47 protein-coding genes and 1 tRNA gene (2 of these 48 cut by a window edge) are annotated in these 57,671 nt (G+C 59.6%); 22 read left to right on the top strand and 26 right to left on the bottom strand.

Annotated features, from left to right (window positions below; translation table 11 throughout):
* Positions 1-314, bottom strand: partial view of an energy-coupling factor ABC transporter ATP-binding protein gene (locus NML54_RS03780; protein WP_254755980.1) — the 5' portion only. It extends 574 nt beyond the left edge of the window; only the first 314 of its 888 coding nucleotides appear in the window; it begins with the start codon at positions 312-314; the stop codon falls past the left edge of the window.
* Between the two features lie 32 nt (positions 315-346).
* Positions 347-979: a biotin transporter BioY gene (locus tag NML54_RS03785; RefSeq protein ID WP_254755981.1), complete on the bottom strand. Its 633-nt coding sequence runs from the start codon at positions 977-979 to the stop codon at positions 347-349.
* A gap of 294 nt (positions 980-1,273) precedes the next feature.
* On the opposite strand from NML54_RS03785, the gene NML54_RS03790 reads away from it, so the two are divergent.
* A complete protein-coding gene (locus NML54_RS03790) occupies positions 1,274-2,872 on the top strand; it encodes an ABC-F family ATP-binding cassette domain-containing protein (protein ID WP_254755982.1) in 1,599 nt (532 codons plus the stop codon).
* A 758-nt stretch (positions 2,873-3,630) separates the two neighbouring features.
* Here the strand turns inward: NML54_RS03790 and NML54_RS03795 are convergent.
* Together NML54_RS03795 and NML54_RS03800 are read right to left on the bottom strand one after the other, a co-directional pair.
* Positions 3,631-4,359, bottom strand: a complete 729-nt coding sequence (locus tag NML54_RS03795; protein ID WP_254755983.1) for a metal-dependent hydrolase — start codon at positions 4,357-4,359, stop codon at positions 3,631-3,633.
* Between the two features lie 185 nt (positions 4,360-4,544).
* On the bottom strand, positions 4,545-4,772 hold the full coding sequence (locus NML54_RS03800) for an acetone carboxylase (protein WP_254755984.1): 228 nt from the start codon (positions 4,770-4,772) through the stop codon (positions 4,545-4,547).
* A gap of 286 nt (positions 4,773-5,058) precedes the next feature.
* Between NML54_RS03800 and NML54_RS03805 the strand changes: the two genes are divergently transcribed.
* The 6 genes from NML54_RS03805 to NML54_RS03830 all read left to right on the top strand — a co-directional run bounded on the left by NML54_RS03805 (position 5,059) and on the right by NML54_RS03830 (position 10,482).
* Entirely contained in the window at positions 5,059-5,775 is a 717-nt protein-coding gene (locus tag NML54_RS03805; RefSeq protein ID WP_005509097.1) for a beta-ketoacyl-ACP reductase, read from the top strand.
* 73 nt (positions 5,776-5,848) lie between these two features.
* Positions 5,849-6,592 (top strand): SDR family oxidoreductase, encoded by a 744-nt coding sequence (locus tag NML54_RS03810; RefSeq protein WP_005506073.1) that lies wholly within the window; start codon positions 5,849-5,851, stop codon positions 6,590-6,592.
* A 246-nt stretch (positions 6,593-6,838) separates the two neighbouring features.
* Complete coding sequence (locus NML54_RS03815) at positions 6,839-7,627, top strand: ABC transporter ATP-binding protein (RefSeq protein WP_005506071.1); 789 nt, start codon at positions 6,839-6,841, stop codon at positions 7,625-7,627.
* Positions 7,624-8,502, top strand: coding sequence for a TrmH family RNA methyltransferase (locus NML54_RS03820; RefSeq protein WP_254755985.1), 879 nt, complete (start codon positions 7,624-7,626; stop codon positions 8,500-8,502). The genes NML54_RS03815 and NML54_RS03820 overlap by 4 nt, the downstream gene beginning before the upstream one ends.
* Positions 8,503-8,755: 253 nt before the next feature.
* Positions 8,756-9,010 (top strand): type B 50S ribosomal protein L31, encoded by a 255-nt coding sequence (locus NML54_RS03825; RefSeq protein ID WP_005506069.1) that lies wholly within the window; start codon positions 8,756-8,758, stop codon positions 9,008-9,010.
* Between the two features lie 344 nt (positions 9,011-9,354).
* Entirely contained in the window at positions 9,355-10,482 is a 1,128-nt protein-coding gene (locus NML54_RS03830) for an LCP family protein (RefSeq protein WP_254755986.1), read from the top strand.
* 225 nt (positions 10,483-10,707) lie between these two features.
* Here NML54_RS03830 and NML54_RS03835 read toward each other — a convergent pair whose 3' ends face one another.
* Both NML54_RS03835 and pepN read right to left on the bottom strand, forming a co-directional pair.
* Complete coding sequence (locus NML54_RS03835; RefSeq protein WP_254755987.1) at positions 10,708-11,961, bottom strand: hypothetical protein; 1,254 nt, start codon at positions 11,959-11,961, stop codon at positions 10,708-10,710.
* A 388-nt stretch (positions 11,962-12,349) separates the two neighbouring features.
* Positions 12,350-15,022 (bottom strand): aminopeptidase N, encoded by a 2,673-nt coding sequence (pepN, locus tag NML54_RS03840; RefSeq protein WP_254755988.1) that lies wholly within the window; start codon positions 15,020-15,022, stop codon positions 12,350-12,352.
* A gap of 222 nt (positions 15,023-15,244) precedes the next feature.
* Between pepN and NML54_RS03845 the strand changes: the two genes are divergently transcribed.
* A tRNA-Leu gene (locus NML54_RS03845) sits at positions 15,245-15,330 on the top strand.
* Between the two features lie 177 nt (positions 15,331-15,507).
* Here the strand turns inward: NML54_RS03845 and NML54_RS03850 are convergent.
* On the bottom strand, positions 15,508-16,593 hold the full coding sequence (locus tag NML54_RS03850; RefSeq protein WP_254755989.1) for a 2,3-butanediol dehydrogenase: 1,086 nt from the start codon (positions 16,591-16,593) through the stop codon (positions 15,508-15,510).
* A gap of 339 nt (positions 16,594-16,932) precedes the next feature.
* On the opposite strand from NML54_RS03850, the gene NML54_RS03855 reads away from it, so the two are divergent.
* The 6 genes from NML54_RS03855 to NML54_RS03880 all read left to right on the top strand — a co-directional run bounded on the left by NML54_RS03855 (position 16,933) and on the right by NML54_RS03880 (position 23,600).
* Positions 16,933-18,489, top strand: coding sequence for an amidohydrolase (locus NML54_RS03855; protein WP_254755990.1), 1,557 nt, complete (start codon positions 16,933-16,935; stop codon positions 18,487-18,489).
* Between the two features lie 277 nt (positions 18,490-18,766).
* A complete protein-coding gene (locus tag NML54_RS03860) occupies positions 18,767-19,726 on the top strand; it encodes an L-lactate dehydrogenase (protein ID WP_254755991.1) in 960 nt (319 codons plus the stop codon).
* Between the two features lie 418 nt (positions 19,727-20,144).
* Positions 20,145-20,423, top strand: coding sequence for a hypothetical protein (locus NML54_RS03865; RefSeq protein ID WP_254755992.1), 279 nt, complete (start codon positions 20,145-20,147; stop codon positions 20,421-20,423).
* A gap of 201 nt (positions 20,424-20,624) precedes the next feature.
* Entirely contained in the window at positions 20,625-21,476 is an 852-nt protein-coding gene (gene recO / locus NML54_RS03870; protein ID WP_254755993.1) for a DNA repair protein RecO, read from the top strand.
* A 175-nt stretch (positions 21,477-21,651) separates the two neighbouring features.
* On the top strand, positions 21,652-22,443 hold the full coding sequence (locus NML54_RS03875) for an isoprenyl transferase (RefSeq protein WP_254755994.1): 792 nt from the start codon (positions 21,652-21,654) through the stop codon (positions 22,441-22,443).
* Positions 22,444-22,511: 68 nt separating this feature from the next.
* Positions 22,512-23,600, top strand: coding sequence for a quinone-dependent dihydroorotate dehydrogenase (locus NML54_RS03880; protein WP_254755995.1), 1,089 nt, complete (start codon positions 22,512-22,514; stop codon positions 23,598-23,600).
* 305 nt (positions 23,601-23,905) lie between these two features.
* Here the strand turns inward: NML54_RS03880 and NML54_RS03885 are convergent, their stop codons facing one another.
* Positions 23,906-24,535, bottom strand: coding sequence for a DUF3043 domain-containing protein (locus tag NML54_RS03885; RefSeq protein ID WP_254755996.1), 630 nt, complete (start codon positions 24,533-24,535; stop codon positions 23,906-23,908).
* 115 nt (positions 24,536-24,650) lie between these two features.
* Between NML54_RS03885 and NML54_RS03890 the strand changes: the two genes are divergently transcribed.
* The 6 genes from NML54_RS03890 to NML54_RS03915 all read left to right on the top strand — a co-directional run bounded on the left by NML54_RS03890 (position 24,651) and on the right by NML54_RS03915 (position 30,409).
* The gene (locus NML54_RS03890; RefSeq protein ID WP_254755997.1) at positions 24,651-26,045 is read left to right on the top strand and encodes a M20/M25/M40 family metallo-hydrolase; all 1,395 of its coding nucleotides are present in this window, start codon (positions 24,651-24,653) and stop codon (positions 26,043-26,045) included.
* Between the two features lie 274 nt (positions 26,046-26,319).
* Positions 26,320-26,673, top strand: coding sequence for a HesB/IscA family protein (locus NML54_RS03895; RefSeq protein WP_005506039.1), 354 nt, complete (start codon positions 26,320-26,322; stop codon positions 26,671-26,673).
* Positions 26,674-26,783: 110 nt separating this feature from the next.
* Positions 26,784-27,854, top strand: a complete 1,071-nt coding sequence (trpD, locus tag NML54_RS03900) for an anthranilate phosphoribosyltransferase (RefSeq protein ID WP_254755998.1) — start codon at positions 26,784-26,786, stop codon at positions 27,852-27,854.
* Between the two features lie 487 nt (positions 27,855-28,341).
* Entirely contained in the window at positions 28,342-28,791 is a 450-nt protein-coding gene (locus NML54_RS03905) for an NfeD family protein (protein ID WP_254755999.1), read from the top strand.
* Positions 28,792-28,885: 94 nt separating this feature from the next.
* Positions 28,886-29,881 (top strand): SPFH domain-containing protein, encoded by a 996-nt coding sequence (locus tag NML54_RS03910; protein ID WP_254756000.1) that lies wholly within the window; start codon positions 28,886-28,888, stop codon positions 29,879-29,881.
* A gap of 189 nt (positions 29,882-30,070) precedes the next feature.
* The gene (locus tag NML54_RS03915; protein WP_005506034.1) at positions 30,071-30,409 is read left to right on the top strand and encodes an RNA polymerase-binding protein RbpA; all 339 of its coding nucleotides are present in this window, start codon (positions 30,071-30,073) and stop codon (positions 30,407-30,409) included.
* 265 nt (positions 30,410-30,674) lie between these two features.
* Here the strand turns inward: NML54_RS03915 and NML54_RS03920 are convergent, their stop codons facing one another.
* The 13 genes from NML54_RS03920 to NML54_RS03980 all read right to left on the bottom strand — a co-directional run bounded on the left by NML54_RS03920 (position 30,675) and on the right by NML54_RS03980 (position 49,163).
* Positions 30,675-31,409 (bottom strand): polyprenol monophosphomannose synthase, encoded by a 735-nt coding sequence (locus tag NML54_RS03920; protein ID WP_254756001.1) that lies wholly within the window; start codon positions 31,407-31,409, stop codon positions 30,675-30,677.
* 134 nt (positions 31,410-31,543) lie between these two features.
* A complete protein-coding gene (locus NML54_RS03925) occupies positions 31,544-32,722 on the bottom strand; it encodes an amidohydrolase (RefSeq protein ID WP_254756002.1) in 1,179 nt (392 codons plus the stop codon).
* Between the two features lie 228 nt (positions 32,723-32,950).
* Entirely contained in the window at positions 32,951-36,043 is a 3,093-nt protein-coding gene (locus NML54_RS03930; RefSeq protein ID WP_254756003.1) for a DEAD/DEAH box helicase, read from the bottom strand.
* A gap of 284 nt (positions 36,044-36,327) precedes the next feature.
* Positions 36,328-37,209, bottom strand: a complete 882-nt coding sequence (tatC, locus tag NML54_RS03935; RefSeq protein ID WP_254756004.1) for a twin-arginine translocase subunit TatC — start codon at positions 37,207-37,209, stop codon at positions 36,328-36,330.
* 132 nt (positions 37,210-37,341) lie between these two features.
* Complete coding sequence (gene tatA, locus NML54_RS03940) at positions 37,342-37,578, bottom strand: Sec-independent protein translocase subunit TatA (RefSeq protein ID WP_254756005.1); 237 nt, start codon at positions 37,576-37,578, stop codon at positions 37,342-37,344.
* 435 nt (positions 37,579-38,013) lie between these two features.
* Entirely contained in the window at positions 38,014-40,335 is a 2,322-nt protein-coding gene (locus NML54_RS03945; RefSeq protein ID WP_254756006.1) for a WYL domain-containing transcriptional regulator, read from the bottom strand.
* 205 nt (positions 40,336-40,540) lie between these two features.
* Positions 40,541-40,936 (bottom strand): FKBP-type peptidyl-prolyl cis-trans isomerase, encoded by a 396-nt coding sequence (locus NML54_RS03950; RefSeq protein WP_254756007.1) that lies wholly within the window; start codon positions 40,934-40,936, stop codon positions 40,541-40,543.
* 128 nt (positions 40,937-41,064) lie between these two features.
* The gene (locus NML54_RS03955) at positions 41,065-42,120 is read right to left on the bottom strand and encodes an FKBP-type peptidyl-prolyl cis-trans isomerase (RefSeq protein WP_254756008.1); all 1,056 of its coding nucleotides are present in this window, start codon (positions 42,118-42,120) and stop codon (positions 41,065-41,067) included.
* Positions 42,121-42,280: 160 nt separating this feature from the next.
* Positions 42,281-43,753 (bottom strand): Pup--protein ligase, encoded by a 1,473-nt coding sequence (gene pafA / locus NML54_RS03960; RefSeq protein WP_254756009.1) that lies wholly within the window; start codon positions 43,751-43,753, stop codon positions 42,281-42,283.
* Between the two features lie 29 nt (positions 43,754-43,782).
* The gene (locus NML54_RS03965) at positions 43,783-43,977 is read right to left on the bottom strand and encodes a ubiquitin-like protein Pup (RefSeq protein WP_005506016.1); all 195 of its coding nucleotides are present in this window, start codon (positions 43,975-43,977) and stop codon (positions 43,783-43,785) included.
* A gap of 195 nt (positions 43,978-44,172) precedes the next feature.
* Complete coding sequence (dop, locus tag NML54_RS03970) at positions 44,173-45,984, bottom strand: depupylase/deamidase Dop (RefSeq protein ID WP_254756010.1); 1,812 nt, start codon at positions 45,982-45,984, stop codon at positions 44,173-44,175.
* 159 nt (positions 45,985-46,143) lie between these two features.
* Positions 46,144-47,970: a proteasome ATPase gene (gene arc / locus NML54_RS03975; protein WP_254756011.1), complete on the bottom strand. Its 1,827-nt coding sequence runs from the start codon at positions 47,968-47,970 to the stop codon at positions 46,144-46,146.
* Between the two features lie 131 nt (positions 47,971-48,101).
* Positions 48,102-49,163, bottom strand: coding sequence for a tRNA (adenine-N1)-methyltransferase (locus tag NML54_RS03980; RefSeq protein WP_254756012.1), 1,062 nt, complete (start codon positions 49,161-49,163; stop codon positions 48,102-48,104).
* Positions 49,164-49,438: 275 nt separating this feature from the next.
* On the opposite strand from NML54_RS03980, the gene NML54_RS03985 reads away from it, so the two are divergent.
* A complete protein-coding gene (locus tag NML54_RS03985; protein WP_060824782.1) occupies positions 49,439-49,639 on the top strand; it encodes a hypothetical protein in 201 nt (66 codons plus the stop codon).
* 7 nt (positions 49,640-49,646) lie between these two features.
* Positions 49,647-52,811, top strand: a complete 3,165-nt coding sequence (locus NML54_RS03990) for a type ISP restriction/modification enzyme (protein ID WP_254756013.1) — start codon at positions 49,647-49,649, stop codon at positions 52,809-52,811.
* A gap of 108 nt (positions 52,812-52,919) precedes the next feature.
* Here the strand turns inward: NML54_RS03990 and NML54_RS08840 are convergent, their stop codons facing one another.
* The 5 genes from NML54_RS08840 to leuA all read right to left on the bottom strand — a co-directional run.
* Complete coding sequence (locus NML54_RS08840; RefSeq protein ID WP_256500203.1) at positions 52,920-53,042, bottom strand: hypothetical protein; 123 nt, start codon at positions 53,040-53,042, stop codon at positions 52,920-52,922.
* Position 53,043: 1 nt separating this feature from the next.
* On the bottom strand, positions 53,044-54,360 hold the full coding sequence (mshC, locus tag NML54_RS03995) for a cysteine--1-D-myo-inosityl 2-amino-2-deoxy-alpha-D-glucopyranoside ligase (protein ID WP_254756014.1): 1,317 nt from the start codon (positions 54,358-54,360) through the stop codon (positions 53,044-53,046).
* 158 nt (positions 54,361-54,518) lie between these two features.
* Positions 54,519-55,367 carry an undecaprenyl-diphosphate phosphatase gene (locus NML54_RS04000; RefSeq protein ID WP_254756015.1) on the bottom strand — a complete coding sequence of 283 codons (849 nt, stop codon included), beginning with the start codon at positions 55,365-55,367 and terminating at the stop codon, positions 54,519-54,521.
* A gap of 210 nt (positions 55,368-55,577) precedes the next feature.
* Entirely contained in the window at positions 55,578-56,480 is a 903-nt protein-coding gene (locus tag NML54_RS04005) for a hypothetical protein (protein WP_254756016.1), read from the bottom strand.
* A gap of 170 nt (positions 56,481-56,650) precedes the next feature.
* Positions 56,651-57,671 carry the 3' portion of a 2-isopropylmalate synthase gene (gene leuA / locus NML54_RS04010; RefSeq protein WP_254756017.1) on the bottom strand. The gene runs 728 nt beyond the window's last position, so 1,021 of the gene's 1,749 nt are visible here — the last part of the coding sequence; its start codon lies off the right edge, out of view; its stop codon occupies positions 56,651-56,653.

Here is a 57,671-nt window from a genome sequence, read left to right on the forward strand (position 1 = left end):
GAGCCGCGGCTCGGTGCCTCCATGGTGTCGACACCGTTCACGCGCACAATACCTTCATCCGGGTGGGTGAGCCCATTGAAAAGCCCCAGTAGGGTGGACTTGCCGCTACCGTTCAGACCCAGCACCGCGGTGCACTTCGCCGTGAATCGCAGACTCACATCCTTGAGGATACGGCGATGCCCGCCTTCGGGCAGCTCGGTGAAAACACTCACCGATTCAAGCTCAAGGGCGGGCATACTGGTAGAGGCGCTTACCGCCTGCTCGCCTTGCACCTGCTGCGGCGCAGGCTGGCGCGTGGAGTGGCGAAAAAACATAGCTATCCTCTCGTGCGGCACATCGTGTGCCTTTAACGCTGGGCAGAAGCCAGGGACGGGAAGGCGCGGCGTACCGACAAACCAACCAGAACCGCGATCGTGGACTTCACCATATCCCAGGGAACGAACACCATTGCCGTGCTGAACGCGGCGTCAAAAGTCATGTGGGCGTTCACCATCATACCGGCGATACCGCAGGCGGTCAGAACCACAAAACCGCAGAAGTTCGCAACCAGAGCCATGAGGAAGGTTGCACCAATCGAACGGGTGTTGCGGGTGAACAGGTAGGCGAGGGTACCGGTAATAGCGGCGAAGGGCAGGAAGCCGAGCAGGTAGCCGGCACTCGGGGAGGCGAGCGTACCCAAACCGGCGCCGCCCTTAGCGAAGATGGGCAGGCCAGCGAAACCAACCAGCAGGTACAGCGCTACGGAGGCGGTGGCACGCTTGCCGCCGAGTACCTGAGCGGTGATGTAAATGCCGAGGGTCTGGAATGTGAAGGGAACCGCAACGCCGCCCAAGCTGACGGCGGGCATGATGGAGAGTGCGGCAATGAAGCCCGCGAACACTGCGATGAGGGAGAGGTCTGTGGCGAGGGCGGTCTTTGCCGCTACGTTACGGCGCGGTGCCTGGGGTGCCTGAGCTGATTCGTGCACGGAATTGGTCATTGGGGTGGTGCTCCTTTTTGGTACGTTATTGCTCTGCAGATCTTTCTACAGAGTTGAGGGTTGCGGTGGTTGACTGCTTGTCATGACCCAACATTTGAACAATGTTCTATAAAAGTGTTCGGTATGTATATTACACCTCACATGACAAAAACAAAAGGGACCCCACATGCGCACTCGGCACGCCTGCACTAAAATTGATGAGGTGCTCTGCGCGCTCGCCGCTTCTAACGCGGCAAATCCCGCCTACCGAGCACTATCAACCCACACACCAGACCGCCATCCGGAAAGGCACCCATGATTGCTGTACAGAACCTCGAATTGCGTGCAGGCGCGCGCCTGCTCATGGAAGAGGTTACCTTCCGCATCGATAAGGGCGACAAGATTGGTTTGGTGGGCCGCAACGGTGCCGGTAAGACCACTATGACTAAGGTGCTTGCCGGTCTGACCCTGCCCGCTGACGGTACGGTGACCCGCAGCGGCACTATCGGCTACCTTCCGCAGGACCCAAAGGTGGATGACATGAGCCAGCTGGCTCGTGACCGCATCCTCTCGGCGCGTGGCCTGGACGGTGTGGCGCGCAAGATGCGTCAGGCGCAGGACGATATGGCGAGTGAGGACCCGGCGGTGCGCGCTAAGGGTATGCGCCGCTACGACCGTCTTGAGGCTGAGTTCATTGCTGGCGGTGGCTACGCGGCTGAGTCGGAGGCGGCGGTCATCACTTCCAATCTGGACCTGCCGGAGCGTGTGCTCGCCCAGCCGCTGTCTACTCTTTCGGGTGGTCAGCGTCGCCGCGTGGAGCTGGCGCGTATTCTCTTCTCCAATGCGGACACCATGCTTCTGGACGAGCCGACCAACCACCTCGATGCCGATTCGATTCTGTGGTTGCGTGATTTCTTGAAGAACTTCTCGGGCGGCCTGATGGTCATTAGCCACGATGTTGAGCTGATGGAGCTGGTCGTCAACCGCGTCTTCTACCTGGACGCGAACCGCTGCGTGATTGATCAGTACAACATGGGTTGGAAGAACTACCTGACTCAGCGTGAGCAGGATGAGCACCGCCGCAAGCGTGAGCGTGCGAATGCGCAGAAGAAGGCGAATGCTCTGATGGAGCAGGCGAATAAGATGCGCGCGAAGGCGACGAAGGCTGTTGCTGCTCAGCAGATGATTAAGCGTGCTGAGAAGCTTCTGCGTGGCCTGGAGGATGAGCGTCAGATCGATAAGGTTGCGGCGATTCGCTTCCCGGATCCGGCGCCGTGCGGTAAGACTCCGCTGTCTGCGCAGGGCCTGTCGAAGTCCTATGGCTCTCTGGAGATTTTCACGGACGTTGATTTGGCGATTGACCGCGGTTCGCGCGTGGTGGTGCTGGGCCTAAACGGTGCCGGTAAGACCACACTGCTACGCATGCTGGCTGGTTCCACCGAGCCTGATACGGGTGAGGTCGTGTACGGTCACGGCGCGAAGCTGGGCTATTTTGCGCAGGAACATGAAATTCTTGATGGTGACCGTACTGTCTTTGAGAACATGAAGTCTGCTGCACCGGATCTGGATGACACCCGCGTGCGTACGATTCTGGGTTCGTTCCTGTTCTCCGGTGATGACGTGGATAAGCCTGCCGGTGTGCTTTCCGGTGGTGAGAAGACCCGTCTGTCCCTGGCGACCCTGGTGGCGTCGAGTGCGAATGTGCTGCTGCTCGATGAGCCGACCAACAACCTGGACCCCGCCTCGCGTGAGGAGATTCTGAACGCGTTGAAGGCGTATCAGGGCTCCATTGTGATGGTTTCTCACGATGAGGGTGCCGTGGAGGCGCTGGATCCTGAGCGTGTGCTACTTCTGCCGGATGCGGTGGAGGACCTATGGTCGAAGGATTACCAGGATCTGATTTCGCTGGCGTAAGCAATATTCGCTGAACATCAAAGCATGGGGGAGGCTTCGGTACCGTGTGGTGCCGGGGCCTCTTGTGTATTGCGCGTTGTTTTATTGTCCGGGGTGTATTGTCCAGGGCCTATTGTCCAGGGCGTATTTTTTGTGTTCTGAAAATGTGTTGCGGAGATATTGTCGGTATTTTTCTTGTGAATAGTGCGGAAAAATGTGACCTGACCCGTGGGGTTGTATTGTTTTCTGATCATATGTGGTGTAATTGCGTTCCCGTGCATGTGACTTGTGGGGTATAACATACGAAACTCGCGGCGTATTTGATGGGAAATAATGTTGCCTTGTGGGTTTTTCTGTGAGAAAGAAAAGCTCTCGGGCGATATTTCAGGGGGTCTTTGTGGGCTTTTTGAATTTTTTATGTGTCTCTACATACATTGTGGGAAAAATGGTAGAAACACAACATGTATGAGGCGTAGACTTGTAACTGTTCCCGCCACTGCGAGGACGCAAACGCGAAACATTAGGGCTCACTACCGATGGTGAGTTAGCGCGGGGGAGAAGAGATTCCCGCCCGCTCACGAAGGAGAACTGCCAATGCACAACACTGAGTTCGAGAAGTACCCCACCTCCGGTGAAGAGAACGTTGAGGTTGACGTCTTCTGGCCCATCCAGGACGCTTAATCTCTCACCCCGATAGGTCGGGATAAGGATTAGAAAAGCACCCCGTTGCTTCCGTAGGGAAGTGACGGGGTGCTTTGCTGTCCTGAGTGAGAATTTAGTTATGCAGCGTTAATACCCAGTCCGAACATTTGCAGAGGGTATTCGGTAAAGCTCATCATGGCTGCCGCGTACCAGGCGACGTACCCGGTCAGTACTAGAACGAGTGCCTTCTCGCGTACGCTGCCAGCATCACCCAGAATAGGCAGTGCCATGTAGCCGCTCTTTTTCCATAAGGAGGAAGCCACTAGGGGTTTGATAACAATGGGGTAGAGGGGCAGTAGTCCGCGGGTTGTCAGCAGGTCGCCAATCAGGTGAATGGTGGCGCCGACCGAAATAGCCCAGGGGAGCAGTGACAGCGAATCAGTCGTGTAGGCGGCATATCCGAGGGCGACGGCACCGATCCATCCACCCGGTGCGCCGAGCACGCGCAAGGCTAGACCGCCCGAGAAAGCGGCAAGAAGTAGTGAAGCCCAGGGGATTCCGTTGTAGCTCAGGTTGGCGCTGAAATAGGCAACCGCCCAGAAGACTACCAGACCCAAAATGGAGTGCGTTCCCTTGCGGTGTCCGCCGCTGACTGCCCCGATAATGCGTGCTACCCAGCGTGAAATGGGCGGGATGGAGTTGGCGATACTGCCGTTGTGGTGGTCAATATCCGGTAGCATGCCCGCACCGGCGCACGCCAGGGTGGTCACGATGAGGGTGGGGGTATTGGGAACCTGCACCACTCCCGTCTCGACGAGCACTAGCCAGCCAGCTGCGGCGCTGACAGTATGCGAATAGCCCATCATGGGGAGGTGCCTCCTTGAATGTAATTGCCCTGCGAGTGTGGTTGCCCTGTGAATGTGGTTGTCTGGGTGCCGGGATGTTCACTCGAACTAATTAGAACAAATATAGCATATATCGAAATTACTTTCGATAAGCGGGGTTATTCCTTAAGTGGAGCCACCTCAAGCGGCACTACCTCTCGATGGCACTACCCCTCAAACGGAAGAGTCTGCTTCCAGAACTCACGCTCGCGCAGGTAATTCTCCAGCCAACCCACGTGGTCGGAGCACGCCAACCAGATCTTGCGGCGCTCGGGGGTGTGCACCTTCGGGTTGTTCCAGAGCAGCTGAAATTCTGCCGCCTGCTGGCAGCCCTTACGGGAGCACTTGGCGTACTCGGGCTGTGCATCCTGGGAAAGTGAACCGAGCAGATCCATATCTTCTTATCCTTACTATTGCGCCTCGACGTGCGGTGTTATTCCGTGCCCGCGCGATCGGGCAGAAAAGGGGTGCGGGCTGTTCCGCTTTAGCTAGTGTACGCGCCCGATGAGGCATGTAAAAGAAGGGGAGCCGGTGTTCAGTGTTCAAGAGTGGAGTGTAGCCTGCGGCACCTTTGCGCTAAAACGCGGTAAAATAAGGCTTGTCTGTCCATTCGTCCACACCCCAACCGTGTAGCCGCTGCATCGGCGCTGATCGCGAGGGGTCGACTCATCAAGGAAGCTCATGAGCGAGAACACTCCCAAGACTGTGCTGGTCACCGGCGGCAACCGAGGCATCGGCTACGAAATTGCCAAGGAATTCCAGGCAGCAGGACACAATGTCTGCATCACCTACCGTAGCGGTGAAGCCCCCGAAGAATTTTTCGCCGTCAAGGCAGATGTACGCGATGCCGACAGTATTAACGAAGCATTCAAGGAAATTGAAGCAGAATTCGGTCCCGTGGAGGTGCTGGTCGCCAACGCAGGTATCACCCGCGACATGCTGCTGATGCGCATGAAGGAATCCGACTTCACCGACGTGGTCGACACCAACCTCACCGGTTCTTTCCGCGTGGTTCAGCGCGCCATCAAGGGCATGCTGAAGCTCAAGCGCGGCCGCATTATCCTGGTTTCCTCCGTGGTGGGTCTGTACGGTTCCCCCGGCCAGGTCAACTACTCCGCGTCCAAGGCTGCACTGGTCGGTATGGCACGCTCCATCACCCGGGAGCTGGGCGGTCGTAACATCACCGCTAATGTGGTGGCACCGGGCTTCATTAACACCGCAATGACCGAGGTTCTGCCCGAAGAGACCAAGAAGAACTACCTCGCATCTATCCCGGCTGGTCGTTTCGCGGAGGCGGAAGAGGTTGCTCGCGTGATTCGTTGGCTCGCATCCGATGAGGCTAGCTATATTTCTGGCGCTGTCATCCCCGTTGATGGCGGCCTGGGCATGGGTCACTAACCCCACCCCGTACGGACTGCACGAAGTGCCCGAATGTGGGCGCACCCTTTCTAAACTTTAAGGACATAAAACTATGGCACAGCTGACCGGCAAGACCATCATCATTACCGGCTCCTCCCGCGGCGTTGGCGCAGACACCGCACAGATTCTCGCCGCTGAGGGCGCGAACATTGTGGTGAACTACCGCTCCAAGGCACCCCGCGCGAACAAGATCGTCAAGGCTATTGAAGAGGCTGGCGGCAAGGCAATCGCAGTGCAGGCTGACGTGACCAACAATGAGGACCTACAGAACCTCGTTAACACCGCCGTGGAGACCTTCGGCTCCCTGGACTACCTAATCCTGAACGCTTCGGGCGGTATGGAAACCGGCATGGGCGAAGACTACGCAATGCGCCTGAACCGTGACGCACAGCTGAACCTGGCACGCCTGGCTGCAGAGAAGATGCCCGAAGGCGCACGCATCGTGTTCGTGACCAGCCACCAGGCGCACTTCATCCGCGAGGTTGAGACCATGGACGAGTACAAGCCCGTCGCAGAGTCCAAGCGCGCAGGCGAAGACGCACTGATCGCCGAGATTCCCGCACTTTCCGAGAAGGGTATCTCCCTGGTCGTCGTGTCCGCTGACATGATTGAAGGCACCGTCACCGCAACCCTGCTGAACCGCCTGCACCCCGGCGCTATTGAGCAGCGCCGCGAGACCGCCGGAAAGCTCTACACCGTCAACGAGTTCGCACAGGAAATCGCGAAGATGGTCACCGCAGACGTTGAGACCGGCCACGTTGAGCTGGTTGGCGGCGCACGCGGCTTCATCGACTAATAACTTCAGTTGCTATAGGTGCCGTTGCGGATGCGCCCGCCCCTCTGACAAGGTACATTTGATGAGGCGCGCCGCTCCTTACCGCGGCGGCACCTATAGCTCCTAAGACCCCTATAGCTCCTAAGATTTTGCGCGAGGTACCCAATGTGGGGTGCCCGCGCACTATGCGCCAACCGCTCCGATAACCCGGCACGGGTTCCGGGGTGGGGGCGCATCCCATCCATCTAACTCACTGGAAGAAGAACCATGAGCACCGTACTCAACCTTCAGAATGTCTCCGTGATTCGCGGCGGCCGCCCCATCCTTAACAACGTTTCGTGGACTGTGAACGAAGGTGAACGCTGGGTCGTTCTGGGCCCCAACGGCGCCGGTAAGTCCACTCTGCTTTCGATTGCGGCAGCCCGCCTGCACCCGACCAGCGGCGAGGTTGAAATCCTTGACGAGACCCTCGGCGCTGTTGACGTATTCGACCTCCGCCCGCGCATTGGTCTATCCTCCGGTGCTTCGGCTACCCAGATTCCCGCCAACGAGAAGGTTTCCGACGTTGTCGTGACCGCAGCGTACGCTGTGTCCGGCCGCTGGAAGGAAGAATACGACGTCATGGACGACGAGCGTGCCACCGAGCTGCTGGCTGAGTGGGGTGTCGACACCCTCGCTGACCGCACCTTCGGCTCCCTCTCCGACGGCGAGCGCAAGCGTGCGCTGATTGCCCGCGCCCTCATGACGGACCCCGAAATGCTACTGCTGGACGAGCCCGGCGCAGGCATGGACATCTCGGGCCGAGAGGACCTGGTTGAGCGTCTGACCGCACTTGCCGCTGACCCCTACGCACCGGCTACCGTGCTCATCACCCACCACCTCGAGGAAATCCCGGCGGGCTTCACCCACGCCCTGCTGGTCCGTGACGGTGGCGTGGTCGCCGCCGGCCCGATCCTGTCCACCATTACCGAGGCAAACCTCGCCGCAACCTACGACATGGACCTGGCTCTGACCGTCACCTCCGCGGGTCGTTACTCCGCGTTTAAGCGCGCATGAGCCGTGCCCTGAAGCAGCTGAGCGCCGAACAGATCGCTGAGCGTGCCGAGCGTGTCTACGCCATCGAATCGGTCACGGCTCTGGCGCAGGCACCCGAGCAGGCTTTACGCTACTACACGCAGCTGACCGATGTGAAGCTCCGTAGCGCCATGGAGCCGCAGTGGGGTATTTACATTGCGGAGTCTTCGAAGGTGATTCGTCGTGCGCTCGCTGCCGGTCATCAGCCCGTTTCTTTCCTGATGAGTGAGAAATGGGCTGATGATTTGGCGGATGTTTTGCGCGCCCATTCTGACACTCCCGCGTATGTGGGTAGTGAGGAGCAGCTGGAGCAGGTGACCGGTTTTCATCTGCATCGTGGCGCGTTGGCTGCGATGGCTCGTCCGGCGCCGCAGCCTCTGGAACGGTTGCTGCAGGGTGCCTCTCGCGTGGCGATTTTGGAAGATATTGTGGACCACACGAATGTGGGAGCTATTTTCCGTTCGGCTGCCGCGCTGAACGTGGATGCCGTGCTGGTGACTCCGCGGTGCGCTGATCCGCTGTACCGCCGCTCGATTCGCGTGTCGATGGGTACTGTTTTTCAGGTGCCGTGGGCTCGCCTGGAGTCGTGGCCTGCTAATCTGCAGACCCTGCACGAGCTGGGCTTTAAGAGCGCGGCGTTGGCTTTGGAGGAGGACTCGCTGACCCTGGAGGAGCTGTCTGCCCGCCGGGATGAGAAGCTTGCGCTGATTCTGGGCACGGAGGGGCACGGCCTGTCGCCCCGCACCTTGGCGGCGTGTGACGATACGGTGATGATTCCGATGTCGCACGGTGTGGATTCTTTGAATGTTGCGGCGGCGAGTGCCGTGGCTTTCTGGGAGACCCGCCCGCGTTCATAACATGAGTTCTCACCTGATTCTTAACCCGCGTGAGTACCTTCTTCGGGTTCCCTTGCGGTGTGTAGGTTGGTGTCTGTGAGGGAACGTACTGGGATTTAATCCGTGAAGGTGATACCCTTAATGGGTTGTGCACGCCCTATGCGGGCACAATGGTGATGCGCTCTGAGATTTTTCTCGATAGCTGCACATCGAAAAACCTACTCCATCTATATAAGGGCTACTGGCAAAATCCAGTAGCAGAAGAAGGTAATCAATGAAGGCAGAAATCCACCCGGACTACAACCTGGTTCTGTTCCGCGACCTCGCATCCGGCAAGGTCTTCCTGACCCGTTCCACCATGACCTCGGACAAGACCGAGAAGTGGGAAGACGGTAACGAGTACCCGATTGTCGAGGTTGAAATCTCGTCTGAGTCGCACCCGTTCTACACCGGTAAGCAGCGCATCATGGACTCCGCAGGTCGCGTCGAGCGCTTCAACGCACGCTTCGGCAACTTCGGCAAGAAGTAAATCTTCTTTCCCGGTTTTGCTCTATAGCGAAATCAATGCCCCGTTCTCCTTGGTTTTCAGGGAGGCGGGGCATTGCGCGTTCTATGCGGGTAGCAGAATGGGTCGCGTGAACGTGAGGAAAGTTGTAACGGGAGAAAAGTTGTAATGTAAAACCTTTCGTTCACCGGTGCGTAGACCCGCTGACGGCGTTACAATGGGAAAGTATTTTTGCGAGCTGTGCATTTTCTGTGCTCTCCAGCACCGCCCTATATCGGCGGGTTATTTTCCGGCTCTCGTATTCTAGAGACTTCGCTGGATTGCGCTACGCGCCTCGCGTATCACCACCTCAAACAAAGGACAACTTAATGAGCGATGCTCACTCTGAACCGTCGCAGAAGAAGAAATGGGGCAAGCGTGCCTTGCTGATCCTGCTGATTCTTCTGCTGGTTATTACCCTCGGTATTGGTTTCTTTATTTGGCGTGCTGGTCACACCTGGGATAGCAAGACCGGGAAGTTTGACTCAATCACTAATGTGGACGATGACCTTAGCAAAATTAAGGAGCGGCTTGGCGCGGCTAAGACGCTCAACATGATGGAGCTGAAGGGTCCGACTGCCATCAACGCTAACGCCAGTGAACACGATGCAGATGGCGACGGTATCTTGGACAACGGATACAATTACGGCGTTATTAAGGGACCCGGCAAGAACATTCTGTTGCTCGGTAGCGATACCCGTACTGGTGCTGATGCAGCTCTGGTGAGCGGTTCCCGTGCGGACACCATCATGCTGATGCATATCCCGGCTGACGGCAAGGGTGTGTACATCATCTCGATTATGCGTGACACCTGGGTTAATATTCCCGGTTACGGTACGGCTAAGGTGAACGCGGCGCTAAACTACGGCGGTATTTCCCTGCAGGTTGCTACCATCGAAAACCTGGTTGGCGTCAAGATTGACCATGTGGCTGAAATTGAGTTTGAAGGATTCAAGTCTCTCGTGAATGCCATTGGTGGCGTGGACGTCCAGGTTCCCTTCGCATTCACCAGTAATGTCTGGACCTTTACCCCGGGTTTGATGCACCTCAACGGCAGTGGCGCTCTGAGCTTTGTTCGTGAACGTTACTCTTTCGCTGATGGTGACTACCAGCGTGTTCGTAACCAGCGTGCGTTCCTGCGCGGTCTGTACAACACGATGAAGGCTAAGGGGGCGCTGAGCAATATTGCTTCTTTCCAGTCTTCTATCGAGTCTCTGACTGATTACATGCGTGTGGACTCCGGTCTGAATGCGGCGCAGATTGCTCAGATTGCGGCTCCGGTGTTGACCAGTGGTGACACCACGATGCGCATGACCACTCTGCCGAACGCTGGCCCGGGTTGGTCCTATGACGGTCAGTCAATCATTCTGGTGAACCAGGAGGCAAATGCCCGGTTGGCAAGGGCTCTGCAGACTGACACGATGGATCAGTTCATGGCGACTTACGGTCAGGACTAAGGCCTAACTCCTTGCGGGGGTGAAAGCTTGTATGGGCTTTCACCCCCGCAAGTTTTTAACTGCTTCCGGGAAGCGCTACTGGGATGCAGACACTTGAAAGTGCCTCGTTAGCGTTTAGAGAGCTGTTGGGGCACATAAAAGGGGCGGCTACCTCCACCGTGGTGGTAGGGTAGCCGCCCCTTTTGTATCGTTGCGTTGTATCTTTACGCCTTGTAGTAGAGGAGTCTATGCCTTCGAGTCTTCTTCAGCCTCGTCGGTTTCTTCATATTCTTCCTCGTACTCGTTGTAGTCCCCGTAGCCTTCGTAGTGGGGCTGACGGCCAAAGTAGAAAGCGACTGCTGCGACAGCGCCACCTAGGATAGCAATGAGGATGCCGAGTATCGGGGTCCACAGCATCGAAATCAGGCCGGCGACCAGAACGGCGAGGCCTGCACCCTTGATCAGGTTCAGCAGACGGTCACGCTCGTTCGGTTCGTAGTATTCCTCTTCTTCCAGGCTGTACTCGATGATTGGCTTCTCGGCGGCGGGCTCATGATGGGTCAGTTCAGAGGCAACGGAACCGCCGGTCAGGGAGGTCATAAAACCGCGACGCTTCTTCGGTGCCTGCTGTGCGGAGGACTCCAGGTAGTGGCGTTCACCTTCGGTGGGCACGAATGCGGCGGGCACATCGTATTCTTCGCCAGCGGGTAGCAGTACCGGAACGTTATTGGGCAGAGTCTCGTACCATTCCTGCGGAATATCGGCGGGGCGTGCAGCCTGAACGGTCAGGGACAGTTCCAGGGTGTTACCGCGAATAGTACCCCAGGCGCTGGTGAGGCGGTCGTTCTCAAAAGCGTAACGGATCACGGGTGCAAGCTGCTCAGACATCTGGGTGCTCAAACGGCCCACAAGTTTGCGGTCGTGGCGCACCTCAACACTGTCAACGAAACGGCCGTCGGAGGTCTTGAGCTGGTTCGCCTCCAGGGTCAGTATCACGCGACCTTCACCGCTGGGCGGCAGGATGCTATGCAGGTATTCGGAGTGTTCCTTCTCGTCGAGCACCTTCATGGACGGGCCCTGGGGCAGCAGGGTCGCGCGGGTTGGCGCGTCGTTGAGGGGGAAAAGCGAGCTAGGTGCAGACAGTGAGAGCACACCGGTGCTCTTCACGCGCATGCCGCCGCCTTCAGCACGTACGGCAACAGCGGAAAGTTGCAGGTGCGCGATGGGCTCGTAACCGGAGGCGACCACGCGGGTAATGGAATCCCAGTACGCGGCGGAGTCCTCCACGCTCATGCGGCCTACCTTGAACTCGTCAATGTAGACGGTGATGCTATTGGGCGCGTAGGGGTTATCCGGTTCGGGAACGAGGCGCGCTTCACCGTACCAGATGCGTTCACGGTCGATGTGCAGTTCCTCAAAGATCTGGAGCGTTTCTGCTTCGTAGTAATCATCGGTGACAATGTCAACGCTACCGCGGTCACCGAGTGCGTAATCGACCACTGAAAACTCCTTCTGATGTGTCTAAGCGAGCGGATACCTAGTCTATTCTCTCATGCTTTCAGGGTGGATAGCTCACAAAAACGGGTGACATTTATCTGTCGTTTAGCATCGGGTGCATATAGTTTTTTGCCCTGGCGAAACTGCCCCGATAATAACTGCCCTTGTCAGTATGTGAACCATTGTATGAGGGAAATATTTAGACGGCGTACCGCCGCTATGAATTCTATAGATGAGCCAGAAAAAGATCACCGCCCGGCGCGTCCCGGTACGTTACCGGGAGCGTGCCGAACGGCAGTCTCTCAAAGAGGCTAGAGACCCTAGCGGGGGAGAGTGTAACCTAGCCTAGATACCGGCTCACACCCCGCCACAAGCCCTCAAATCACGCAGCTTAGTCCTGCAGGGAGGCGTTGAACTTCTGAGCCACAATCGAACGGTGGCCGTGATCCTGAGCCTCCAGAATCAGACGACGCAGAGCCGAAGGAGCTTCGGAGTTTGCCTCTAGCCAACGCTGAGCCAAAGCAACTGAGGGGTTACCCTCAACGCCCAGACCCTCGGTGGAGCCGGTGTTGTACGGAGCCTTCGGGTACAGGCCACGCACAATGCGGGTCGCCATACCAATCGAACGGGACGCCCAAACGGGCAGCAGAGCCTCAAAGTAGGAGTCGTAGTAGGACTCACGCAGCTCAACCGGACCGCGAGCAAAACCGTTAATGGTCGACGCCAGGGCGTCGTTCGACAGAGACTCGTCTTCCATGATGGTCTTGTACGCGGCAGCCTTACGCTCAGCAGAGGGAAGGGCAGCAACCGCGTACGCGTAACCATTCGAAGAAATCGAGGAGGGGCTGTACTCAGCCGCACGGTCCAGATCCTCAACGGTCACCAGATCGCGGCTTGCGAGCGCACCCAGCGCACTCCAACCCAGGTTTTGGTCGTAAGGAATGCCGGTTGCGTCAGCAATATCGCCGGTGGTGTCTTCGAAAGCACCGCGGGCAATATCACGGCAGAGCTCTTCACCCTTGGTCGCGTTGGTGGAAACCGAAATCAGGGCGCGCAGCAGAATCAGTTGCTCGTCGGAGCCGGGCTTAGCCTGCGCCAGTGCGGCTGCGAATGCGTCGTAGAGAGCGTCGTAGAGGCGCTCGCGGCCGGTGGGTGCGGAGAAGGTTGCGATAGCGACCTGTGCGTTGTTGACCATGGTGCCCAGCAGGGATGCGCTCGGTTCCTTGGAGACGTTGCGTACGACTGCGTCGACGTAGGTGGTGACGGGCAGGCGTGCATCGCGCACGTTCTCCCAGAGGGAGCCCCAGATGAGGCCGCGGGAGAGCGCGGATTCGAGGGTGGAGACACCTTCGATAGCTGCCTGCAGGCCGTCTTCGTCGGTCAGGGCGACCTTGGCGTAGGTGTGGTCTTCTGCGTTGAGCATGAGCAGGTCAGCGTCGCCAACGAGTTTCTTCTGCTCCTCGGTGAGCTCCACGCGATGCTCGGAGACAGGCTCTGCCGGGTACTCGAGGGAGAGCAGGCCGGTGGAGGTGAGCTTGCCGTCGGTCAGCGCGAAGGTTTCCAGCTTTGCCACGTGGGGGCGGCCCAGACCTGCGGGCTGCTGTGCGGGCAGTTCCTGGGTGAGGATCAGGTCGGTGAGCTGGCCGTCTTCGCCGTAGACGCGCTTGGTGCCCAGTGCGGACACGCCGGAGGTCTGCAGCCATGCGTTAGCCCATGCCTGCATGTCGCGGCCGGACACCTCGTTGAGTACCTGCAGGAAGTCGTTCAGGGAGGTGTTGCCCCACTCGAAGCGCTTGAAGTACACGCGTGCTGCCTCGATGAAGGTGTCGAAGCCGACGTAGGCGACCAGCTGCTTGAGCACGGATGCGCCCTTTGCGTAGGTGATGCCGTCGAAGTTCTGCGATGCTGCTTCCAGGTGGGGGATGTCAGCGACGATGGGGTGGGTAGTGGGCAGCTGGTCCTGCATGTATGCCCATGCTTTGCGGTTGTTCGCGAAGGTGACCCATGCGTCGTTGAAGTTGTTGGCTTCCTTAGCGCCGAGGGTGCCCATGAAGTCTGCGAAGGATTCCTTGAGCCACAGGTCGTCCCACCACTTCATGGTGACGAGGTCGCCGAACCACATGTGTGCCATTTCGTGGCAGATGGTGTTGGTGCGGCCTTCGAGGTCGTCCTCGGTTGCGCCGGAGACGAAGATGTAGTCTTCGGTGAAGGTGACCAGACCGGGGTTTTCCATTGCGCCGATGTTGTATTCGGGCACGAATGCCTGCTCGTACTTGGGGTACGGGTAGGGGTAGTCGAAGAGGTCCTGGAAGAAGTCCAGGCCGTTTTCGGTGACCTTGAAGATGTGGTCGTAGTCGAAGTGCGGCTTGAGGGACTGGCGGCAGTATGCGACCAGGGGGATGTCGCCGCTGTTGACCTTGCTCTTGGGCTTGTAGGTGTTGGTTGCGGTGAAGTATTCGCCGGCAACGATTGCGGTGATGTAGGTGGAGATCTTTGCGGTGGGGGAGAAGACTCGCTTGGTGATGGAGTCGTCGGTGGGGTCTACGACCTGGCTTTCGAGTACGCCGTTGGAGCTGACGACCCAGTCCTTGGGCGCGGTGATCCGGAAGTTGAAGACTGCCTTCAGGTCGGGTTGCTCGAAGTTCGGGAAGACTCGGCGGCAGTCGGAGGGCTCGTACTGGGTGTACAGGTAGACACGACCGTCGGAGGGGTCGAAGTAGCGGTGCATACCTTCGCCGGAGCGGGAGTAGTAGGAGCGACCGTGGATGGTGAGCACGTTTTCTGCCTGCAGGTTGGGCAGGGTGATGCGTGCGCCGTTGACGACATCAGCCAGGGGCAGTTCGGTGCCGTTGAGCTTAACGGAGTCGACGCTGTGGTGGATGTAGTCGATGAAGGTTTCTGCACCGGGGGTGTTGCAGGAGAATCGGACGGTGGTGACGGTGGGGTAGGACTCGAATTCGGGGTCCTTGGCGTTAGTCAGGTCGACATGCACGTCGTAGGTGTCGACACTGATGAGAGCCGAACGTTCTGCGGCTTCTTCGCGGGAGAGGTTCTCATTATTCATGCTCTTTATTCTAGTCGTTATGACCGAAAATATGGCAGTCGAGTGGGCGTGCCGGTCATATTACTCAAGGTGCGAGAAGATCACCCGGTGTGTGGGGAACCAACCAACCTCTAGTATGTGATGCAGAACATACTTTTTCGATTTGCGGAGTGTTCAGAAAGCCCGTATAGTATTACGTGTTGCTTCGAGCGGTACCGAAAGTAAAACGTTCGAAAGTCACCTGCGCGGGTGGCGGAATAGGCAGACGCGCTAGCTTGAGGTGCTAGTCCTCGTATTAGAGGGTGGGGGTTCAAGTCCCCCCTCGCGCACAGATAATCCCCGGTTCTTCGGAACCGGGGATTTTTGTATGCCCGGTAAAGAGTACACAAAAAAGTAGTGGGGTGAGGCTCCTTGAAGGGAACCTCACCCCACACTAGCTACGCTAAGGAAGCTAGAAGAACAGCCGCATCAGCTGAAACTGAACGAATCAGTATCATTCAGAGAGATTACTCAGCCAGACGCTCCGGGTCGGTGGTGACCAGAATCTTCACAGCGGTCTCATTGTGGTTGATCAGGGTGTCAAAGCCCTTGTCAATCAGGTCTTCCACAGCGATCTTGCCGGTGATGAAGGGCTTGAGGTCAATCTTGCCGGACTCAACGAGCTTGATGGTCTCCGGGTGGGAGTTCACGTATGCGATGGTGCCGCGGATATCGAGCTCCTTGAGCACAACCTTCTGAACATCCAGGGAAGCGGGCTTACCCCAAATGGAAACGATGACGAGCTTGCCGGTGGGCTTGAGAGCACCCAGAATCAGGTCCAGTGCGGGCTGAACGGAGGTACACTCGAACGCGATGTCAGCGCCACGGCCGTCGGTCAGCTTGTGAATCTCAGCCAGGACGTCAACCTCAGCGGGGGAGAAAGCGTAGTCAGCAACGCCGGAGTCCAGAGCCTTCTGGCGACGCAGCGGGGACAGCTCAGAGATGATGACCTTAGCGCCCTTAGCCTTCAGAACTGCGGAGGTCAGCAGACCGATGGGGCCAGCACCGGTCACCAGTGCGAATGCGCCCTCTTCGAACTCGCCTGCACGCTCAACAGCGTGGTAGCCAACGCTCAGGGGCTCAATCAGTGCTGCCTCGTCCAGGGGGATGGTGTTGGGGATCTTGTGAACCCAGCGGCGCTTGACAGCAACCTTCTCGGACAGACCGCCACCGCGACCTGCAAGGCCGATGAAGTTCATGTCCTGGGACAGGTGGTAGTCCTTGGAGTCGGGGCCGGTGTAGACGTCATCACGAATGATGTAGGGCTCGACAACAACGTGGTCGCCAACCTCAAGGTCGTCTACGCCTTCGCCCAGTGCCTCAACAACACCGGAGAATTCGTGACCGAGGGTGACGGGAGAGTCCTCACCAGAAATGGGGTGGGGATGACCGTGCTGGGGGCAGAAGATGGGGCCGTCAAGGTATTCGTGCAGGTCGGTACCGCAAATACCGCACCATGCGACCTTGACCAGAACCTCGCCCGCAGCGGCTTCGGGTGCGGGGATGTCTTCAATGCGGATATCGTTACGGTCGTAGAAGCGTGCTGCCTTCATGGGATGGAGCTCCTTAGCGTGGTCGTGGCGCTCGCAGCGGTGTGTGCTTGCCGGTACGGTTCACATTCATGGGTCTGTCACAGCGTTGACAGAGGCCCAAACGACATGGTTTGGACCGGTTGTGAACTGTCCTGCCGGCATTTGCATCGCTAGCGCCGGATGGTGATGGGTGCGGCTGGATTGTCGCTCCCATGTGCTTAACGCTACTCCACTGAATCAAAGATTCCTAGGATATATACAAATTTTCTTTTATGTGACACAAATTTCTTTTTGGGCGTTTTCGACTCCATCACGCCCGAGCATCTAGCGCCCAGCGAGCGCAGACGGTAGCGTAGAAGCATGACTGACGCGAACGCACAGGGCACCGCCGCCCACACCCGGCCCATTTCTGACAGCTCCGGTCGAACGGCACCGAATCGACCCGCCGCAATAACCCGCCACTACGACGCGCCCGACGATGATTGCGTGCGCGGTAGCGAGTATTCCGAGATCCTTGCCCTCGAAACCGAGCAGCGTAAGCGGGCCGCTGAACACCGCCGCAATCGCGGGCACGCGCATCCTGAGCAGGAACGTAGCCACGGCGAGCGCCACGGATATGGCAAGGGGCGCGGCGCGCATCACGGTCACCGCCTCGACGAAGACAGCGGACTGGCGCATATTCGCCGCGACCTCGCTCAATCCGTCGCCACCCGCGCAGACTCTTTGACCGCAATTCTCAAGGCGATTCACGCGCACCCTGAAACTGCCTACGAGGAGTATTTCGCCTCCCGCACGCTCGTTGATGCGGTCCGTGAAGCCTACCCGAACCTCAGCATCGAGTACCCCGCCTTCGGTCTGGATACCGCGTTCAAGGTGGAGCTCACCAGCGCCGACTACGACCCCGCCACGCACCGCACCATCGCGATTCTTTCCGAATATGACGCGCTGCCGGGTATCGGTCACGGCTGCGGCCACAACGTCATCGCGGTATCCGGGCTGGGCGCTTTCCTGGCCCTGGCGGATGCGCTCGCTACCGGCCCCGAGGCGTTCAGTGGCAGGGTCCTCTACTACGGCACGCCCGCTGAAGAGTCTGATGCCGGTAAGGAGCTGATGGCGCGCGCTGGCGCGTTCGAGCGGGTGGATGCCGCCATTATGGTGCACCCCTACTTTATGGATGTGGCTGATCAGGCATGGTTGGGTCGCCGTGAATGTCGCGTGACTTATACGGGCGTGAGCGCGCACGCGTCCTCGCACCCGTTTATGGGTCGTAATGCCCTGGATGCGGCGAATCTGGCGTATCAGGGTTTGGGTTTGTTGCGTCAGCAGATTCCCGGTTCTGACCGTATTCACGCGATTATTGACCACGGTGGGGGCGCCCCGAACCTGATTCCTGCCGCCGCGAGCCTGCACATTAATATCCGTTCTAAGCACGCACCGACTCTGCGTGCGCTGTCGCGACGGGTTGAGGAGGTGCTGCGCGGTGCGGCGCTTATGGCTGGAGTGAGTGCGGAGGTGACGTGGGATTCTTCGCCGATGACCATGCCGGTGCGCACGAACCGCCCGCTGTTGAAGCGTTGGGTTTCGGCTCAGCGTTCGGTGGGCCGCCACCCGTACCCGCCCGGAACGGTCAGTGACACCCTGGCGGCTTCTACTGATTTCGGTAATGTGAGCCTGCGCGTGCCCGGTATTCACCCGCTGATTCAGATTGCGCCTGAGGGCACCGGCATGCACACGGTGGAGTTTGCACACTGTGCTGGCACTCCGGCGGCGGTGGATGCTGCCCTGGATGCGGCGATCGGTTTGGCGTCTGTGGCTTTAGACTTCCTGGTCGACGACGATTTGGCGGATGCGGTTCGTGCTGATTTTGAGGCTTCCGGCGGTGTCGTGGACGTGGAGGGCTATTTTAGCGGCATGTGAGCTTGCTCAAAAGGTCAGAACGTCATTATTTGGTTTTGTGAGTGAAAAATACCCCTTATAGTCCATAAAGTCACCAGCACTCATCGAAAAAAGCAAAATAACCCAACACAAAACGCAAAATCTGCGGCATAATAGAACATAACGAAGCAAGCCCACCGGGGAAGAACACCCACCCAAGAAAATTCAACCCCGAGGCACACACCCGCTTCCCGATAAACCACGCGAGAAAACATCTCGCACCACACGGATAACTCTCACGAAAAGAGGGCATACAGCAATGAACGGTGTCAATAACCCCACCAAGCTCGGCGTCATCGGCGCAGGCGGCGTCGGTAGCGCAACCGCATACGCAGCTATGGTCCGCGGCTCCGCAGACGAAATCGTCCTGTACGACATCGACGGCAAGCGCGCACACGCTGAAGCACTGGACATCGCACACGGCGCAATGTTCGCACACGAAGCAACCGTAACCGGTGGCGACGACATCGAACTTCTGCGCGACTGCGACATGGTCATCATCACCGCCGGTGCTCGCCAGAAGCCCGGCCAGCCCCGCCTCGAACTGGCAGGCGCAAACGTCGCAATCCTCGAGAAGCTGCTGCCGAACATTCTGTCCGTAGCACCCAACGCAATCATCATGCTCGTCACCAACCCCTGTGACGTTCTCACCATCGTTGCCCAGAAGATCACCGGCCTGCCCGCAAACCGCGTGCTGTCCTCCGGTACAGTTCTGGACTCCTCCCGCCTGCGTTGGCTAATTGCTAACAAGGCTGGCGTCTCCATCAAGAGCGTCCACGCAAACGTTGTTGGCGAGCACGGCGACTCCGAGTTCCCCGTCTGGTCCGCAGCCAACATCGGTATGGTTCCCCTGACCGAGTGGAAGCAGGACGGCAAGCTCGTCTTCACCGAAGAGGTCCGTGCAGAACTGGCAACCGAAGCAATGCGCGCAGCATACAAGGTCATCGAGGGCAAGGGTTCCACCAACTACGCAATCGGTATCTCCGGCGCACGTATCGCTGAGGCATTCCTCGGCGGCCAGAACGCAGTGCTGCCCGTCTCCACCACCATTGCAGGTGAGCTGTACGGCTTCAAGGACGTTGCACTGTCCCTGCCCACCATCGTCAACCGTGAGGGCATCCAGCGCGTGCTCGAGGTTCCCATGAACGAGGCTGAGCTGGCACAGCTGAAGGCATCCGCTGAGGCAATCCGCGCATCCGCAGCATCCCTCGGTTTCTAATCCCGGCTTCTAAAACCCCGGCTTCTCATTCTCTCGGGCTCAACCCGTAAGAAGCAAACATTCAGTAGGCGCAGCGTCAAGCTGAGCTAACCGACAGAAGAACCCGCCGCACCCGTCCCCTGCTCCCTTGAGGAGTGGGGGAGCAGGGGGCGGCGGGTTCACTGTGTCTGTAAGGTTTTCTATGCGGGGCTTAATTTATGCGGGGCTTGATGTGCCGCGTGCTGCTTTGCGTGACCAACTTGGCTTTATCAACCTGGCTTGCCCAGCCTGACGTGCCTAACCTGGGCTTACCGCTCTGGCTTTGGCATTCTCTTCACGGCACCGAATTCACCTGCCGCGCCCGTTCATAGTTTCGCGTTTAAACCGCCGTATGACCGCCCGGCGCACACCATAGGCGCGTAGGTAGTAGAATAATGGCATGAGCATTGATCCTCGCACCGAACTCACCCGCCTCCTTGACGCGCTGGAGGCGCACCTGACCGCCGTCGTAAACCGAACCGGCGAGCATGACCCCGCCGTCGATGAGGCGTACGTAGAAATCGCCAACGCCTTCGAAGCCTACGAAGATGCCCTCTTCGAGGCTCACAACGAGGTCACCCCCTTGAGCGTCTACGGTGACGAAGAGGACGACGACCTCGACGAACTGGTCGACGACGAAGAAGATGAAGACGACGACGATATCGAGTACGAGGACTAACTAGCGCCTCGCCCATACGTTACGGACCGACCCCTGACCGGTACCCCTACGCGGGGTAATACGGCAGGGGTCGAACCGTACCCGCAACACCCACGTAGCTCTTGCCCTCAGCCTCTGCCCAAGTGCCTAATGAGTGTAGCGCCTACTGAGAAGCCCGCCGAAAACCCGCCCGCCTGATACCCACCGAGAACGGAGACCCTCGTGAGCGAACCCCGCACCTGGCGCGACGCCGCCCTCATCCTCCGCACCCAAAAACTCGGCGAAACCGACCGCATCATCATCATGCTCACCCGCGACGGCGGAATCACCCACGCCGTCGCCAAAGCCGTACGCAAACCCACCTCCAAATTCGGTGGACGACTCGAACCGTTCATGCACACCGACCTGTCCTTCAGCCGCGGCAGAACCAACCTGCACACCATCACCCAGGCGGCAACCCTGCACGCCTACACCGCACCCATCATGGCGAACTACGATGCGTACACGTGCGCCTCCATCATCGCTGAACTGGCAGAAGCACTCACCAAAGACACCGACAGCACCGCCGATATTTACACCCTCACCCACGGGGCGCTTGCCGCGCTCGCGCACGGGCAGCACGTGCCGCAGAGGATCCTGACCCGCTACCTGGCGCGCAGCATGAACGCCGCCGGCTGGCCGCTCATCGGTGAAAACTGCACCCGATGCGGCAACCCGCTTGTCAGCGCCGATAGCCGGGGCGATAACGGGGCAGACAGTAGTACCCCCGTCGCTACAGGCGGAAGTGGCAGGTACATTGCATTCCACACCGCCCACACCTACGGGCACCACACGATCCTCTGCCCCCAATGCGCACCCGCCACCGACACACCCCTAACCGGCCTGCGTGCCGAAGAGCTCGGCTATGCGCTCGCTACCGCATCGGCGAATCCGCGCGCCTGGGCGACTATTGACGCAGCACCGGTGCCGGTCGCCTCCAAAATTCTGGGACTCTACCTGAAAACCACCCAGAACCTGCTCGAACACCCCCTGAAAACGGCGAGCGCCCTCGAAGCAGAAATTCCTGGATCGTAAAAGATGCACGCCGGCGCGTCAAACATGGGCCAACCAGGACGCAAAATAACCCCCGAAGCACCCGCCCATGCGCGCTGTGTCACGGTAAAATAGCTAACAGCACGCTAGGTTTATATCTGGCGCATATCTAGGCAAACGACCCCGGGGGAGAACCCGCCAGGGAAGAAAGGCACACATGGCACGCACCCAGCCCGTACCCCCGCCCGCACACCCTACCGGGGCAACCCCGCCGCCGATCCCGAAGAAGTTCATTCCGCAGCACGTCGCCGTCGTCATGGACGGTAACGGACGCTGGGCGAACGAACGCGGCCTGTCCCGCACCGAGGGCCACCGCGCCGGTGAGGCGGCACTGCTGGACGTTGTTGCGGGCGCTATCGAAATGGGCATCCCGTACGTGACCGCCTACGCGTTCTCCACCGAAAACTGGAAGCGCTCACCCAGCGAAGTCGCGTTCATCATGCGTTTCTCCACCGAGGTGCTGCAGCGTCAGCTGGCAACCCTCAAGACCTGGGGTGTGCGCATCCGCTGGGCTGGCCGCCGACCCAAGCTGTGGAAGAACGTCATCGAAGAGCTCGAACACTGCGAACGCGAAACCATCGACAACACCGTCTGCACCCTCACCATGTGCGTGAACTACGGCGGCCGCGCAGAAATCGCTGACGCGGCGGCAGCTATCGCAGCGGACGCTGTGGCGGGCAAGATCAAGCCCGACAACATTACCGAAAAGACTATCCAGAAGTACCTGGACGAGCCCGACCTGCCCGACGTTGACCTGTTCCTGCGTTCCTCCGGTGAGCAGCGCATCTCGAACTTCCTGCTGTGGCAGAGCGCCTATGCCGAGATGATTTTCATGAACGTGCTCTGGCCCGACGTTGACCGCCGCACCCTCTGGGAAGCTGTCGAAGAGTACGCGCGCCGCGACCGCCGATACGGTGGCGCTGTCGACGCCGTCACCAACGACAAGTAGCCCCCGGCATACAGTCCCGGCTCATAGCCTCATAAACCACCCACACCCTCCAACACTAGGGAGAACAAATGCGCATCTACCCGACCTTCTTCAACATCTTCTTCAAGGGCATGGACCCCGAGAAGGCACACCACGTCGGCTTCTGGGGCGTTCAGACCCTGCGCAACGTCGGCATCACCCGCGCGCTGCGCAAGTACTTCCAGCCCGCCCCCGAACTGGCAACCACCGTCATGGGCATTACTTTCCCCTCGCCGTTCGGCCTGGCTGCAGGCTTCGACAAGGGCGGTAAGGGTATTACCGCGCTGGCTGGTATCGGCTTCGGCCACGTCGAGATTGGCACCATCACCGGTCAGGCGCAGCCCGGCAACCCGCAGCCGCGTCTCTTCCGCCTCGTGGAAGATAAGGCGGTCATCAACCGCATGGGCTTCAACAACGATGGTGCCGCAGCGGCAGGCCCGCGCGTAGCCGCCGCCCGCGCAGACCTCGAAACCGAATACCGCGGCGCCGTACGCCCGGTTATCGGCGTGAACATCGGCAAGACCAAGGTCGTTGAGCTCGAGAACGCTATCGAGGACTACCTGATCTCTACCCGCACCCTGGCACCGCAGGCAGACTACCTGGTCGTCAATGTTTCTTCCCCGAACACTCCGGGTCTGCGCACCCTGCAGGCTATCGAGTCGCTGCGCCCGCTGCTGGCTGCCGTGCGTGAAGAGGCAGACCGCGTATGCCCCAACCGCCACGTACCGCTGACCGTGAAGATCGCGCCGGACCTGGTCGATGAGGACGTGATCGAGGTGGCAGCCCTGGCTAAGGAGCTGAAGCTGGACGGCATCATCGCCACCAACACCACCATTGCCCGCGATGGCCTGGGTCTGACCAGCGACATGACCAAGGTCAAGGAAATCGGTGCCGGCGGCCTCTCCGGTGCGCCGCTGAAGCCCCGCTCCCTGGAGGTGCTGCGACTGCTCAAGCGTGAAATTGGTGACGACCTCGCCATCATCTCCGTTGGCGGTGTGACCACCGCTGAGGATGTGCAGGAGCGCCTGGACGCTGGCGCTGACCTGGTGCAGGGCTACACTGCGTTCCTGTATGAGGGTCCGCTCTGGGCGGCACACATTAACCGTGGCCTGGTGAAGCTGCGCCGCGCTCGCCGCTAGAAGGTTTGCAGGCGGGGGGCTTTATGCTTCCCGGCACGCTGACTTGCCGTGCTGACTCTGCGTGCTGAAAGGGGGGGCACCGTTCTCTACCCGTAGGGGGTGGAGGCGGTGCCCCTTTGGTGTGCCCTCTATTCTGCCCCTCTATTCCGCCGAAAAGCCACATGTGTTTCGAAAAGCCACCAAAGAAGTAGCTTCTCGAAACACATGTGGCTTCTCGCGTAAGAGAGTCGCGTAAGAACATAAAAATAGGGGAGAGGCCTGAACCTTCAGGACCTCCCCCCAAACACCTATAAGGCACTAACGACTTAGCGCGGGTACTCGCCGTACTTCACCATCGGAACCGGGCGGCGCATACGACGAATCATCATCACACGGTTAAACGCATACATGCCAGAACCACGCTGAACCTCGCCGAACTTCGCAATCAGCTTCTTCTTCAGGCTGCGCCACAAAATAAAGTAGTCAACAACCCACAGAATCATCAGCGCATACATTGCGTACACGGAACCGTAATAAATCGGTGCCGCCGCAGTAGACGTACCAGCCACACCCTGAGCAATCCAGCCACCAATAAGCAGAACCAGCAGCACAGCCAACATAAAATCGCCAAGGTTACGGCGCGCATCCACATAATCACGGATATAACGGCGCTGCGCACCACGATCCACGGCGGGCAGGTAACGCTGATCGCCACCCATCAACGCATCATTCTGACGCTCACGAGCCTTCGCCATCGCCTCACGTTCACGCGCCTTCGCCTCCTTACGGTCATTAACAACCAGAGGCTGACGACGAGCCGCCTGCTGCTCCTTACGCGAAGGAGTAGGACGGCCCTTCTTCGGGGTGAACTTCGGATTAACCGGAGCCTGAGGCTCCTCTACAACCTGTGGCTGAACAGCTTCCGCTTCAGCCTTCTCTTTCTTACGACCAAACACCCTCCCATCATACCCGAACGGCACACACCAAACCCGCCCCCACAATCCCACACCAGCAACTGAAACAACCCCAACCACTCGGCGGCAGCGGGTAAGGTGGGGGTAAGGTAGAAACATGACTATTGAATTCACCCACCACAGCGCCCTGAGCGACGCCGTCACCAAAAACTTCGAAGCAACCCTGCAGACCCTCACCGAGCTCGTCGCCATCCCCTCCATTGCCTGGGAATCGCACGACCTCACCCAGCTAGACCGCAGCGCCGAGGCAGTCGCCGCGCTCGCAACCAAGGCAGGCTTCAACAACGTACGCATCGAACGCGCCACCTACACCACCGCCGACGGCACCGAAAAACAGGGCATGCCCGCCGTCATCGCCTCCCGCCCTGCCGCAGAAGGCTACCCGACCATCCTGCTCTACGCCCACCACGACGTGCAGCCCGCCGGCAACCTCGATCTGTGGGACACCGACCCCTTCATCGCAACCCGCAAGGGCGACCGCCTCTACGGCCGCGGCGCAGCAGACGATAAGGCAGGCATCCTCGTACACCTTGCTGCGCTCGCAGCCCTCAACGAAACTCTCGGCGAGGACTTCAAGCTCGGCGTGAAGCTCTTCATCGAAGGCGAAGAAGAGGCAGGCTCACCCTCCTTCGTCTCCTTCCTCAACACCTACCGTGAAGAACTGTCCGCCGACTACATCGTGGTCGCAGACTCCGCCAACTGGCGCGCCGGCGTACCCGCACTGACCACCAGCCTGCGCGGCGTCGCATCCGGCGACATCGAAGTACGCGTCGGCAGCCACGCCATCCACTCCGGCATGTTCGGCGGCCCCATGCTCGATGCCCACACCCTCATGGCGCAGCTACTCGCCACCCTGCACGACGCCACCGGCGCCGTAGCCGTCGAAGGCCTGCACCGCGCCCCCGAACCCGAACTCGAATACGCTGAAGCAGACTTCCGCAACGACTCCGGCATCCTCGACACCGTACCCCTGGCAGGCACCGGATCCGTTGCATCCCGCCTGTGGACCCAGCCGGCAATCTCCGTCATCGGCATGGACATCCCCTCCATCGCAACCTCCTCCAACACCCTCGCCGTCGTATCCCGCGCACGCATTAGCACCCGCCTAGCACCCGGCGACAACCCCGAAAACGCACACCGCGCACTCGCCGAACACATCAAGGCACACGCACCCCACGGCGCCCAGGCGAACTACACCGCCGTCGACTCCGGCATGCCCTTCGCCACCGAAGTCGACGCAGACGGCGCACAAACCGCACTCGACGCAATGCGCGCCGCCTGGGACGTAGAACCCGTCCAGACCGGCATGGGCGGCTCCATCCCGTTCATCTCCGACCTCAAGGACCTCTTCCCGCAAGCACAGATCCTCGTCACCGGCGTAGAAGACCCCGACACCCGCGCACACAGCGCCAACGAGTCCCTCTACATCCCAGACTTCAAGAACGCAATCCTCGCGGAGGCGCTACTGCTCAGCGCACTCGGCGCCCGCTAAACGCGCTCGCTAAACCAGCCCACAATACACTGGGTAGGGAAGTGGAAGCGGAAAAGTGGGGGAGAAGGGTCACAAACCCCAACCCCCACTTTTTCGGTATCCTAGAAGCAGAATTACATGTCAAGCCCCCACACCAAAACTCACGCCCCCGGCGAACTATGCACACCCTAGGTTGTACATCAAACACCCAGGCGCGTATCGTGAAGGCTAAAACGCCCACACGCACCCACACGCGGCGCACACGGGCAACCAACAAAACAAAAGGACAACACCAATGAGTGAAACCACCACCGAACTGCCCACCCACGGCGTCAACCTCACCGAAGTAGCACAGACCAAGGTCCGCACCCTCCTCGAACAGGAAGGCCGCACCGACCTGCGCCTGCGCATCGCCGTCCAGCCCGGCGGCTGCTCCGGCCTCATCTACCAGCTCTACTTCGACGAGCGCGTCCTCGACGGCGACGCAGTCCGCAACTTCGACGGCGTAGAAGTCATCGTCGACAAGATGAGCGCACCCTACCTCGACGGCTCCACCATCGACTTCGAAGACACCATCGAAAAGCAGGGCTTCTCCATCGACAACCCCAACGCAGCAGGCTCCTGCGCATGCGGTGACTCCTTCCACTAAACCGAAGGCACCCACCACGCGCCACTAAAGCGCAACACGCCTCATAAACCCCCGTCTCGCATACTGCACCCAACCATGCAGATATGCGGCGGGGGTTTTACACTTAACACATGACTACGCACGAAATCACCTGGAAATACATCCTCAACCAGCTCGTCAAACACCAAAACCTCACCGACACCGAAGTCGCCTGGGCAATGGACCACATCATGACCGGCCAAACCGAACAGCCGATCCTCGCATCCTTCCTCACCGCCCTCCACTCCAAAGGCGAAACCCCCGAAGAACTCGGCGCCCTCGCAGCCGGCATGATCGCCAAAGCCGAAACCGTCGACATCGACCCCCACGCCGTAGACATCGTAGGCACCGGCGGCGACCAGCAAAACACCGTCAATATCTCCACCATGGCAGGCCTCGTCATCGCAGGCACCGGTGCCACCGTCGTCAAACACGGCAACCGCGCCTCCACCTCCAAATCCGGTTCCGCAGACGTCCTCGAAGCCCTCGGAATCCGTCTCGACATGCCCATTTCCGCAGTTGCCGAATGCGCTCGCGAGACCGGCATCACGTTCCTGTTTGCGATGACCTTCCACCCGGCAATGCGCCACGTGGGTCCGACCCGCCGCCTGCTGGGCATTCCGACAGCGTTCAACTACCTGGGCCCCATGACGAACCCGGCTCGCGTGAAGTCCTCGGCTATCGGCGTTGCTAACCCGGTCATGGCTGAGAAGATGGCTCACGTCTTTGCAGAGCGCGGCGATCACGTCCTGATTTTCCGCGGTGATGACGGCCTGGATGAGCTGACCATCGCCACCACGAGCCGCCTGTGGGAGGCTGTCGACGGCGAACTGACCGAGTACCGTTTTGACCCGACCGAGTACGGTCTGCAGAACGCACCGCTGGAGCAGCTGCGTGGCGGCGACGCCGAGTACAACGCGGGTGTTTTCCGTGCAATTTTGGCGGGGGAGGGCGAGTCCCCGAAGAGCCCGCTACGCGCTATTCACGACGCTGTGGTGATGAACGCTGCGGCTGGCCTGGTTGCGTACCGCCCGGTCAACGGGGAGAGCTTTGAGGCCCGTTTCACTCAGGCTTTGGCTGATGCGCGCGAATCTATTGCATCCGGCGCAGCGGAGCGCGTGCTCAACGCCTGGGTAGAGTTCAGCTCCAAGCACGGAGAATAAAGAAGCTCAGAACAAAGAAGCTCAGTAGCTGATGATAGGCACCCGAGATGGGGCGCACCGAATGGTGTGAGCTTGTCTCGGGTGCCTGTCGTTTAACGGGATTCGTTGAGGGTCGGAAGGTTCGGGGCATGTGAGCGTGCGGCTGAGCGCCGAGGAAGATGCAAGGCGCACGGAGCGCAGGTTTGATCAGTGCTAACCTGAGCTTAGAAAGCGCCGGTGAGCAGCCGGTTGGGTAGTAAAAAATAGGTCTACTTTACATAATGTATATTATCGGCTTTTTAGGGAGATCTAGAATGAACCCAAGATTCCCCGTATCTAAATAAAGTCTTAACAGTTCATGTATTAACCTCACCCAGTCACCAGAACTATCGCCAGTACTCAATCCACCTGAAATAATGGATATACCCCGCATCACGAAGGTGCTGTCGCCTCGTGTGCAGATCCAACGTCAACCACGCCGGTTGATGTACACCAAAGGAGAAAACTCGTGGATTGGCTCTTTGAGACACCCTGGACACTCTGGGTTGCACTCGCCCTCATTTTCGCCGTCATAGAAATGCTCAGCCTCGACCTATTCTTTCTCATGCTGGCGATTAGCGCAGGCATCACCGCAGCAATATCGCCCTTCGTGGATAACATGCTGATTCGAACCGTTATTTTCGTGGTGATTTGCCTGATTCTGGTTCTTGGTCTGCGCCCGCCGCTGCTGAAAAAGCTCAACAAGTCAGCCACCGGAGCTGTCACTAATGCTGAAGCACTCGTTGGCGCTGAGGTGCGCGTCACTCAAGATGTAACTAGTGAAACCGGTTTGGTTGTATTAGCTGGTGACACCTGGACGGCGCGCACCGCCTCCGGAACGCTCGTAGCAGGATCACACGCGAGGGTACGAGCCATCGAGGGCGCTACCGCAATCGTAGAGCCTCTCCCCCATGACTAAGACCAACAAGCTAAGACCCATCTGAATACCGGCTCCAAAAGCCAATTCAGATACCCCAAAAACACACCATATAACTCACCGATAAGGAGAAACAATGCCTATCAGCCTTATTCTGACGGTCCTACTCATCCTCTTCGTGCTGACGATGCTCGCAAAGACCGTGCGTGTCATCCCGCAGGGACGAGCCGGTATCGTCGAACGACTGGGTAAGTTCCACGCCGTTCTCAAGCCCGGCCTGCACATCGTCATCCCCGTGATTGACCGCGTACTGCCCCTCATCGACCTGCGTGAACAGGTCGTTTCCTTCCCCTCGCAGTCCGTGATCACCGAAGATAACCTCGTGGTCGGCATCGACACCGTCGTGTACTTCCAGGTCACCGACCCCCAGGCTGCAACCTACGAAATCACCAACTACATTCGTGCCGTAGATGAGCTGACCAGCGCAACCCTGCGTAACGTCGTCGGTGGCCTGAACCTGGAGCAGACCCTTACCTCCCGCGACCAGATCAACGCGGAGCTGCGAGGCGTACTCGACTCCACCACCGGCCGCTGGGGCCTGCGCGTCTCCCGCGTGGACATCAAGGAAATCCAGCCCCCGGTATCCATCCAGGACTCCATGGAGAAGCAGATGCGTGCAGAGCGTGACCGCCGCGCCGCAATCCTCACCGCAGAAGGTCAGAAGCAGTCCGACATTCTGACCGCAGAAGGTGAATCCCGCGCAGCCATCCTGCGTGCAGAGGGTGAAAAGCAGGCACAGATCCTTCGTGCAGAAGGTGACGCACAGTCCGCAATCCTGCGCGCAAACGGCGAAGCAGAAGCCGTGCAGAAGGTCTTCGCAGCAATCCACGAATCCAACCCCAGCCAGCAGCTGCTCACCTACCAGTACCTACAGACCCTGCCCAAGCTCGCCGAAGGCGACGCCAACAAGCTCTGGTTCATCCCGACCGAACTCGGCGATGCACTGCGCGGCCTGGGCAACGCATTCGGCACTCTGCCCGCATCCGACCTGGCAGAGGCGCCGAAGAAGCCCGCAGTAGAGGCACCTAAGAGCGCACCGCAGGCACCCGGAAGCTACGGCATCAACGACTAAACGCGAAATCTAACGCATAAAAAGGTGTGAATCACCAAAAATCATGCCGAATAAACACCATCACGCTGGGCGGGTGGAGACTATTACCGATATAATGGATGTTTTGTAAACGTTCGAGGGAATAGCTCTCCCCCGCCCAACGTTATGCCTAAAGCGCCAAAGAGCGCACCCGACGACACTGGAGGAAAAATGAGCGATCGTAGCCTGCGCGGTATGCGCCTGGGTTCCCAGTCGATGGAAACCGAATCGAACGTACAGCCCGCGCCCCGCCAGCGCGTCGAATACCGTACCGCTGACGGTGACCGCGTTTTCGTGACCTTCGCGGCAGAAGCAGAAATCCCCTCGGTATGGACCGCAAAGTCCGGTAAGGAAGCATACCTCGTCAACGGCGACTCCACCGCAGACGCCGAAGAAGAGAAGCCCGCACGTACCCACTGGGATATGCTCATGGAACGCCGTAGCATCGAAGAGCTGGAAAAGACTCTGGAAGACCGCCTGGAATACTACCGCAAGCACTACGCGCTCTAAAAGCACCGTAGATATGCCATAGAAACGCTGTAGAAGCCCGCGCTGTAGAAAGCCCGCTAAGAGCCACTCTGCTCTTAGTGGGCTTTCCTTTGTTGTGGTGCTGGCTTCTGTCCGTGCGTGAGCCAGGATCAGTACGTGAGCCAGGCGTGAGTCAGGAAAGAGCGCTACAGAAAGTATAAAAAGACCGGGGCGGATACGTAACGTATCCGCCCCGGTCTTTCGTAAATCTCAGGTGCGAGAAGCATCTGAGTAAGAAGTTACGGGCTTACTTGCCCAGAGCCTTCTTCAGCTTCTGAATGCGGTTAGCCATACCCCAGCGAGTCACCTTAGACATGGAGTCAAAGATAATGTTGCCGTCCATCTTCGAAGCGCCAATCTCGCGCTCAACGAAGGTAATCGGAACCTCAACAATCTTCAAGCCGGCCTGCTCAGAACGCCACGCCAAATCAACCTGGAACACGTAGCCCTTCGAGTCAATACCCTCAAGGTTCAGACGCTGCAGGGCCTCACGACGGTACGCACGGAAACCAGCGGTAATGTCCTTAATGGAGGTGCCCAGAATCAGACGGGTGTACAGGTTAGCGCCGCGAGAGAGAACCTGGCGGTGAGCCGGCCAGTTCTTGGTCTTGCCGCCGGGAACGTAACGCGAACCAATAGCCAGGTCAGCGCCCGCCTCCACAGCACGAACCAGAGAAGGAAGCTGCTCAGGCTGGTGCGAGCAGTCAGCATCCATCTCGATCAGAACGTCGTAGCCTGCCTCAAGGCCCCAATCGAAGCCAGCGAGGTATGCGCCACCCAGACCGTCCTTAACGGTGCGGTGCAGAACGTGAATCTGGGAGTCCTTAGCCGACAGCTCATCAGCAATCTGGCCGGTGCCGTCGGGGCTGTTATCATCCACCACGAGAATGTCCACCTCGGGAGCTGCCTTACGAAGACGCTCAACCACGATGGGCAGGTTCTCCTTCTCGTTATACGTCGGGATGACAGTTAGAACGCGCATATTACTCCCTCACAGGTACATATAAAACAGGCAGTGTAGGTATCCAGTATACCGGGTAAACGTGCGGGTAACTGAATCCTCGGGGGCTTCCACTGCCCCAAAACCGCCTAAAAAGGTGTTGATAAACTAAAAAATTAGTTACTTTCAGTGTAAATAGATTCCAGGATGGGCAGAGGCGAACCCTTCTCCAGAACCGGAAGCAACGGAATGCGAGCGCGGGGGTCGGTGCTCCACGATGCTACGCGGGAGTCGGGTGCTTGGACCATGAGGGCTTCGACGCGCCATTGTGCTACGTATGCGGGGGTGTCGGGGGTGAGCTGGCCGGTGAAGGGGTTTTCTTCGTGTGCTAGGCGGTATACGCCGCGGGTGAGGGCGGCGAAGGCGCTGCGTGCGGAGATGCCGTGTTCGTCGTTGACGAGTTCGTGGATGAGGGGCCAGGCGCCGGGTGCGTAGAGCTGGGTGTCGGATCCGAGGGCGATGGAGGTTCCGGTTGCGTTTGCGCGGCGTGCGACTGAGGCGACGGACTCACGCTCTTCTCCCCCGGCGTGTGCGAGGAGTGCTTGGACGGTGTCGTTGGCGGTTTCGTCTTCTTCGGGTTCGCAGACGCTCAGGCCCAGGTTGATGCGTGCTTCTGCTAGTTGGGTGAGGTGTTCGTCGGTGATGGGGTCTTGCGGGGTGCTGGTTGCTGCGTCGAGGCGGATGGGCAGCCAGGGGCGGTTTTTGCGTGCGTCGAGTGCGGCGTCGGCTGCGTCGGCAAAGCTGGTGGATGCGTCGATGGAGAGTAGGAGTGCGGCGTTTTCGGCTACCTGTGCTGCTGCGGGGGCTTCGGTGGGTGCGACAAAGATGCCGACTAGCTGTAGGCCCTTGACGGCGCGTTCGCCTTCGGTGAGGGGGCGTAGTGCCTTGATGGCGCTGATTAGTTCGTCGGTTTCTACGCCGGTGGCGTTGAGGATGAGGCGGATGTCGGGTACGCCGTGTTCGGCGCTGTAGTAGCTGAGTGCGGAGACGAGGTCGGGTACGTCTTCCATGCCGGCGAGTAGGGTGTGGGTGTGGTAGCCGGCGGCACGGTATGCCTGCAGGTAGTCGAGGATTTCGGGTGCTTTTTTGCCTGTTACCGGTGCTAGTGCGCGCGCAAAGGCGGGGGTTAGTAGGGCGCCTTCAAGTTCGGTGATGGTGGCTGATTCGTCGGCAATTGAACGTGCCCCGGAGTCGGAACCAACCCAGCGGACGAAGCCGTCTTCGACTAGCATTGCGGTTGCGTACGGGTCGACCGGGCTGTACACGCTACCATCTACAAAAATTCGGGTAGACATTAGATTCCTTTCACCTTTGAGGCGCGCCGAAAGCGCACACGGGGCGGGCACTTCGCTTGTGCTCGCGTAGCTTAGCTGAGCGTCTCATTTGAGTATAGAAGCACCCCCGCTGCCTGCGATAGTTCGTTCGTCCTTAGATGAGGCGGAACTTAGATGGTGCAGAACAATGCACAGTTGCGGGGGTGGTAGCCCGAACCGGCAGGGTGCGGTGTAGCACTAAGGTGCGGGTTAGACGTCGAGTGCGACTACGCCGCGGCGTACCGCCTCGATTGCTTCTTCACAGCGGGCGCGGATGACCGGGTCCAGTGAACGGATGTGCGCGATCTGGTCTAGGGCGTCTAGTACCTGCTTTGCCCAGCGTACGAAGTCGCCGGCGGCAAGGCCGGTGTCCTCGATTGCCTTTGCGAGGTGCGCGCCGTTCGCCCAGGCGTATATGGGTTCGACCAGGCCGAAGTCGCATGCGGGGGTCGGGTTGACCTTGAACTGTTCCTCGGCTGCGTTCAGGTCGGCGAGGTGCTGCGTAATCGTTACGATGGGTGCGCGCAGGGATGGGTGCGGGTAGTGAGCCAGGTATTCCACCGCGTCGCGCTTGCCCTGGTAGGTTAGTGCGGCGACGGTTGCCGCGATGGCGGCGGGCTCCAGTCCGTCGAGGAAGTGCGCGTCCAGGCACAGGGCGGTCAGTAGGTCGCGCTCGCCGTAGATACGACGTAGCGCCTGGCCGCCGGTGGTTAGTGACAGCTCGTTATCCTCGGTGCGTTCGACGTAGCCGTAGCTCTCCAGCAGACGCGCAATGCGGTTGAAGACCTGAGCAATCGTGTTGGTGCGGCGGGCAATCTGACGGCGCAACCCTTCCGTCTCGGAGTTGAGTTTCTGCCAGCGTTCAGCCCAACGCATGTGGTTCGTGCGGTCGGAGCAGCCGTGGCATGGGTGGTTACGCAGTTGAGCCTGCAGCGCCTCCAGCTGCGCGTCAATGCTGTTCTGACGAGCAGGGATGTTCTGCTGTGCGAGCGCACGCGGGGCGCGGCCGTCATAGAGTGCCTGGCGCATGCGGCTTGCGGTGTCGCGGCGTTCCTTGGCGGTTTTGAGGCTTAGGCGCTTGGGGATTTTGATGCGTGAGACCGGTTCGACGGCGCCTTCAAAATCGCGGGTTGAGGCGGTGCGCTGGTGCGCGTCCTCGGTGACGATACCGATGCGCGGGTCGGCGTGCGAATCGGAGCGGGTGATGACGACTGCGTAGCCGCGGGAGCGGCCGTGCGGAATGTAGATGATGTCGCCGGGCAGTAGCTGTTGGATGCTGTGGTGCGCCTGCGCGCGTGCGTGGCGTTCGTTGCTCTTGGATGCTTTCTTTTCCAGTTCGGTGATTTGGCGGCTGAGCTGGACGTATTCGGTGAAGTCGCCCAGGTGGCATGCCATTGCTTCGCGGTAGCCTTCTAGGGCGTTTTCATTTTTGCGTACGCGGGAGGCGACGCCGACGACCGATTTGTCTGCCTGGAACTGTGCGAAGGAGGATTCCAGGATTTTGCGGGTGCGTTCGGCGCCGTAGGAGGCGATGAGGTTTGCCGCCATGTTGTAGGTGGGGCGGAATGAGGAGTTTAGCGGGTAGGTGCGGGTTGAGGCGAGGGTTGCTACGTGTTCTGGGGACATGCCGGGACGCCACATGACGACGGCGTGGCCTTCGATGTCGATGCCGCGGCGGCCTGCGCGTCCGGTTAGCTGGGTGTATTCGCCGGGGGTGATGTCTACGTGGGATTCGCCGTTGTACTTGGTGAGCTTTTCCAGGATGACGGTGCGGGCGGGCATGTTGATGCCCAGTGCGAGGGTTTCGGTGGCGAAGACCAGCTTAATCAGGCCCTGGGCGAAGAGGGTTTCTACGACCTCCTTGAATAGGGGTAGCAGGCCGGCGTGGTGTGCGGCGATACCACGGATGAGGCCGTCACGCCACTCGTAGTAGCCGAGGGTGTTCAGGTCGCGGGTGTCCAGGTGAGCGGTTGCTTCTGCAATGTAGGCGCGGATGGTCTGCTGCTGTTCGGGGGTGGTCAGCGTAATATCGGCGGATACGCAGTGGCTGACCGCGCCGTCGCAACCGGCACGGGAGAAGATAAAGCAGATTGCGGGCAGCAGGCCCTGCTTGTCGAGGGCGCGCACCATCTCCGGGCGGGTAATGCGCTGCGGATGCAGAGGCTTCTGCTCACCGCGCGCATCAAAGTCCCGGTCGTTACTGAAATGATTGTTGCTGAAACGGTCACGACGGTCCGAGCGGCCACGCTCACCGCTGCTGAACGTCTCATTCAGCCAGCCTTCACGGCGGTGACGGAAACGTTCACGCTTGCCGCCGTAGCGTCCACGGCCAGGTGCGGAACGGAAGCCGGGGCGTAGAGCCTTCAGCTGCGGGTTCAGGCGCAGACCGGCAAGCAGAGGGTTGGCGCCCGCTTCCACGGTTGTGCCGCGCTGCTTAGCTTTCTGTGCCTTCTTCGCCTGCTTGCGGGAGAGCTTCTCTTCCGGCTCCTGGTTCTTGCCCTGGGTGTGGTTTTTGCCCTGTGCAGAGTTACCCTGCGCGGAGTTGTCTTCGGGTACGAACAGGTCCACCACGCGGTGACCGACCATCATGTGCTGCCACAGGGGTACCGGGCGGTGCTCCGAAACGATAATGTCCGTGCCGCCGCGCACCGTATCCAGCCACGCGCCGAACTCCTCAACGTTCGACACCGTAGCAGACAGAGAAATGACGTTCACATGCTCGGGAAGGTGAATAATCGCCTCTTCCCACACAGCGCCACGGAAACGGTCCGCCAGGTAGTGTACCTCATCCATGACCACATAGCCCAGGCCGGTCAGCGTGGTCGAGTTGGCGTAGAGCATGTTGCGCAGCACCTCGGTGGTCATTACGACCACGGGTGCTTCCGTGTTGATGCTCGTATCGCCGGTGAGCAGACCCACGTAATCCTCACCGTACGCGCGCACAAAGTCGTGGTACTTCTGGTTGCTCAGCGCCTTAATGGGGGTCGTGTAGAACGCCTTCATGCCGCGGCGCAACGCCAGGTAGATACCGAACTCACCCACAATGGTCTTACCGGCGCCCGTAGGTGCGGCAACGAGGACGGAGCGGTCCGCCTCCACAGCGGCACACGCCTGACGCTGAAAATCATCCAGCGGAAAATCAAGGGACGCCTCAAAAGCCCCGAGGGCGGTCTTCGCGTATGCGGCGCGCTCTCGGGATGCGGCGTAGGCGGCAGCGTAGTCGGTGCGCTCCGCCGGGGTCTGTGCGTTAGAAGGGTTAGAAGTGTGTGCGTCAGATGTGTGCTGTGCGTGGTGCTTGCTCATAGTATGTCCAGTGTAACCGGTTGCCCGCCGAGTGCCTTCCGAAAGCATCCTGCACGGGCACTAATCCGGTATGGGCGAACAGTGAGCGCATCAGCTGCGCGGTTTCGGCGCAATTTATGCTCAGTTTTTGCGGGATGTACCGGCGGACGTTGTAAAAATTCGTCTGTGCGCCTCTTCGTCTGTGCGCCTCGAGACACTGTTGCGGAACATGCGAAAGGGGGCGGGGTACAGGTTCTCTGTACCCCGCCCCTTTCGGTTAGGTTGCTCAAAGTGATCTATTCAATTTAGGAAGTCTTCTCGTCCTCGAAGTAACCCATCTTCGCCAGGTCTTCACTGCTGGTTGCGGTGTTCAGGCTTGCTTCATCCGAGCCCTGCGCCAGCTTGGCAAGCTTGCGGTCGCGGCGCTTGTCGTTGATTATGCAGATGCCAATTGCTGCGAAGAAGAAAATCAGCAGCGGTGCCATGAGCACGAACATCATCATGATGTCGCTACCGGGTGCGGTCAGCGCTGCGATAACCGCAACGAGCACGACAACCCAACGCCAAGCCTTCAAAATGGTGGTGCCGCGAATCAGACCCAGCTTGTTAATGCCGACCAGGATCACCGGGATGATGAAGGCGCAGGAGAACGTCACAACGAACTTCAGGATGAAGGAGATGTACACGCCCGCGTCAATGTAGTTACTTTCGTTGATGGGGGTGAACTTCAGCAGTGCGTAGACCACGCCGGGGAGGGTGAAGTACGAAATGGCGACACCGCAGGCAAACGCGAAAATAGATGCGGTGAGGAAGCCGAAGAGATACTTCTTCTCCTTGGTGTGCAGTGCCGGCAACAGGAATCGCAGCGCCTGGTAGAGCCAGACGGGAGAGGCTATCACCAAGCCGATGTACATACCGACCTTCAGCAGCTGGTCGAAAGGAGATGCGACGCTACCGTAGTTCAGGTTTGCGTTGCGGCCGGTTTCTGCGTTGATCTGCTGCAGGGGTGCAGAGATCATTTCGATGAAAGGCTGGTAGAGGAAGACCGTACCGATGATGGCTGCGATGACGGTTGCGATAGCCGCTTTGATGAGGCGGTCGCGGAATTCGCGCAGGTGTTCCTTGAGTTCCATGCGTGCTTCAGGATTGACTTTGCGGTTGCGCACGTCCTGGTCAGGTGTTGCCACGTGGTGTCCTCTGGGTGTCGGCGCCGTGTGTGATTCGGCTGAGGGGATCTGGTGGGGTGTTTATGGGGTGGTGCCGCAAAACCCGTGCCGGCCGGTGGGCTGGCACGGGTTTGGTGCGTTGGGGCGGGACCGTTACTTGGTTTCGGTCTTGCCGTTGTCTACGACCTCAGCGGTGACGACCTCTTCGCCGTCCTTCGCGCGGGGGTCCTTCTTGGAGTCGTTCTTCAGGCCCTCAACTTCGGTCTTGAAGATGCGCATGGACTGGCCGAGGCTACGTGCCATGCCGGGCAGCTTGGGTGCGCCGAAGAGGAGGACGATGAGGAGGATAACGACGATGATGGTCGCGGGGTGGCTGAAAATCTGGCCCATGGTGTGCCTTTCTAGTTAAAGCAGGTCTCCGATGTTTTGAGGTTGGCCGAGTCGATCTCGTCGGGAGACCCGTCGCTTGATCCGCTCAGACCTGCGTGTCTGCTTACCTTGTTCGTAGTTATTGTATGCCTCGGTGATGGGTGTGAATACCCCGAGGGTGGTGTCTCGTGGGAGTTTTCGGCTTGCGTTCGCTTGCGCTGCGTCGAATTGTCCCTCGATGGACTCGACCCAGGTTACGGTTTCGTCAAGGAGTGTGAAACCGCGAGTGAGTGCTTTGTAGGTGAACCATGCCAAATAGAGGAGCGAGCAGATGATGAGCGCGCCCCATAGCAAAATCCAGAACCACCAAGACATGAGCACCATTATACAAGTATTAGGTTAATGTTTTGGCTCCTTGGAAGGGTTTTTAGGGTGTTTTTGCTAGTGGGTGAAGTTCTATTTTTCTGTGGGCGCACCTGTGGGCGCACCCTTGCGACTGCTCGCTTTGAGGGTTTGCAACTGGTCAAGCAGCGCCGCGCGCAGGTGGGCAGGACCGACCAGTTCGAGGGCACCTCGGTGCGCGATGACGGTGTCGAGGATGTTCTTATCGCCAGCGCCGTGGGCGTTGTTGTAGTAGTGGATGCGCACGTACTGGGTGCGTGAAGCCTTCTTCACGTGGTGGGTGCTTCGACGCATGTACGTTGCGGTGAGAGTATCGAGCGGCTCACCGCTGGGAATGTGCTCGGTCGGGTGAATCCGCAACTCTGCGAAGGGGTTGGTCTGAGTGCTGTGCTGTTGCGCGTGCCAATGCGGGACGGTGTCACCGGTGACCGGGTGGGTACGTCCCGCACCCGCCTCCTGAATGTGGTTGATGCGGGTGAGGCGGAAGTTACGCCAGAAAGTGGGGGTCTTATCCCCTGCCTCATTATCCGTCGCCTCACTGTTTCCCGCCTGGCTGTCGGCAGTCTCGCTGTTCCCTGCCTCGCCGGTGGCTGCGTGAGCAAAAGCCTCAGGTACCTGCGTGGATGCCTGCGCCGGTACCTCTTCACCGCGCGCTGCATAGTAGCGTTCCTCAGCGGTACGGCACCACGCATGCAGGTACATGTGGTCGCGGTGCAACACCAACGCATACGGGTCCACCAGGCGATCCGCGGCACGCTCAGAGGTGCCGTACCCAATGGTCACGGCATTGCCGCTACTCAGAGCGGCAGTCGCCTCCTGCAACAAAGGCTCCTCCGGGGCGAAGCACAGGTGCTGAGCATAGACGGGCGCGTTCGGGTATGCGGCGGCGAGCGCCGCACGGATACTGCCCAGACGCGCATCCGCCGGGTGCAGAATATCTGCGGCAGAGAGGGTAAAGACAAGAATGGTGAGCTCAGTGTCAGTAAGGCGCGCGTAGTTCAGCAGCGTGTTTGGGGTGGCGCCGTCAAAATCTGGCAGCAGGTTAATGTAGGTGGGCTTGAGCGCGTCCGGGTCCTTGGGGTCAGACTCGAAGGGAACAGGGTTGAAAGGAGATGCGTCTACCTGAGCGAAAATCTCGGCAATGGTTTTGCCGAGGGCACGGTTCTTCTCGGTGTCCACGCTGTAGAGGGCGTTGAGCTGGTTCAACGGCATGGGTGCCTCATCGTGGGCGCTCGCCCAGCGGTCGGCACGGTGCAGACCCAGGAGCAGGTCCACAAGGTCGTCGAGGGAGTTGTTACGGTTGCGCTGGTTGATATCTGCCCAGGTGCCGGGGTCTTCGACCGCGCCGCTGTGCAGGTCGGTGAGGGTGCGCAACAGCTGCTGCTGGGCGGCGTAGCTGTCACGCTGGCGGGTAGAGGCAGCCTCCGATTCCTCGGGCGGCTCGATAACGCAACTGTAGCTGGTCGCCGCCACAGCGCTATCAATCGTGCCGTACGAGGGCACGGTGAAGGGCTCCGAAAGCGTGGAATCGGCGTTGACCTCGGCAACAATCAGGCTCTCTTCGTACCCCTCAATGCCCTCAAGCCAGTTCTTAGCGTTGAACGTCGCATTGATGGGGGTCGAATCGATACGTGAGAGCATCGTGAGCTTCTGAATGCGGCTGGCACGGAAGGTGTACTCCTTACGTGCCGCGCTCTCAGTGTAGTAGCCGACAAAATACCAGGTGCCGTAACGGTAACCAATACCGGCAACACTGACCTTCTCCTGCACGCGGGTCGCACCGGCAGCCGTCTGATAGGTGAACGTGACCGTCTTACGCTCCGCATAGGCGGTGAACAGCTCATTCAGGTGCGGGTTATCGCTAAAGTAAATGCGCTGAAGGGGCTCGCGGTAGGTGTGCAGGTTCTTTGCGCGCTGACACTTGCCGGTCTTCGGGTCCAGGATCTTCGCGGCGGCGAGCGCCTCATCGGTGAGGTTCTCGCTGGTCAGCGCAATCTTACGCAGGATGCGGTAGGCGTCATCCTGCAGTTCGGTGCCTTCCCAGCCGCGCAGGATGGTGTTGATGAGGCGGAACTCCTCGGCGGTGGGGTTCCAGGCGGGCAGCTTAGCGGCGTTGCTGGTTTCGAGGCGGTAGCGCTCCCCCAGATCCGTGGTCACGTGGGTGATGCGCGCGCCGGCATCACGCAGGGTCTGCTTGGCTCGTTCAAAGGCGCGTTCATGGGATTCGCTGAGGGAGCCGTTAGCGCGCGTGCTAATACCGAGCAGGGTCAGTAGCTCGTTGCGGCTGATGCCCTGGGCTCGGGTTGCGGTATCTGGTGCTTCGGCGGCGGTGGCGAGGCGGTGAAGAGTCATGTAAAGCTGAGCTGCGGTGGACATGATTCCATCATACCGTGTGTGTTCCGCAGCACTTACTTTGTGTGGGGTGGCTGCGGGAAGAATGCGCGGGTATAAAATCTCGCGGACGCGCCAATAGCCCGGCACAAAAACCTGGCACAAAAAAGCCCGGCGCCCCTCCCACAATCGGGAGAAAGCACCGGGCTGTGCGTCTCTTACACGAAAAACGCGAGAACCTGGCTAGTCCTTAGCGGACGTCCAGCAGATCCACCACGAAAATCAGGGACTCGCCGGGCTTAATGACCGAACCAGCGCCGCGGTTACCGTACGCCATGTCGGCGGGAATCTCCAGGCGACGACGGCCGCCGACCTTCATGCCGAGCAGACCCTCATCCCAACCGCGGATAACCTGGCCAACGCCCACCTGGAACGGCAGCGGCTCGCCACGGTTCCAGGACGCGTCAAACTCTTCACCGGTGGAGAAAGCCACACCAACGTAGTGGGTGAGCACGCGGGAGCCGGGAACAACCTCAGCGCCTGCACCCTCGATCAGGTCGGTAATGACCAGCTCGGTGGGGGCGTCGCCCTCGGGGAAATCGATTTCGGGCTTTTCGCGGTCGAGGTTACGCTGACCGAAAGACATGGGTGTCTCCTTTGATTGGTTCGACATACATCGAAATAGTGGGTGCGCCCGCCGCCTAAGCCGTATAGGCGGCGGGCGCGGTATAAAAATATGACGTAAAAACGTGACGTAAAAAAGTGGGTGCCGGGCTACTGTGCGGTAGCCGAAGCGGTAGCTGCCGGGGTCGCAGAAGCGGTTGCCGAGGCGCTCGCCTCCGCAGCAGCAGCTGCGCTAGAAGCCGCCTGAGCACGCTGCAGGGTCTGCGGGTTCTCCTCCGCGCCCAGAATATCAACAACGAACACCAGAGTGCCCGAAGGCTTGGAACCGCCGGCGTTGTTACCGTACGCCAAATCCGCCGGGATGACCAGCTCAACACGGGAGCCGACCTTCTTGCCCTTCAAACCCTGAGTCCAGCCCTTGATAACACCCTGCAGGGAGAGACCCGTCGGGGTGGGAGCGTCATAGTTGCCGTCGAAGACCTTACCATCGGAGTACTGCACGCCAATGTAACGCACGTACACGGTATCAGTTTCCTTGACCTCAGCGCCCTCGCCCTCAATGAGGTTCTTCGAGACAAGCTCAGTGTGCTCCTGCTTGGTGTCGGGCAGCTTAATATCAGCCTTGCCGGTGGACTCATCCAGAGTGAAGGACGGCAGCGACGGGTCAGCCTCAACCGCCTTACCGGTTGCGTACTTGGGCAGCTTCGTCTTCACGGTGTACACCTCAACGTTAGTTGCGGTGCCGGGCGAAGCGGTCGTAGTGGTCACGCCCGCGGTGCTACGCTGCTGCAGAACGTTGGTGGTGTACGAGAAAGAACCGCCAACCTTAATCTTCTTCAGGGTTTCGTACACCTGCGGTGCAGCCTGCTTCAACTGATCGTTAATCGGCAGCAGAATCGGCTCGCTGGAATAAGTGGAACCGTTAAGCTTGCCGTCGGTGCCCTTGAACACAGCAGCCTCAACAAGCACGTAGTCACCATCGTTGATGGACTCGCCGTTACCTTCCTCAATCACGTATGCGGAGGGGCTAGAAGCGGCGAAGGGAGTCGCGAAGGACGCCTCAGGCTCAGCGGTCGCGTTCTTCAAGGTGTACTGCACCTTGGACAGGTCGCTGTTGGAATTGGACTGTGCGCCACATGCAGACAGTGCGAGCGCAAGAGCAGCCGCGCTGGCACCGAAAATAGTGAGCTTAGAGCGTTTGGTCATAGTGTTATCCTCTGGGATTTTCTGTGAGAGTGGGGCGTGTGAGTGCCCGTGTGTCACAGAACAGTTTACAGGTATAGGTTTAGCTGTTTTATGCTACGGCACGTAGCTGTGTTCAGGCTGTGTAGCGGCGCGGGGTGCGCTGGGATTTTAGCAGGGCTGTTTAGCAGGGCGGCGGGAATGCCGTCTCCTGATGCTGACGCGCCTTAGACGCCAACAGGCTCAGCACCTCCTCCAGCTCCTCGCTGCCGGTAGCGAACGGGTCCTTACACACCAGCGTGTGCTGCGGGTAGGCGTTGAGTTTCAAATGCACCCAATCCACGGTGAACTGCTCCCCCGCCGCAACCGCCGCATTAATGAAACGCGAACGCTGCAGAGCGCGAGTGTTCGGTGGCTGAGTCTTCGCCGCCTCCGCAGCACCCTCAGGCAGGATGCGCTTGACCGCACCGCGACGAACCAGCGCGTGGAAGACGCTACGCTCCGGGTCGATGTCGTGGTACGCCAGATCCAGCTGACGGATGCGGGCGTTCGCATAATCGGCAGGCTGACCAGCCGCGCGGGCGCGGGCAATATATGCGTCCAGAAGCTTCTTCTTAATCGCCCAGTCAATCTCAGTGTCAATGCTGCTGTAGTTGCTGGACTCGATAGCATCCAGGGTGCGTTGCCACAGGTCCAGGGCGTATTCCACGTGGTGGTGGTGCGCGCCGTACTGCTGCACGTACTGGCGTGCCGCATCCAGGTAGTGACGCTGAACGCTCAACGCCGTGTAGTGCTTACCATCCGTGGTTTCGAAGGTCGCGGTGCCGGTCAAATCGTGGCTGATAGCGCGTAGAGCCGCCGGAACAGACGCAATATCCAGGCTCGTGACCGGGAAGCGGTCCTCCAGCATGCGTAGCACCAGGTCGGTGCTGGCAATCTTCAGCAGGGTCGTCGGCTCCGCCATGTTCGAATCACCGTTAATGACGTGCATGCGGCGGAACTTCGAAGCGTCCGCGTGCGGCTCGTCGCGGGTGTTAATGAGCGGGCGAACGCGCGAGGTTGAGGTGGATGCCGCCTCCCAAATATGGTCGGCACGTTGAGAGAACGAATACGAAGGCACACCCGTGCTGGACGCCGGGTCGGTCGAACCGGGCACCGGGCCGCCGTTCGGGTGGGTCTTACCGGCGCCGACCAGAATCTGGCGGGTCACCAGGAACGGCACGAGCTGCTTAATCAGGTCGTTGAACTGCAGTTTGCGGCTGATCAGGTAGTTCTCGTGGCTGCCGTAGGAGTTGCCCGCCGAATCCACGTTGTTCTTGAACAGGTATAGTTCACCGTCGAGGGGGCGGCCCTCCGAGCCTGCGAGCAGGCGCTTGCGGGCGGTACGCGCCAGATCAGCGAAAAGTAGCTCACCGGCGCGTTCCTGGGCGAGCAATTCGTCAATGCTGCCGCATTCGGCGGAGGCGTACTCGGGGTGTGAACCCACGTCAAGGTAGAGCCTACCGCCGTTGGGCAGGAAGACGTTCGTTGAACGCCACTGATCCAGGACGGGCTTGAAAAGGGCGGCGGCGGACTCTTCGATGCTCAACCGACCGAGCCCGTGCGGGACGTAGCTGAGCCCGAATTCGCTTTCAATGCCGAAAATACGGTGTTCCATGATGCTGACCCGGCGCGCAGGTGCGCCGGTTACTCGCCGCCCTTCTGGACGAAGCCGGTGACGAAGTCTTCAGCGTTCTCAGCGAGCAGGCCGTCAATTTCGTCGAGCAGGTCGTCGACCTCGCTCACGTCAGAGACAACGTGGGAGGCGGCGAGGGTCAGTTCCTGCTCCTGCTCGGCTGCGGTGGTTTCGGTCTGCTGTGCGCTGATGCGTTCGCGGCTCATGGTTCTCTCCTCAAGGGGTTTTCGGTTGTGGACAAATAAGTTTTTAGTGGGGTCGGGTGCGGGGTGTCAGGGTTTGGGTACCCGAACCTTCCTGCATCCTACCTGTGGGTTATGTGGTTTTTACTCTTCCGAATGGGGGTATTCGCCCCGGGGAAGAATATGATTTTATGTGGGTTTGGTGGTGGTGAGGTGCTACTAGCGCAGGCGGTTCAGCAGCTCATCCGAATGGTTCACCTCATCCAGCAGCGGCTCCACCTGTGCGGCACCGTACCGGGTCGGCTCCAGCATCGTAAAACGAGTCAGATCCTTCGAATACCTGCCACGGCAGGACACCGTATCCCAGTTAATACCCAGAATCTCCTCCGGCCAACGCGCCATCAACGTGCCACGCAAAAACGCGCGCGTCTCACGCGGCGGCTCAGTCGTCGCACGCTCAATCTGCTCCGCAGAGAACAGAGTACGCATACGGCCACGCGCCACCAGACGGTGATACAGGCTCTTCGACGGGTCAATATCAGCGTACTGCAAATCCAAAGCCTTCAACTTCGGATTCGCATAATCTACGCCCTGAGCGACATAACCGCGCACCAGCGCATACTTCGCCACCCAATCCAGACGATCCGCCAGCGAGAGCGGGTTGGTTTCCAGAGCATCCAGAACCTCACCCCACAGATCAAGGATCTGCGCGGTCGCTGCATCCACACCCGCCGGGTTCGACTCCTCGTGCGCACGGGAAGCCTCATAGTATGCGCGCTGAATCTGCAGGGCACTTGCCGAACCACTCGTGGACACCGGGCTCGGCAGGGTCGCCGAAGACGGCGCCAGCGGCAGCTGAACCGACAGCGACAAATCGTGGCTGACCGCGTGCATCGCCGCCACCGGATCAGACAGGCGCACACCCGGCAGCGCGGGGTGCTGCTCGCTGTGCGACTCAATCAGGTTCATCACCAGCGCCGCCGTACCAAACTTCAACAGGTTCGAATAGTGCGACATGTTCGCATCCGCCGGAATCACGTGCAGGCGGCGGTACTTCGACTCATCCGCATGCGGCTCATCGCGCGTATTCACAATCGGGCGGCGAATCGTGGTCTCCAGACCAATCGTGCGCTCAAAGAAATCAGCACGCGAACTAATCTGAAAACCCGGAACCTCACCGTGCGTACCAATACCCACACGGCCCGCACCCGTAAAAATTGCGCGGGTCGCAAAGAACGGCAGGAGCGCCTCCGCAACCTGCTCAAACGGAACATCACGGCTAATCAGGTAGTTTTCGTGGGCGCCGTACGACTGGCCCTTCGAGTCGGTGTTGTTCTTGTACAGCTTCACCTGCGGCAAATCCTGCGCGTGGTTGCCCAGCTCCACCAGCGACTCGTACGCCAGCGCGTCACCGGCAGCGTCATAGAGCACCGCGTCGGCGGGGGTCAGAACCTCTGGCGAGGAATACTCCGGATGCGCATGATCCACATACAGGCGCGCACCATTGGGCAAAATCGCGTTCATGGTCACGCGGTCCCAGTCCAGACGCTCCGGGAAACCACCGCGGCCGTGCACACCGGCGAGCGCATCCAGGGCGCTACGCGGCTCGGCGGGCTCACCCGGTGCCTGAACGCCCGCCTCACGCATAATCTCCAGGGCGATGTCTTCGCTGGTCAGCTCGGTGCGGGTGTGCGTCATCTGGCTCGAGTGGGCGGTGGATGCGTCCTGAACCTGACCGAACGCATCACGCAGCGGCGATTCGGACTCACCCAGCCACTGACCCTCGGGGGTGGCGGTCGAGTAGTTCTCTGCCTGGCGTGCCTGCTCGGCGGTCAGCTCATCCGCCAGGGCGCGGCGCTGCAGTTCCTCGCGGAAGGCGGCGCCGCGGCGGAAGGCGAGCTTGGCGTAGGTGTTGACCACCAGTGCGGACAGCACGGTCGGGTTGGTGCCCGGCGCGGAGGGGGCGATGACGCCGTACTCGGTTTCGGCACCCATAATGCGGTGTACGCCGTAGCTGGGGGTGGAGTTCATGGGGTTCTCCTGAAAAAATCTATACCATCTAAAGGCTTTGGACCTGCGGTAATGCTGGGGTTGATGCGGGATAAGCGCGGGTGTGGGCTGAGCGTGCGGTTGACTGGGCGCACAGCTTAGTGGGCGCGCGCCGTCCGACTCATGGTGCGGGCGCGCGGTTTAGCGCGGCGGTTCCACCGACACCAGGCGGCCACGCACACCGGCAACGGTGAGCGCATCCTCAATATCGGGCAGCGGCGGCAAGTCCACCTGATCCTCAAACTCGGCGCGTACCGCCTCCAGCAGGTGGCGGGTGCCAATACCCACACTCGAGGCGTCCGCACCGGCGGTCAGCGCCTGCAGCTGCTCCTTAATCGCGGCCTTCTTCGCGCGGTCCACAATGTTGCGAATCACCGCGCCCGAAGCGAAATCGCCGCGGTACAGCGTGTGAGTGGACAGGTGCGCGCTCGCACCAGAACCAACGACCATGGAAGAATCCACGGTCGCCACAGCGTACGCCGTGGAGGGGGTGCGCGCGTACAGCTGACCTGCCGCCGCCGCAATCATCGCGGTCAGGGCGGCGCGGGTCGAACCGGCGGCAGCCACCTCCGCCGCGTCCAGGGGCAGGTCCTCGGTCAGGTACAGGCCGAAAATCTCTGCCGCACCGGCGGCGTCCGGGCGGTTAATGCGGATCTTCAGGTCGAGTCGGCCCGGGCGCATCACCGCGGCATCAATCAGGTCTTCACGGTTGGTTGCACCAATGACGATGACGTTCTGCAGCGATTCCACGCCGTCAATTTCGGCAAGCAGCTGCGGCACGATGGTCGTCTCAATATCGGAGGAACGACCCGAACCGCGCATACGGAACAGCGACTCCATCTCGTCGAAGAACACGACGACCGGGTGGCCAGCCTCCGCCTTCTCGCGGGCGGCAACAAAAATATCGCGAATCTGACGCTCCGTCTCACCGACGAACTTATCCAGCAGCTCGGGGCCCTTAATGTTTAAGAAGTAGCCGCGAGTAGCCGAACCCGGGTTCAGCGCAACCGCACGAGCCGCCAGGGAGTTCGCCACAGCCTTAGCAATCATGGTCTTACCGTTACCGGGAGGACCGTACAGCAGAATGCCCTTGGGCGGGGCCAGGTGGTAGCGCTCAAAAATCTCGGGGTGCAGGTACGGCAGCTCCACCGCGTCGCGAATCTGCTCGATCTGCGCGCCCAGGCCACCAATCTGCTCGTAGGTGACGTCCGGGATCTCTTCCAGAACCAGCTCCTGCGAGCGGGAGGCGGGAACCTGCGAGGTCAGCATGCGGGTGCGCGTGTCGAGGGTGACCGCGTCGCCGGTGCGCAGCTGCTCAATGTCGAGGGAACCAGCCACACGCGCCACCTGCTGAGCACCCGAGGACGTATCAACCAGCACGCGCTGCTCATCCAGCACCTCGCGCACGGTCACCACGTCACCGAAGGGCTCGGTGTCCAGGGCGAGCACCGCCTCCGTCTTGTCGTTGAGCAGCACGGTCATGCCGGGGGTCAGCGTGGACAGGTCAATGAGCGGGGACACGGGAATACGCATCATGCGGCCGCTCACCTGAACATCCAGGTAGGTGTCAATCTCAGCGGGGCTTTTATCGCCCGCGACCTGCTCGTAGGTCATGGTCTGCCCCTCATGCACCGCCAGCACAATCGCCGAATTCAGCGGCGGCATAACATTCTGCGACAGGGACGCGCGCAGACGCTCCACCTGGTAGCGCATGCTGGTGATTGCCTCAACGAGCTTGCGGTTCTTCTCCCCCGCACCACGAATCTGTCGGCTCATATTGTCGCGGGTTGCCTCCGCCGCGGAGAGTCGACGCAGCACGGCGTCATACTCCTGCGCGCTGACGGGCTGACTGCCGGGCAGGGAGGTCGACCCGAAAGCAGCCGAGTAGTGCGGTGCCGCGCTGGCTGCACTGTGGGCGGTGCCGTACTGGGGGGTTCCTGCCTGATCTGCAGATTCGTGGGTGGACACGGTAGCTCCTTTAGCTGTTCGTCCTAATCGGCGGCTACTCGGTGCGGGTGGTTGGGCACAGTGAGTAGCCTGGTGAGTGCACTGCGGGGGCTCCAGGCAACGCCCGTGCCCCCGCAGGTCAGTGGTTCAAATTATTCGGCGGATTCAGCAGTCTCGGATGCTACGCCGCCGTTCTGTTCCAGCGCAATCTCGTTCGCGCGTGCGGCGTGAGCGGCAAGGTTCTTCGCATCGCGGGCTGCGCGGCGAATCTTCTTATCGGTCACCTCACGCTCACCCACGTTCATGGGAATCCACGCGTTCATATCCTCTTCAGAGAAGTCAGTCTTGGACGCGCGACGCTTCGGTGCCAGGCGTACCGCACCGTCAGCCAGGCGACGAGCCACGACCAGGAACGCGGTGTGTGCAACCATGCGGTGGTCGGGGCGGACCGCCAGGCCCTCCACGTGCCAGCCACGCACAATGGTTTCGTCACATTCGGGTTCGGTGAAGCGGCCGTCCAGGCGCATGCCCTCAACCAGGCGGGACATCTGGGTTACGGTCGCAACGTAGCAGATGAGCACGCCGCCGGGTGCGAGCGCCTCCGCTACAGCGTCCAGGCATTCCCAGGGTGCGAGCATGTCGAGTACGACGCGGTCGACGCTGCCGGGCTCTTCAACCTGCGGCAGGGTGTCCTGCAGGTCGCCGATGCTCAGCTTCCACGCCGGGTGCGGTCCACCGAACATGGTCTCGATGTTGCCGCGGGCGACGTCTGCGAACTCTTCACGACGTTCGAAGGAGTGCACGCAACCGTAGTCGCCGACTGCACGCAGCAGCGCGATGGATAGTGCGCCGGAGCCGACGCCTGCCTCGACGACGCGTGCGCCGGGGAAGATGTCTGCCTTGACGATGATCTGCGCGGCGTCCTTGGGGTAGACGACGGCTGCGCCGCGCGGCATGGAGAGTACGAAGTCCTTGTAGAGGGGGCGCAGCGCCTGGTAGAGGATGCCGTGAGTGTTGGCGATGACGGTGCCTTCGGGTGCGCCGATGAGGTCGTCGTGCTTGAGGAAGCCCTTGTGGGAGTGGTATTCGCCGCCTTCGGCGAGGGTGATGGTGGTGATGCGGCCGCGTTCGTCAGTGATTTGGACGCGCTCGCCGGGGCGGAAGGGGCCGCGGCGGTTGATTGCGCCGGTGGGGGTGTGGGTGCCGCTGCTCACGGGGTGGTTCTCCTCGGGTTTGGGTCAGTCTGTGCTGTTCGCGCTTTGCGGCGAACTAGGGTACGGAAAAAGTCCTTTTCTATTTTAGCGGAGTCTGCATATCGGCTGTGGTGCATTACCCCGGGGGCGTGATAATGCGGGGCCCGGATGGAGCAATGACCACTGAGCGATTGGGGCTACTCATTTTTGGTTAGACTGGAGTGGAGTCCGCGGAACTCCTCTGCGGGCCGAAACACCTTAGTGCCCACGAATTATGGGGCAGAGGAAAGAGTATTGTGACTGATTTCAACTCACTGATTGCCGAGTTCGGCAGGCAGGTGCGGGAGAATCTGCGCGTTGGGGATGGTGAACCGGAGGCTCAGCTGACGAACCCGGTCGCTACCCTGTTGCAGGACTTTGGCGCTTTGCATTCGATGAAGGTTGTGACCGTCCGTGAAACCTCGCTGAAAACAGCGGGGGGGGGGTCTAGTTTCTGAGGGTCTGGTGCGCCCTGATTACGCCATCATGGTCGATGGTGTTTTAACCGGTTACGTGGAGCTGAAGGCTCCGGGTAAGAACATTGACCCCGCTTCTTTCACTAAGAAGAGCCACGAGTATAAGCAGTGGCAGCGGCTGCGGAACCTTCCGAACCTTTTGTACACCAATGGCACCGAGTGGCGCCTATACCGTTATGGCGAACCGGTGCTGACGAGCACCGGGTACGATGCAGTGCATATGCATGGTTCTTTTAGCGGCCATGGCACGCTGAGCGCACCGGATGCTCTCGCGGCGTTCTTCCTTAACTTTCTGCGTTGGGCTCCCTCCCCGATTACGAGTGCCGATCAGCTGGTAGAAACTCTCGCTCCCCTTGCGGCTTTGCTGCGTGAAGAGATGCTTATAGGTCTTGCCGTACAGGAAAAGACATATAAAGCGGATCAGACAAAGGCTAAGAAGAAGGGTGAGGAAGATTTTGTGATTCCTCCCCCGCTGGTGGGTCTGCGTAAGGATTGGCGTGATACTCTCGCCCCGAGTACCAGTAATGAAGAGTTTGCCGATAGTTTTGCGCAGACGGTGGTTTTCTCACTGGTGGTTGCTCTCTCAGAGGGTCACGACCTGAGCCTTGAGACGTTCTCGACCATGGCGGGTCGTTTGCGTTCTCAGCACGGTCTGCTGGGTAATGCGCTGGGTCTGCTGACCGAGCATCTGGATGAGAAAAGCTCCCTGTATAACGCTCTGGCTGTGATTGTGCGTGTCATGGGTGCAGCCTCCTGGAAATACATTTCTGGCGGCAAGTCGGATGTGTATCTTCACCTCTACGAGCACTTCCTGAAGGTCTATAACCCCGAGCAGCGCAAGAAGACCGGTAGCTACTACACCCCCGTTGAGGTGGTGGATCAGATGGTGCGCCTGGTAGACGATGCTCTACGCACCTACCTGGGCAAGGAGCACGGTCTGGCGAGCGAGGGTGTGTCTGTGATTGACCCGGCGATGGGTACCGGCACCTATCCTCTGTCGGTTATGCACAAGGTGGCGAAGACGGAGAGCCTCGCTCCCGCTGCGCGTACTCGTGCTCTGAATCGTCTGGCGAAGAACCTGTACGGCTTTGAGCTGCAGTCCGGTCCTTTCTCCGTGGCTGAGCTTCGCCTGAACCAGACCCTTAAGGAGCTGGGGGCTGATATTCCCGAGGACGGTCTGAACCTCTATGTGGCGGATACTCTGAGCGACCCCTACGCTAAGCAGAAGCCGGTGAACGGTAATACTCTGCGTCTGCTTTCTCAGTTGTCGAATAAGGCAACTAGGGTGAAGCGTGAGGTGCCTATTCAGGTGTGCATTGGTAATCCGCCGTATAAGGATAAGGCCGAGGGTATGGGTGGCTGGGTGGAGTCGGGTTTCCGCTCTGCCGATGTTGCCTCCCCGATTCTGGATGACTTCCGTGCACCGGGTATGGGTAGGTACGAGTATGTGCTGAAGAACCTGTACGTCTATTTCTGGCGCTGGGCTTTCTGGAAGGTTTTTGAGGATTCTTTCCGTGCTCTGGAGGACCAGCTCGATAGTGCTCAGAATGCGGGTGTGGTCTGCTTTATTACCGCAGACGGCTATCTGAATGGACCTGGCTTCGCGGGAATGCGTGAGTATATTCGCCGCTCTTCTAGCCGCGGATGGGTTATTAATGTGACCCCTGAGGGTAAGCGTCCGCCGGCAAAGAATGCTGTCTTTGCTATTGAGACTCCGGTGTCTATTGCCCTGTTCTTGCGTGAAGAAAATACCGATGAGGAAACCCCCGCGGATATTCGCTACGTGGCTCTACACGGTACCTTTGCGGAGAAAATGCAGGCTCTTGCTACCCTCAACCTGGACGGTGCCGAGTTTGAGCCGGTGCGCTCTGGCTGGGGTGATAAGTTCGCTCCCGAAGCGGGTGGTGATTGGGATAGTTACCCGGCATTGCCTGATTTCTACGCCAGCTGCTTCCCCGGTGTGAAGCCCAATAAGACCTGGGTTTATGCTCCCTCGGAGAGCGTACTACAGGAACGCTGGGCTGAGCTCATCGAAGGCAATGATTTGGAAGTACGTGCTGAACGTTTTAAGGAAACTAGTAGTACGGGTATAGCAGTTGGTAAAAAGCCGCTTCCTGGGAACGATACATTCCAGGGAAGTCTCGAAAGCCTGAACAACCAGATTGCACGTGAGCTCATTCCTGATACGCCGAATATTGTGCAGGTGGGGTATCGCTCCTTTGACCGGCAGTATATCTTGGCCGATTCACGCTTACTCCATCGTGCTTCTCCTGATCTATGGGAGCATCGCGTTCCCGAGCAGATTTTTATTGTGGAGCAGCACGCACACTACCCCAAGGCGGGCCCGGGACTGTACTTTAGTACCCTTATCCCGGATATGCACGCCTTCAATAATCGTGGTGGCCGTGCGCATCCGGCACTAACTGCTGGCGGTGCCCCCAACCTCACCGAACCTGCCACGCAGATGCTACGTGAGCGTTTCGGAGATAACGCCCCCGGCGACCTCGTCTACTACCTGGCGGCACTCACCGGACACCCCGGCTACGTGCGCACCTTTGACGAGCCCCTCCAACAGGCGGGTATCCGCGTGCCCCTCACCGCCGACCCTGCACTCTGGGAACGCGCTGTTCAGCTTGGTAAGCAGGTCGTGTGGCTGCACACCTACGGTGAGCGTGGTGAGCCGCTACCGGGTATAAAGTATCTGCACCAGTTGCCTAAGGACGCAGACTACACACTGCCAACCCCGACGGTAGACATGGGCAAAACCATGCCGGAGAAGAAGCCCAGCTTCTCCCCCGACCCGGTCGATAGCCTCTCTGAGGAACAGAACATCCCGATTACGGGTACGGTCTCCTTCGGTCAGGCACGTTGTGAGAACGTGGAGAAGCGCGTCTTCGACTACACCGTCGGTGGTAACCAAGTACTGGGTCTATGGGCTAAATACCGCCTCAAGAAGCCGGTAGTGCTCCGTAGCTCCTCACTCAACGATATTGTTCAGCGAGAATGGCCGGAAGCCTGGAGTGAAGAGTACGAGCGCCTGCTCTACACTCTTACGCACCTGGTGCACCTGGAACCCGCTCAGGAGAAGCTCCTGGATGAGGTTCTCGCCGGTGAACAGATTTTCCGTGAGGAATTTGTAGACACCGAAGACTAGCCGCTCAATAGCTGCCGGTATCAGGCGGTTAAACGCAAGGGGTGGGTGATCCTGGACTATTCCAGGATCACCCACCCCTTTGTTGGGCTCATATTGCTCTCAGAAGCCCTACGCTTCCTTCTGCGCCTCGTACGCACGCACCTCAGATAACATCTCCGCGGCAAGCGCATCGACCGCCTCACGGTCATACGGGCGAAAAGCATACAGCTCCTCCATGACCGACGAAGCCATCTTAGAGGACCACGCCCAGGCGTGCCGCCAGGATGTCACGCACCAGCGCGCCACCGCCGACGGTGGTGTCCGCCAGAGCCTTCACAGCCCACGCGTCCACAGCCGCCAACGCCGCCGGAGCGTTCAGATCCTCGCCGAGCGCCTCACGCACAGCGGCCAGCAGCTCAACCGCCGCCTCATCGGTGACACCTTCGGAACCCTCACGGCCCTCAGCCACCGACACCGCATGACGGTAGGTGTCCAGGCGAGCCTTCGCGTGCTCCAGCAGCTCATCAGTCCAGAACCAATCCGAACGGTAATGCTGACCCATAATCGCCAGACGCACCGCGTTCGCATCCTCACCGGCCGCACGCAGACGCGAAACCAGCACCAGGTTACCGCGGGACTTGCTCATCTTATGGCCGTCCAAACCGACCATGCCGGTGTGCGCGTAATGCTTAGCGTGCGGGCGTGCAGACACAGCCCACGAATGGCCCGCACCCAGGTCATGGTGCGGGAACGTCAAGTCGTTACCGCCCGCCTGAACGGTCAGCGAACCATCCACAAAACGTCGGGCAATCATCGTGCACTCAATATGCCAGCCCGGGCGGCCCGCGCCCAGCTCGCCGGCATTCCAGCTCGGCTCGCCCTCACGCTCAACACGCCACAGCAGCGGATCCAGCGCGTCACGCTTACCGGCACGGTTCGGGTCGCCGCCGCGCTCAGCGAAAATCTCCAGCATCTCATCACGGCTCAAGTGGCAGACCTCGCCGGGCGCCCACGAGTAGCCCTCAGCGTTCGCGGGTAGCTCACGCACAGCCTTCAAATCCAGGTACACGTCACCGTCAGGATGCACCACACCCTGCTCGTCGGTGTAGCCGGGCACGCGGTACGCCAGACCGCGGCGGTACAGGTCCTCAATCAGCGGGAACAGCCACTCAATGGACTCCACCACACCCACATAGTGCGCCGGCGGAATCACGTTCAGTGCCTTCATGTCGGTGCGGAACAGCTCCGTCTGATCCTCAGCCAGCTCACGCCAATCAACGTTCGTCGCGGTCGCACGCTCAAGCAGCGGGTCGTCCACATCGGTCACGTTCTGCACGTAGGTGACCGGCACACCCGCATCCAGCCAGGCGCGGTGCAGCAAGTCAAAAGCAACATAGGTGGAGGCGTGACCCATATGCGTCGCGTCGTACGGGGTGATACCGCAAACGTACAGGCTCGCCGCCTTATCCTCCTGAACCTGAACAATCTCACCAGCCGCAGTATCAAAAATACGCGGCAGCGCAGCCTGACCGGGCAGAGTCACAGAGGCGGGGGCATCCCAAGCTCGCATGGGTTTCCTTTCCGTAAAAACGCCCACAACCGGTGGACGCGCCACACCCGCCGCCCAACCTCAAGGCATGCGGGTGCCAAAAAATCTACTCCAATAAGAATACCCGCCCGTGAGAAACTCACGGACGGGTATGTCATATCACGCTGAGGGCTAAAGCCTTAGAACGCCGAAGAAGTAGCGTTCAGAACACCAGTGCCCAAACCAACGAAAATCAGGATACCGAGCGCAATGCGGTACCAAATGAAAACGCCGTAGGACTTCGAAGACACGTACTTCAAGAACCAGCCAATCATCAGGTAACCCACCACGAACGCGACCAAAGTCGCCACGATAGTCGAGGGGATACCGTAATAGCCGGTCGCCTCAGCACCAGTGAACACCTTGAACGTCTTGTACAGACCAGACATGAACACTGCCGGCAGAGCCAGAAGGAACGAGTAACGAGCCGCAGCCTCACGGGTGTAACCCATGAACAGACCCGCAGTAATCGTACCGCCCGAACGGGAAACACCCGGGATCAGTGCCAGCGCCTGCGCGAAACCGTACAGAATACCGTGACGGAAAGTCAGGTCCTTCAGCTCACGCTGCTCACGACCAAAACGGTCCGCAAGACCCAGGAACACCGCAAAGACAATCAGCATGGTCGCCACAACCCACAGGCTACGGAACTGGGTGTCAATGTAGTCTTCCAGCAGCAGACCCAGAACGCCGATGGGCAGGGAGCCGAGAATAATCAGCCAACCCATGCGGGCATCCGGGTCGTTGCGCGGTACGCGGCCGGTCAAGGATCCGAACCAGGACTTCAGGATGCGAACAATATCGCGCCAGAAGAAAATCAGAACCGCAGTCTCAGTACCCAGCTGGGTGATTGCGGTAAACGCGGCGCCCGGGTCAGCCCTCTCCGGCAGGATCTGACCAACAATGTTCAGATGCGCCGATGATGAAATCGGCAGAAATTCGGTAAGGCCCTGAACGAAGCCCAAAATAATTGCTTGAATCCATTCCACGCATTCAAGGATACAGGAGGCGTACCCGCCCGGGGCGGTTCGCCGAAGGTGATGAGGAACTTCCGTGAACCGCCCCGTCCACGCTGTGAAACGCTTAGGGTGCCGTTTCAGGAGGTATACCGCGGCGTATCCGGGGCTTATCCATGGCTCATGCACGGTTCAAGGAGGCCGCGCAAACACCTCAAATGGGCGCTCTCCGGCGCAAGCGTACTAGCCGCACGACCAGTCAAAAACACCAGTCTCAAAATCAAAAACAGCGCTACCGCACCCAAAATTCAGCACATCAAACTCATCGAACTCAATATAACGAGCCGTCAGACCCTCCGGCAGAGCCTGCGCATAAAAATGAGTGCCACCCAGGTGAGTACCCACCGCAATTAGCGGCTTCGCCCACTCAAACCACGCCGAATCCTCCGTGTCCCAATCGAAAGGACTCAGATAACCAGTCTGCGGGTCAACATTCTCAAACACATCACTCGGGGCCTTACCGGCATTCGGGTCATCCGTCGGAGCCCACCCCACAAGAGCAGGCTTACGAGCCAGCGGCTGCTGACGATCCGCCAAAGCCCAGGCGCTGAAGCTCTCCTCCTCACCACGATGCTCACCGGGACGGCGCACATCCTGCGGCGGCTCCGTACGGGACGAGAACTCCTCCTCACTCAGGTACAGCACCGCAAACTCGGCATCCAAAATATCGCGCAACAACAACTGATACGGATGCACCCGCGCCTGCGCATACTGCACCTCAAACGGGTCATCACTAGCAGCATTAGCAACACCCTTAGTCGCCTCATCCTCAGCGAACTGGCCATCACCGGCGAAGAAAGAGAACGCCACCACGCCCGGATACTTCTGCGCATCCGGCAGGTACTCCCCCGGCAACCTCACCGTAAAAATATGCTGCATCGGCAAACCGGTAAACGTACTGCGCGGCCACTGATCCTGCTCAATACCGGGACCAGTCGAACCCACCCAGCCCGCCTCCCACACCTCGGTGGAACCTGCAGGCAGAGCAGTATCATCGCCACCGCGCAGCTCATAATTCCAGGCACGGACAGAAGAATTGGTGCCCGCCGCATCAACGGGGCTAAACACCATCGCGTAGCTTTTCATGAGAGTTCCTCCCTGCAGACTATTCGCCCCACAGACCGCCAATGCGCACAACACCTGCGCACATTAAACGCATAAGGGCGGGATACATACTCCCAGTATGCATCCCGCCCCTACATCATGCACGGTCAACGGTCACCCGAAAACCCCGCACAAAGCATAACGGTCATCGCTTACGCCTGACGCTCATCACGCAGCGCACGGTTCACAGCAGAAATCATCGCCTTCAACGCCGCACGAGTCGTCGAGTTGTCTACACCAATACCCCACAGCACACGAGAACCAACAGCAGCCTCAACATAGCAAGCAGCGTTAGCAGTCGACGAAGACGACATGGTGTGCTCCGAATAATCCATCACGCGAATATCCACGCCCTCAGCCGAAAGGATGTTCTGCAGAGCATCCACCGGACCGGTACCCGAAGCCGAACGGGTGTAAGTGTGACCATCAATGTTCAGACCAACACGCAGAGTAGTCGCACCGGTATCAGCCGAATCAATATTAATCGACTCAATACGGTACTTACCCCAACGGTTCTGCGGATCCGGAGCCGGCAGATACTCATCCGCGAAGATGTTCCACAGCTTCTCGCTGGTCATCTCGCCACCCTCAGCATCAGTACGAGCCTGAACAATCTTCGAGAACTCAACCTGAGCACGACGCGGCAGATCCAGGCCGTGATCCTGCTTCAGCAGGTACGCCATACCGCCCTTACCGGACTGCGAGTTCACACGAATAATCGCCTCATAGGTACGACCCAGGTCGCGAGGATCAATCGGCAGGTACGGAACCTCCCAGTAAACCTCATCCACGCTCTTACCCGCCTCAGCAGCGGTACGCTCCAGAGCCTCAAAGCCCTTCTTAATAGCGTCCTGGTGAGAACCAGAGAACGCAGTGAACACCAGATCGCCACCATACGGCGAACGCTCGTGCACCTTCAGCTGGTTGCAGTATTCAACAGTCTTACGGATACCGTCAATATCAGAGAAATCAATCTGCGGATCCACACCCTGGGTGTACATGTTCAGACCCAAAGTGACCAGGTCAACGTTACCGGTGCGCTCGCCATTACCGAAGAGGCAACCCTCAATACGGTCAGCGCCCGCCAGGTAACCCAGCTCAGCAGCAGCCACGCCGGTACCTCGGTCATTGTGCGGGTGCAGCGACAGCACAATGTGCTCGCGGTGGTTCAGG

Origin of the sequence: Rothia gullae, from assembly GCF_024294905.1 — a bacterium.
In the GTDB taxonomy this organism is placed as follows: domain Bacteria; phylum Actinomycetota; class Actinomycetes; order Actinomycetales; family Micrococcaceae; genus Rothia.

Coding starts and splice junctions, on each gene's coding strand:
- pafA (WP_254756009.1), bottom strand. CDS start 43,753: ATGGAACACCGTATTTTCGGCATTGAAAGCGAATTCGGGCTCAGCTAC.
- NML54_RS03860 (WP_254755991.1), top strand. CDS start 18,767: ATGAACGGTGTCAATAACCCCACCAAGCTCGGCGTCATCGGCGCAGGC.
- NML54_RS03950 (WP_254756007.1), bottom strand. CDS start 40,936: ATGTCTTTCGGTCAGCGTAACCTCGACCGCGAAAAGCCCGAAATCGAT.
- NML54_RS03890 (WP_254755997.1), top strand. CDS start 24,651: ATGACTATTGAATTCACCCACCACAGCGCCCTGAGCGACGCCGTCACC.
- NML54_RS04005 (WP_254756016.1), bottom strand. CDS start 56,480: ATGAAAAGCTACGCGATGGTGTTTAGCCCCGTTGATGCGGCGGGCACC.
- NML54_RS03895 (WP_005506039.1), top strand. CDS start 26,320: ATGAGTGAAACCACCACCGAACTGCCCACCCACGGCGTCAACCTCACC.
- NML54_RS03955 (WP_254756008.1), bottom strand. CDS start 42,120: ATGACCAAACGCTCTAAGCTCACTATTTTCGGTGCCAGCGCGGCTGCT.
- NML54_RS08840 (WP_256500203.1), bottom strand. CDS start 53,042: ATGGCTTCGTCGGTCATGGAGGAGCTGTATGCTTTTCGCCCGTATGAC.
- pepN (WP_254755988.1), bottom strand. CDS start 15,022: ATGAATAATGAGAACCTCTCCCGCGAAGAAGCCGCAGAACGTTCGGCT.
- NML54_RS03800 (WP_254755984.1), bottom strand. CDS start 4,772: ATGGATCTGCTCGGTTCACTTTCCCAGGATGCACAGCCCGAGTACGCC.
- mshC (WP_254756014.1), bottom strand. CDS start 54,360: ATGCGAGCTTGGGATGCCCCCGCCTCTGTGACTCTGCCCGGTCAGGCT.
- NML54_RS03965 (WP_005506016.1), bottom strand. CDS start 43,977: ATGAGCCGCGAACGCATCAGCGCACAGCAGACCGAAACCACCGCAGCC.
- NML54_RS03920 (WP_254756001.1), bottom strand. CDS start 31,409: ATGCGCGTTCTAACTGTCATCCCGACGTATAACGAGAAGGAGAACCTG.
- NML54_RS03930 (WP_254756003.1), bottom strand. CDS start 36,043: ATGAGCAAGCACCACGCACAGCACACATCTGACGCACACACTTCTAAC.
- NML54_RS03810 (WP_005506073.1), top strand. CDS start 5,849: ATGGCACAGCTGACCGGCAAGACCATCATCATTACCGGCTCCTCCCGC.
- NML54_RS03875 (WP_254755994.1), top strand. CDS start 21,652: ATGGCACGCACCCAGCCCGTACCCCCGCCCGCACACCCTACCGGGGCA.
- NML54_RS03825 (WP_005506069.1), top strand. CDS start 8,756: ATGAAGGCAGAAATCCACCCGGACTACAACCTGGTTCTGTTCCGCGAC.
- NML54_RS03945 (WP_254756006.1), bottom strand. CDS start 40,335: ATGTCCACCGCAGCTCAGCTTTACATGACTCTTCACCGCCTCGCCACC.
- NML54_RS03820 (WP_254755985.1), top strand. CDS start 7,624: ATGAGCCGTGCCCTGAAGCAGCTGAGCGCCGAACAGATCGCTGAGCGT.
- NML54_RS03865 (WP_254755992.1), top strand. CDS start 20,145: ATGAGCATTGATCCTCGCACCGAACTCACCCGCCTCCTTGACGCGCTG.
- NML54_RS03910 (WP_254756000.1), top strand. CDS start 28,886: ATGCCTATCAGCCTTATTCTGACGGTCCTACTCATCCTCTTCGTGCTG.
- trpD (WP_254755998.1), top strand. CDS start 26,784: ATGACTACGCACGAAATCACCTGGAAATACATCCTCAACCAGCTCGTC.
- NML54_RS03925 (WP_254756002.1), bottom strand. CDS start 32,722: ATGTCTACCCGAATTTTTGTAGATGGTAGCGTGTACAGCCCGGTCGAC.
- NML54_RS03880 (WP_254755995.1), top strand. CDS start 22,512: ATGCGCATCTACCCGACCTTCTTCAACATCTTCTTCAAGGGCATGGAC.
- NML54_RS03785 (WP_254755981.1), bottom strand. CDS start 979: ATGACCAATTCCGTGCACGAATCAGCTCAGGCACCCCAGGCACCGCGC.
- NML54_RS03805 (WP_005509097.1), top strand. CDS start 5,059: ATGAGCGAGAACACTCCCAAGACTGTGCTGGTCACCGGCGGCAACCGA.
- NML54_RS03915 (WP_005506034.1), top strand. CDS start 30,071: ATGAGCGATCGTAGCCTGCGCGGTATGCGCCTGGGTTCCCAGTCGATG.
- NML54_RS03830 (WP_254755986.1), top strand. CDS start 9,355: ATGAGCGATGCTCACTCTGAACCGTCGCAGAAGAAGAAATGGGGCAAG.
- tatA (WP_254756005.1), bottom strand. CDS start 37,578: ATGGGCCAGATTTTCAGCCACCCCGCGACCATCATCGTCGTTATCCTC.
- dop (WP_254756010.1), bottom strand. CDS start 45,984: ATGAACTCCACCCCCAGCTACGGCGTACACCGCATTATGGGTGCCGAA.
- NML54_RS03815 (WP_005506071.1), top strand. CDS start 6,839: ATGAGCACCGTACTCAACCTTCAGAATGTCTCCGTGATTCGCGGCGGC.
- NML54_RS03850 (WP_254755989.1), bottom strand. CDS start 16,593: ATGAAGGCAGCACGCTTCTACGACCGTAACGATATCCGCATTGAAGAC.
- NML54_RS03855 (WP_254755990.1), top strand. CDS start 16,933: ATGACTGACGCGAACGCACAGGGCACCGCCGCCCACACCCGGCCCATT.
- NML54_RS03795 (WP_254755983.1), bottom strand. CDS start 4,359: ATGATGGGCTATTCGCATACTGTCAGCGCCGCAGCTGGCTGGCTAGTG.
- NML54_RS03790 (WP_254755982.1), top strand. CDS start 1,274: ATGATTGCTGTACAGAACCTCGAATTGCGTGCAGGCGCGCGCCTGCTC.